We start from the raw sequence: 42,824 nt of genomic DNA on the forward strand, positions 1-42,824 counted from the left end.
GCGACCGAGGAGCACCCGTGCGCGGCGGCGATCACCGCGGCTCCGCCGAAGGAATGGCCCACGAGCAACCGCACCTCGTGACCGTTGTCCGTCATGAACTCGACGGCGCGGATGGTGTCCGCGACCTTGTGGGAGAACGACCCGTCGCCCCAATCGCCTTCGGAATCGCCGAGTCCCAGGTTGTCGAACCGAAGCATGCCGATGCCCTCACCGGCCAGCTGCTTGCAGATCCTGCTCGCGGCCGGGCTGTCCTTGCCGAGGGTGAAGCCGTGGGCGAAGACCCCCCACCCGCGGGTCGGGCCTTCCGGCATGTCGATCAGCCCGGCGAGCCTGGGGCCGCTGCTGCTGGGGAAGGTGACGCGTTCTGCCACCCGCCTATCCTGTCATCGTCGGGCAGCGGCCGGGCGCAGGCGGACCGCACCGAGTCACCCCGGTCCGGCTAACTTCCCCGGCCGCTCGTCAATCAGCTTTCGCCGCCCCAGAACTGACGATCAACGCCCGCACGGCCCTGCGGTCGAGCTTGCCGCTGGGCAGCGTGGGTATCTGTTCACTCGACGCGATGACCCACCGCGTCGGCACCTTGTAGGACGACAACGCCTCGCGGGTACGGCGTGCTACCGAATCCACGTCGACCTCGTTCCCCACCGGCACCAGCACGGCGCAGACCTCCTCACCTCTGTCGGCGTGCTCGACGCCGACAACCACGCACTGCGCGATGTCGTCGAACGTCTCGATCACCGCCTCGACCTCCAGCGGTGAGACGTTCGCACCGGACGTCTTGATCATTTCGCCGGTGCGGCCCACGAAGAACAGGCGGGGGTCGTCCGCCCTGCGGTACACCCGGTCACCGGTGTGATACCAGCCGTCGGCGTCGAAGGTGTCACTGCGTTCGCGCTTGTTGTACCCCGCCATCACCCCGACGCCGCGGACAAGCAGCTCGCCGACCACCCCCGCGGCGACCGGCATCCCTGCGTCGTCGACGATCTTCATCTCGGTGTGGGCGAACCCGCCCGCGGTCTCAGACATGGTGCGGTGCACCGGAAACCCGTCGGGCACATCGGTCATCGCGATGTCGAGCGGTCCGTCGCGCAGCATCGGTGCCGAGGACAGATCCCGGTCGGCGAAGCTGGGGTGCTCGCGCATCCGCTGGGTGAAGGCGGGCCAGCCCACGATCCCGGTGGCCTTCTCGTTCTCCGCGAGATCCAGTGCGGTTTCCGCGTCGAGCTTGGGCATCACCAGCAGCGTGACGGGTTCGTGCAGTGCGCCGGTCGCGGCGAGGACCCCGCCGATCCAGAAGAACGGCATCGCGCACAGGATCACCGGGTCGGCGTCAGAACCGGTGATCGCCCGTACCGCGGCCGGCCAGGTCGAGGTTTGACGGACGACGGTGCCGTGGGTGTGCATGACCCCCTTGGGGTCCGCGGTGGATCCCGACGTGTGCACCATGATCGCGAGGTCGGCGGGAGACACCTCGGCTTCGGCGGCCGCCTGGACGCGCGAGGGCACCGAGTCGGCGTCGTCGATGGTGGTCGCCCACGGGGCGGCCACTGGTCCGGTGAGTGCGATGCGCCGCAGGAACGGCGCCTCGGTCAGCGCCAACCGCGGCCCATCGTGGCCGCTCAACTCCGGCAGCGCCTCCTCGAACCGCGAGACGACGTCGATGTCGAGGATCCGGGTGGGCCCGATCAACAGTGCGACGTCGGCCAGTCGGATCACCTTGGCGATCTCAGCGGGCCGGTACATCGTGCTCAGCGGAACCGCGACGGCCCCGACACGCGACACCGCCAGCCACCACGTCACCCACTCCGCCCCGTTCGGGAAGAACAGTCCGACCCTGGTGCCTTTGCCGACGCCTTGCCCCAACAGCCAGCGAGCCAGCTCGGCCGACCGGCGCTCGGCTGCGGCATAGGTGAGCCGCTCGGTCGGCGTCACCAGGTAGATGCGCTCTCCACGAGCGCGCACAGCGGCCGACAGCAGGGCAGGGATGGTCAAGGAGTCCACAGGAGGATCTTCCCCAACGCCTGCGCGCCGGTGCTGTCGGGCTCCGGTGGCAGGATCGGCAGCCGTGACCGGGACCGAACGCACGACGCCACCGATGAACAGCGACGAACGCGCGACGCTGGAGGGGTGGCTGGATTTTCAACGCCACACCCTGCTGCTCAAGTGCGCGGGGCTCGACGATGTGAAGCTGCGTACCGCCTCGGTGCCGCCGTCACCGCTGACGCTGCAGGGCCTCGTCCAGCACATGGCCGAGGTGGAACGAAACTGGTTTCGCCGCATTCTGGGCGGGGAGCCGGCGCCACCGATCTACGACCCGACGGCCGACACCGACGGACACGACGGGGGTTTCGAGTTGGCCGAAGGGAGCGGCTTCGACGACGCGGTGGCCACCTGGCTGGCAGAGGTCGCCGTGGCCCGGGACAACTGCGCGGCCGGCGAACTGGAGGACACGAGGCCGTTCATGGGAACCGAGGTGTCGCTGCGCTGGATCTTCATCCACATGATCGGGGAGTACGCCCGGCACAACGGGCACGCCGACCTTCTTCGTGAGCGCATCGACGGCGCGGTCGGCGTCTGAGTGGGACCCAGGGCGGAACTCTGAGTGAGACACTGAGGCGGTCGGCGTCATCACGCACGGAGGTTCTGATGATCGAGGTTCTCGAGGACATGCCCGCCGGGGTGACCGGCTTCCGCGTCTCCGGACACGTGAGCGGTGAGGAGCTACGCGACTTCGGCTCCACGATGGAGACGATGCTCGCCGGTGACGAGATCAGGCTCGTGGAAGTGGTGTCCGACGACTATCAGGGGTTCGGGCCGGGGGGTCTGGTCGAAGACCTGAAGATGGGCCTGGGCACGCTGGTGCGCCACCACTCGGGCTTCCGCCGGGTCGCCGTCGTCGCGGACAAGGACTGGATCAGGCATGCCATGCACGCCCTCGGTTGGATGGTTCCCGGTGAGCTGAAACTGTTCGGCATTGCCGAACTCGACGAGGCGAAAGCCTGGGCTGCAGGCTGAGGTCGGCGAAATCGCCACTGGCCCTGTCGAAGTCCGCGTAGGGTGCCGGCATGGCCGCAGACCGCGCAGCCCTGGTAGCCGGCGGAATCCGGCTGGCCTCGGGCATCTCCTTCCTCGTCGACCCGCTTCGGGCCAACAGGCTGTGGGGCGATCCCGATGAACCGCCGCCCACCGCGAGGCTGCTCCTTCGCTCGATGGGTTACCGCGACGCGCTGATCGGTGGGATGTTGCTCGCCGCCGCGCTGCGCGGGCAGGACACCCGGGGCTGGTTCCTGGCCTCCGGCGGCGCCGACGCGTCCGACCTGCTCGGCGGTCTCAGCGTGCACGATCAGATGCGCAGGTCGCAGAAACTCATCGGGCTCGGCGGTGCGGTGGTCGGGATCGGCGTCGGATTGTGGGGCGCGACCAGGCGGCCACGCACGACCACCTGAGAGCGGCCGGCGCTCAGCGTCGGCGCGCCAGCAGCCACGCCTGCCCACCTTCTTCGCCGTGGGTGATGACCTCCAGGGAACCGAACGCCGCCAGCAGCTCACCGGGCCGGGCCCGGAACCGACCTGGGGCCGCTCCGACCTCGCTGAGCGCGCTGATCGCCAGGACGCCCCCGACCGCGAGCCGGTCGATGATCGGACGGTCGAGCCGCGGATCGCGAAACATGTTGCACAGCACTACATCTGCAGAATCTCCGGCAGGCAGCCCGGCGCCCAGGTCCACCACCTCGAAGCGGCACCGGTGGGCCTGCCCGCATCGCTCGGCGAGGTCCTCGGCCTGAGCGATCGCCACCGCCGACGCATCACACGCCCATACACTCAAACCGCGCTTCGCCAGCCAGACACTGGCCGCACCGGCGCCGCACGCGAGTTCCACGGCGCGGCCGCCGGTGGGGAAGACGTCGGCGAATAGCCGAAAGCGGGAAGGCAGCGCCACGTCGTCGACCGACAACGGGTCACGCTCGGAGTAGCGCCGGTCCCAGTGGCCTCTGTCTGTCACCAGACGAGGGTAGGACGTGGCCGGCATCGGTTTATCCCGGCACGAATGCGGATAGTTGTCAGCTGTCCTCAACGACTGCGGGTCGTCACCCGGGATTGGAGTTCCTCACGATGAAGTTGACCCACGTTCTCGCCAGTGCCGCCGTGTTCGGCGGGCTCGCCGCAGGCGCAGCCGGAGTTGCCGGCACGGCTGCCGCTCAGCCGGGCTGGACGCCGCCGCCCACGCCACCCGCCGGACCGCAGACCGGCCAGCCCCCGGCGTGGGCGCCGCCGAAGCCGGTGGACCCGTTGTGGGCCAACGGTCAGCCGCAGGTGTGGGATCAGGGCTGGCAGCACTGGGGTGTGTGGCTCAACGGCGTGTTCGTTCCCACATATTGAGCACACCGAGCCTCAACCGGCCACCGCGGACACACATGGGTCCGCGGTGGCCGGTCGCGGTCAGGCGCCCAGCACGCGCTGGATGTCCGGCTTCATGGCGCTCAGCTGTGCGCCCCAGTACCCCCACCCGTGGGTGCCGTCCGGTGGGAAGTTGAACACGCCGTTGCCTCCACCAGCCGCCTGATACCGACGCTGGAACTCCCTGTTGCTGTCCAGCGTGATCGCCTCGAGCACCTGCCCGGGCACATCACCGCCGCCGCCGAGCTCACCGGGCCGGCCGGTTCCGCAGTACACCCAGATCCGGGTGCCGTTGGCCACCAGTCGCCCGACGTTGACCGTCGGGTCGTTGCGCTGCCACGCCGGACCGCCGCCGAGCCCCCACATGGCCGTCGAGCTGAACCCGCCCGCATCGCGCATCGCGATGCTGACCAGCAGGGGCCAGACGCCGTCGGACAGGTTCAGGTAGCCCGACAGGGACCCCGCATAACTGAACTGGCCCGGGTGGTACGCGGCCAGGATCAACGCAGCACTGCCTGACATGGACAGTCCGACAACAGCATTGCCGCTGGGGGAGATGCCTTTGTTGGCCGCCAGGTAGGCGGGCAGCTCAGAGGTCAGGAACGTCTCCCACTGGTAGTTGTAGGTGGTGCCGTTGCCGGTCGCCGGGCCCCGCCAGTTGGTGTAGAAGCTCGACATGCCACCGACGGGCATGACCACCGACAACCCGGACTCGAAGAACGTCTCGAATGCGTTCGTCTCGATGTCCCACCCGCTGTTGTCGTCGCGGGCGCGCATACCGTCGAGCAGATAGACCGCTCTGGGCCCGCCACCCTGGAACTTGACCGGGATGTCGCGGCCCATGGCCGCCGACGGCACCATCAACGTCTCGACCGGAAGCCCCGGCCGTGAATACGCCCCTGCCGGTGCCGAAGCTCCGGCCACCGCGATCAGGCCCGACAGCAGAAGCGCTGTCACTGCGCCGACCGCCATCCGTCGGATCAGGTCTCGTATCGGTTCCATGCGTCACCGCCGTTCTCTCGACGCGCCTGCAGGCGCGCTTGCCTGGTAGCACACGACCGGGATGCCGCTGCTTCACATCCGCCGGCCCGTGCCGCACCGGTTACTTCGTCATGTGACGATTCGCCGTTACGCGCCGACGGGCTTCGGGGGGATCGGGCGGGTACTAACCTCGACGTGGTGGGCCGGCGTCTCAGAGTGGTGATCATCGGCGGGGGATTCGGCGGGCTGTTCTGCGCGCGTCGGCTGGCGCGGGCCGATGTGGACGTGACGGTGCTCGACCGCACGGCCGGCCACCTGTTCCAGCCGCTGCTCTACCAGTGCGCGACCGGCACGCTGAGCATCGGTCACATCAGCCGTCCATTGCGCGAGGAGTTCGCCGGGCATCCCAACATCACCACCCTCCTCGGGGAAGCGGTCGCACTCGATCCCGAGCGGCGCACAGTGACGGCCCTCCGGCCCGACGAGACGACGTTCACGATCGACTACGACGTGCTCGTCGTCGCCGCCGGTATGCAGCAGTCGTACTTCGGCAAGCCGCATTTCGCGCAGTGGGCGCCCGGGATGAAGACCCTCGATGACGCGCTGAGCATCCGGCAGCGCATCTTCACCGCGTTCGAGATCGCCGAGACCCTGCCCCCAGGGGCCGAGCGGGACGCCTGGCTCACCTTCGCGGTCACCGGCGGCGGTCCCACCGGCGTCGAACTGGCCGGTCAGATCCGCGAGATGGCGACCCGGACGTTGACCAACGAGTTTCACAGCATCGAGCCGGAGGAGGCCCGCGTCCTGCTCTTCGACGGCGGGGACCGCGTCCTGAAGAGCTTCGCACCGGAGCTCTCCGGTAGGGCGGCGGGGACACTGCGCAGCCTCGGTGTGGACGTGCGCCTCGGGGTCCACGTGACCGATGTGCAACGGGAAGGTGTGACCGTCGCCCCGAAGTCCGGGGGTTCGGAGGAGTACTACGCGGTGCGGACCGTGCTCTGGACCGCCGGTGTCGAGGCGGTGCCGTTCGCCGGACATCTCGCCGAGGTCCTCGACGTCCAGGCCGACCGGGCCGGCCGGCTGGCGGTGCAGCCCGACCTGTCCGTCCCGGGCCACCCGGAGATCTTCGTCATCGGCGATCTGGTGGGTCGCGACGATCTGCCCGGCGTCGCGGAGAACGCGATGCAGGGCGGCCTGCATGTCGCGGCCTGCATCCGCCGCGACCTCGCCGGCCGGCCACGTCGGAACTATCGATACCGCGACCTCGGCTCTGCCGCCTACATCAGCCGCGGCAACGCGCTCCTGCAGGTCGGGCCGGTGAAAGTCGCCGGCTTCCTCGGCTGGATCGCGTGGGGGCTGCTGCACATCGCGTTCCTCACCGGTGTGCGCAACCGGGTGAGCACCGTGGTGACGTGGCTTGCCACCATCGCCCGCGCCAGCCGTTACCACCGGGCTTTCATGCTGGGAAGTGTCAGCGCACCCGAAGCGCGCTACACCTGGTCGAGTCGGGATCAGCCGACGCCGCCGCAGGCATTGTGTGAAGACCCCCGTACCGGGCATACGTCGCACATGACGATTTCAGCCCAGGACGTGCGCCGGCTTCTCGACGCCGAGCACGACTCGACGCTCGTGCTCATCGAGGGCCGCACCGAAGTGATCACCGGCCAACAGAAGTCCAGCGACCAGTACCGGGGGGCATTCGAGGTGATCTCCCGGGACGAGCTGCTCAGCCGCACCGGCGGGGCCGCGCACCTGACCGACGATCAGATCTCCGCGCAGGCCGCGGCGCTCGACACGGCCGTCAACGAACTGGGCGGCTGAGCGCTCTCACCGTGCCCGCGTCACCCAGGGTTGTTCGTTGCGTTCCCGGCGGGCGCGCTCGCCGGAACGGTCTTCGGCCCAGAAGTCCTCGAAGCGCTTGTCGGTCTGTGCGTTGGGGACGCGGTTCATGACGCGGCTGAGCCATTCCGGTGGGTGGGTCGGCTCCCACTGCGGCAGAACGAAACTCAGTGAGGCGAGCGTTTTCAGCGCGACGAAGATTCCGAACAGTGTGGCCGATGCGCCCGTCATCACCAGGCCGAAGAGGCCGAAGATCAACGTCAGGTGCACGACGACGACGCGACTGAACGCGCGTTGCGCCGTCAGTTCGATCTGCCGGAACGACCAACTCCGCAGGTGCGCCACATCAAGCACGAGGTCGACGCACAGGAAGCCGACGATGAGGAGGCAGCCGTACCCGGTGCTCCGCCAATCGATTTCCGAAAATCCTTGCTGCCCATTGCGGCTCGACAGGAACACGATGACCGCGAGGAAGACGCCGTGCGCGGTGGTGAACGCCAGCGTGGTGATCAGAAATCCGGACAGGAAGGACGAGGTCTTCGGGCTGCGTCGATTCGTGGTCGAGGGCTCGTACCTGAAGTGGCCGCGACACGGCGTCCAGCGCCGGTGCAGCAGTATGCGCACACCGATGAGAAGTGATCCGGCGAGCGTTTCGAACCAATAGACCACCAGCGTGGTTGCGCCCGACCATCCGTCGACGAACCAGCCGACCGCAGGCACCGCGATGACGGCCAGCACCGTCATCACATGCGTGATGCGGCTGACGGCGGAGGGCTCAGTCCTGGCGTGCACGCCACTTGTCCAGCATTCGGCGGTCCCGCTTGGTCGGGCGGCCCGCGCCGCGGTCGCGGACCGCGACCGGAACCACCACGGCCGCAGGCGGCGGGGGAGTCCGATCCAGGTAACAGGTGACCGCGTCGGCCGCGCCGACCCGCTTCTGGATGATTCTCGCGACCTCGACGATCCGCGTGGTCTCGCCGACCCGGGCGCGCACCTCGTCACCGGGGGAGACCATTGTCGACGGCTTGGCCTGCCGACCGTTGACGCGGACCTGTCCACCGCGGCACGCCGACGCGGCGTCCGGCCGGGTCTTGGTCAGCCGGACCGCCCACAGCCAGCGGTCCACCCGGGTCGATTCCATGGGTTCATGATGGCCCAACCGCGCGGCCCCGGCGGCTCAGCCGGTGGCGCCGAGGATCTTGATCGCGAAGATGAGCGAATCTCCCGGCAGGATCCCGGCGCCGGGCTGGCCGCTGGGGTAGCCGTCGGCCGAGGTCATCGCGACGGCGACGGTGGATCCCACGTTCTGGCCGGCGATGGCCTTCTGGAACCCCGGCACCACGCCGTCGAGCGGGAATTCGACGGGGGCGCCCCGCTGGTAGCTGCTGTCGAACACGGATCCGTCGCGTCCGTTCACACCCATGTAGCAGACCGAGACGGTGGCCGTGTCGGCGACGACGGGACCAGTCCCGGTCTGCAGCGTGTGTACCTGGGTCTCGGCGACAGTGAACGGCGGCGTCACGCTGACCAGCGGTGCCGTCGTCTCTGTCGAGCCCGTCACCGCAACGCTGCCGGTTGCGCCGGGCAGCGTCCACTCCGGCGTGGCGGCACTGTCCGGCAGTGCCGTCGGGCACCCCGGGGTCTGAGCAACGGACGAGGGAACCACTGCGGAGCCGCAGGCGGTGAGTGCCATGACGGAGGCCGCGGCACCGGCGGCGAGCGCGACCGAGGTACGCAGGGGGAGGGATTTCACCGCCGTCACGCTACCGTCCGTCGTCCCGGGCTGCGGGAGCGGCACCGGTTGGTTGTCCCCGTGGTGGTGACTGCGGTCAGTAATCCCAGACGCTTGGCACGCATCGGAAGACGTCGCCGGCAGTCGCCACCCGGCAGACGGACGGGAACGGCAGGTGAGTGGCCACCAGTGCCTCGCCGGTCGCCGCGAGTTCGCGCAGCAGACGCACCCGGACGCGCGCGGCTTCCTCGGGGTCGTGCTCGAAACCGTTGTGCCACTCGGGGTTGTCGAACCCGGGCGCGAATACGGCGTCGCCGGCGAACGTCAGCGCCTCACCGCCGGACGCCACGCGGACGATGCTGTGCCCGGGAGTGTGGCCGCCGGTACGACTGATCAGTACCCCCGGCGCGACCTCATACTCGGTCTCGAACGGCCGCAGCCGGCCGTGGTATTCGTCCAGAAACCGCGTGGCGACCGATCGAAGCACATCCGGCACTGGCTGCGGCATAGCGGTCTGGGAGAAATCGGGCGCTGCCCAGAACTCAGCCTCGGCGGCCGCCAGGTGGATCCGCAGATCGGGACGGAGTCTGGCCTTCAGCCCGTCGGTGAGCAGCCCGCCGACGTGGTCCATGTGCAGGTGGGTGAGCACCACGTCGGTCACGGAAGCGGGGTCGATGCCCGCGGCCTCCAGTCGCCGGACCGTCTGCCCGGCCCGCGGGAAGTCCGGGAACTCCACGCCGAGGCCTGCGTCGACGAGAATGGTCTGGCCCCCGGTGCGGACCACCACCACGTTCAGCGGCCAGTCGAGGACGTCCGGTGGCAGGAACATGTCGTCGAGCCACCCCGCCAATTCGGCCGGGTCTGCGTTCGTGGCCAGCGTCGAGGCCGTGATGGGTAGCACCCCGTCGCAGATCACCGTCACCTCGATCTCACCGACCTGCTGCACGTAGCGCGACGGAACCAGTTCGTCGGTACTCTGCCCGCCGAGTCGTGAAATGCCGTCCAAGCTCATGACTTTCTCCTTTGAGCGCCGTTCCCGAAGACGGGTGGGAATGACCCGTCTTTCGCGTACAACCGCTACCGGAGGCCGGATTTATCCGGTGGTCGACCTCAATCCGCAGAGTCGTCTCGACGGTGCAGTGGAATCGGCGTTCAGGGCGCTACCGGCTTGTGGGCGACGAGGCGTTCGACCAGGCCGAGTTTGAACCGTTCGACGCGGTCGATCTCGAGGCCCGTGGCAGAGCGAATGTGGCTGAGCGGACGTCGTAGGAAGTGCTCCCCGGCGAGTGGAACGGTGAACACCTCAAGCAGCCGTTGCACTGCTCGCACTGGGGCAGCAGTGCTTTGAACGTGGTCGACGAGGACGAGTTTTCCGCCCGGCCGCAGTACCCGGGCCATTTCGGTGAGCGCCTGCGCATGGTCGGGGATGGCGCAGAGCCCGAAGGTGCACACGACCGTGTCGAAGCTTGCGTCCTCGAACGGCAGGTGGTGGGCGTCGGCCTGCTGCAGTGTGGCGGTTCGGCCGATCTCGGCGGCGCGCCGGCGGGCCCGTTCGAGCATCTGCTCGCTCCAGTCGATACCGGTCAGCGCGACGTCGTCCGGGTAGAAATTCAGGTTGAGTCCGGTGCCGACGGCGACTTCCAGCACGTCGCCTGTCGCTTGACTGCAGACCCATTGCCGGGAGTCGCCGAACAGATGCCGATCGAAGAACCCGATCTCGCGGTCGTAGGTGCGGGACTTCTTGTCCCAGTACCGGTTCCAGCGGGCTGCTTGATCATTTGTGGGCGCCATGACGATTCACCTCGGTGTTTCTGGTCGCAACCTCGGCCGGGCAGGCGCCCGTCGGTGTCGCGGAGTCGGAGTGGCCCTGCTGTGTCGATGCTAGCCAGCAGCGTCCCCGGCTTGCCCGCGCCGGTCACCTCCGGGGCGCGTAACTCGCAGTGTCAACTCTGCCCTCAAGCCGGCGAGCGCGACGGCGTGTCCGGGGCCGTGGCACGAGCATGGGGACCGTCTGCCGGTACGCGGCATAGCGGGCTCCCAACGTCGCCAGCAGGTCACGTTCCTCGAGCTGCAGCGCAATGAGGATGTAGCCCGTCGTGGCCGTCGCGAACAGCAGGTGCCCGGCCGTCATGGTGGGCGCGGACCAGAAGGCGATGAGGAATCCCAGCATCAGCGGGTGCCGCACCACGCGGTAGAACATCGTGGCCCGGAATCCGGTCTCGGCGTCAGGCTGGGCCCGCCAGTTGGCGATCACCTGGCGCAGCCCGAACAGCTCGAAGTGATTGATCATGAACGTCGCGGCGAGCACGATCGCCCAACCGAGCCAGAACAGCGCCCACACCGCGACCCGGAGGGGCTGATACGTCACGTCCCAGACGACGAAAGGGATCTTCCGCCACTGCCAGAACAGCAGTGCGAGGGCAAGACTGGCCAGGAGCACGTAGGTGCTGCGTTCGACCGGCGGCGGAATGTAGCGCGTCCACCACCGTTTGAACGCAGGGCGGGCCATCACACTGTGCTGCACGGCGAAGAGGGTCAGCAGCGACAGGTTGACGATCAGCGCCTGCCCGAGCGGCGCGTCGACCGCATGGTCGACACTGCGCGGAACCACCACATCGCCGACGAATCCGATGGCGTACAGGAATACCGCCAGAAAGAGCAGATAGCAGGCGGCGCCGTAACCGACTGCGAGAGCACGCGTCATGTTGGTCATGACCCATGGTCGAATTGCTCGGTGTCGCGAAGCATGAGGCAATTGCCTCATTCTCACGCACCGGCAGGACCGACGACCGCCGGGACGGAACGCCCAGCCGTCTGCGTCGCCGCGCGGACCCCTTGTGCAGCCTGCTACAGGCTCGGGATGGCGTGAATCGGGTAGGCGCTGAACACCAGGGTCAGCCGAATCGGCCCGACGCGCGCGCCGAGTTCTTCCAAGGTGTGCGCTCGAATGCGGTCCTGGTCGGCCACCGTCATCGCGCCGGTGTAGGAAACCCGGAGGTCGACCTCGGTGGTTTTGCCCCTGCTGATGGCCAGCGCATCGACGAGGGTGAGCTCATGGTCGAGTTCACCGCGGTGCTCGGCGGATACCGTCTCGATAGCCGCGCGCACCGCCGCATCGAGGTCGGGGTCGGAGCGCCGTCCGGAGAGGCGCCCGAACTCGAGGCGGATCTCGCGGACAGGGTCGGCGACCAGTACCGCGCACAGAATGAGCACGATGATGCTGTCGGCGATGTCCTTGATGTTGAATCGTTCCGAGGTCAGCACCGTCCCTTCCGGGATGACCGCAACCAAGATCAATGAGCCACAGATCCCGGCGCTGATCAAGCTGGCCATCTTGGCGGCGTTCGCCTCGACGCGCAGCAGAGCCGACGCGCCGCCGACCGAGCGGTTATTGCGTCGGTGGTTCCACATGAGTCCGAGCCCGATCGCCGCGACGGCAGCGGTGTACACGGCGGCCACACCGAACTCGGGCTCAGTGCCGTTGCCGGTGACCAGATAGTCGATCACTTTGACCGAATTCGTGACCACTGCGATGACGACCACACCGAGAATCATCAACGACCGAAACAGCGCATAGAGGTTTTCCAATGCCAGCCGCCCATAGGGGTTTTCGGCATCCGGGGGCCGCGACGACGCCACCGACAGCCGCGCGGCGATGAACGCGGCGCCCGCATTGATCAGCGAGATGACGCCGTCGAGCTGTGTGGCCGACACCTTGGTGACGGCGTAGACGGCGAAGCCAACGACGGCGAGCCCCAGCATCGTGACCATGTAGGTGTACAAGCTCCGTCGTTCAGCCGCCAGGACCGCCGATTGCGACGCCATCGCCATAGGTGGAGTCCCCTGACTGTGTAGCGGCCGTTGAGGTTGGGGCCGCGGTTCGATCGAACCTACTACGGGGAACTCACGGCAGAGGGGAGGCAGCCCGGTGCCGACGAACAACCTGCGGCGGCCGGGTCAGTCCAGGAATCTACTGATGAAGGCGCCCGAGGGTGAAGTACGCGAGCGGACCGACCGGCTGCACCACGGACAGTCCCAGCCACAGCGACTTTGAGCCGCGGACCGTCGATGCGGGGCGCCGCGCCAGGTCGATCAGCATGGCCGTAGTCGCTGCCATCTCGACGACGCCGACAACGGCGATAGCCATCTGCTGCGTGCGGGACAGGTCACTCCACTTGCGCTTGGCCATGGCTGCCACCGTAGCAGCCGTTCCGACTCGTGAACTCTCCGGATCTCCAAGCAGTCAGCGCTGTTTCGGCTGCAGTACGTGATCGAAAAGGGCAGCGTGTTGTCACGAAAGGCGCTGGCACAGTGCGGTTGCCACCATCTGCGGCGCGGCGAGCTATCGCGGCCACGCTAGGGCCGCAGGATGTCGGCCGGAGACACGGTCTTGACGAATGCGCGCGCAGCGGCGGCGAGCTTCCGGTCCGCGGTGGCCAGCGCGTCCGCTTGCAGTCGGGTCAGTGCGATGTACTCGGCCTGGTAGGTGTCCGGCCAGTTCAGCGCGGCGGCTATTCGCCAGGCGTGGTCCTGCAAGACCCGGTCGCCGAGGAGCCGGATCCGCAGTCCACGGATATCGTCGAGAATCTTCCGGCCGCTGCGTTCATCGATCTCGCCGCGGCGCACCGAGTCGTACACGCGGGCGAGTGCCTGCGAGCGCAGCAGCGTGGGTGCCGCCAGGCTGTGCTCCGGTGGAATGCTCGCTCCGCCAACGGCGAGGTCGATGGCGACCTGTGCATCGATGACGAATGTGGTCATACCGGTACCTTCGCACGGGACCGGCTGTCTTTTCACCAGCTTGCGGGGGCTGCCCGCAGTCCTCGCCCTCGTGACTGGCGTGACCTACGCCTGCCCGTGCAGGTTTTTCGCCGTCGGCGAGGTGGGGACCGTGGCCGGATCGGGGTAGGTGCCCAGCACCCGGTCGGCGGTGCCGGCGCTGGTGACGGTGAACCAGTAGTGCTCGTTCTTGAAGTGGTGCTGGCGGTGATTGCGCCAGACCGCCCGATAGGCAGCGGTCTTGGGCTTGTAATCGGTGTGGACGAGGTAGTGGCACCACTCGTAGCACAGGCCCAGCACAGTGAGGAAGGTCAGGAACGTCAGGCCGAGCGCCGTCCGCGGGAATGCCAGCAACGCGATCCCCAGCGCCACCGGCAGCACCCAGAGCAGGGCTTGCCACGGGATGAAGATCAGCGCAATCTCTCGAGGCTCGACGTGGTGTTCCCGGTGTTTGCGCGCCAGCAGAGGGTCGATGCGCAGCACGCCGATCTTCCTTGGCCGCCAATGCAGGATGCACACGTGCACAAGCCATTCGAAGAACGGAAACGCCGCGAGCATGATTGCCGGAACGAGGGCGTCGGTGATCTGCCAGTCGCCGTAGGCGATTCGTGCGCCAGACGCCACGACGAGCGTCGCGGCGATCATCCAGGGCGAGGGATGACGCCAGAACTCGCGTCCGGCGTCGATCAACGTGAACCGTTTGCGGCCCGTTCGGGTCGACGTGGTGGTCATCGGGGTTCCTCCAGGGTGTGCAGTGCATCCAGCAGGGCGGTGGTCGCGGGTTCCAGAAGGCGGTGGGCATTGTCGCGCGCTGCGGCCGGATCTCCTGCCAGGACCGCCTCGGCCACCGCACGGTAGGCGTCCACACGCCCGACCTCGGCGGCCATCATCGTGGCCAGGGCGGGCAGTGCCGGCTCATAGGTGGCACGCAACGTGTTGAACATCAGCCGGAACGCGATCGAGTCGGCGCCATCGACGATGTGATCCCAGAAGTCCAGCGCATGCCGTTGCGCGGCAACAGGATCGGCTTCATCCGCGAGGGCCCGCATGGCGGTGTTCAACTCATCTGACAGTTCGGGGCCCCGACGCTGCGCGGCGAGCTCGGCCACCTTGGGCCCGTTGTGCAACCTGGTCTCGAGGATGCTGCGGACGACGGCGAGGTCGAGGTCGCCATCACGGATCAGCAGCCGGGGGAGCAGGTCGAGCCCCGCGGTACGCCGGAAGTCGCGCACTGTGGTGGCATCACCCTGACGAACCTCGATCAGCCCCGCAGCGGCCAGGCGCTTGAGCGCCTCGCGAATCGCGGGCCGCGATACCCCCAACACCTCGGCGAGCCGCCGCTCGCTCGGCAGCGTCTCGCCGGGCCGCATCTCACCGCTGAGGACATCGCTGATGATCTGGTCGAAGACGTCCTCGGGTACCGAGCGACGGTTGACCGGTCGAAGCGCCATGCCTACCAGGATGACGCATCCGCGGCACAAAGGTCAAGTGGTCAGACCAGTGTGCGTTTGACTGTCACGTGATGATCGATTCGCACGATGACGCTCATCCTCGGACCACGTGGCGTCGGTACCAGCGCCGCCCGTGCCAGCGCTGATAGTGCCAGGCCACAGCAGGCAGGGGCCCGCGAGGCGTTGAAGGCCCCGGCTCTGACTCACGGGAAATGATAGGGAAGGTGGCGCCAGCGACTCAGTGCGATTCCCACTGTTGCACAACGACTTCCGAGAGTTTCAGCGACGTGCATGCCTGTCCCGGCCACCTGCATCTGTTCGGTCCCGGGCTGTCAGTCATCTTCCTCGTCGCAACGGTGCGCGGCCTCGATTACCTCAGGCGGGGCCGGCTTCTGCAGCCAGGCCCGCATGCGCAACAAACCGCCGACAACAGTGCCGACAGCGAGCACCGCAACGATGATCCAGAACAGGGTCGACATGAGCCAAGTGTGGATCCCGGTGCCCAAATCGGCGAGAGAATGGTCAGGTTCGCAGGGTAGGGGCGAGGGCGGCGTCGAGAATCTTCGCGTCGCGAGTCGCGATGGTGAGATTGCGGCGCAGCGCCTGGGCGACGATCACGCGATCGAATGGATCCTTGTGACCCCAGGGAAGCCGGCCGGCCAGGATCGCGTCGGGTGACTCGATGGGCAATTCGGTTGTGCTCATGTCCGAAACGATGTCGGTCCAGGCTGACAGGAGTGCCTCACCGTCGAGGCGGCCGAGTCGAGTCTTGACGGCGATCTCCCACGCCGAGGCCGCGGTCACCCACACGTTGGTGTTCGGGTCGGCGATGACCGCCAGCGCGGAGGCGTCCAGATCGGACGGAGTGCTCGCCAGCCATAGAAGTGTGTGCGTGTCCAGCAGCACGTTCACGATTCGGCGCTCTCCCAGCGAGCCAGTTCCGAATCAGGCAGTGGCTCGTCGAAATCGTTGGGTACCAGAAGGTTTGGTAGCTGCCCAAACCTTCGCGGCACTGGCTGAACAGGAACGAGCTTGGCGACGGGGCGACCGTGATTCGTGATCGTCACGGCCTTTCCTGTGCGCTCCACTTCGGCAAGGAGTGCATTGAGCCGATTCTTGGCCTCGGTACTCGTCACGGTTGTGTCCACACCCCGAAGTTGCCAGGATCACGCTAATTACGCTAGCGCGAATAGCGCGAATAGCGCGAATAGCGCGAATAGCGCGAATTTGCCCCGGACTGCATGAGAACGCTGCAGCTCATTCCATGATCGCCCGGGCCGCGCGCTCGGCGATCAGCATGACCGGCGCGTTGGTGTTCCCAGAAGTGATGGTGGGCATGGCCGAAGCATCGGCCACGCGAAGGCCGGCGACGCGAAACACGCGGCAGTCGGTGTCGAGCACGGTGGCGGCCGACCGCGGCAGACCGCGTGCGTCAAAGGCACCCATCGCGCAGGTGCCCACCGGGTGGAAGATGGTGGTGCCCAGTTCACGGGCTGCCGCCTGCAGGTCGTCGTCGCTCACCAGTTGCGGGCCGGGAAGCATCTCTTCGGGGCAGTAGCGGGCCAGGGCCGGCGCCGCCATGATCTGCCGGGTCATCCGCAGGCCCCGCACCGCTGCGTCGCGATCGGCGTCAGTGGACAGGTAGTTGCAGAAGATCTTCGGGTGCGACAGCGGATCTGCATCGGCTATCCGCACGTAGCCACGCGAGGTGGGGCGCAGATTGCAGACCGACGGCGTGATGGCTCCGAAGGGGTGCAACGGTTCGCCGAACTTCGGCAACGACAAAGGTTGCACATGCCACTCCAAATCCGGGCTGGCCAGCGCGGGGTCGCTCTTGGCGAAAGCCCCCAGTGTGGACGGCGGCATCGTCATGGGTCCTGATCGCAGGAGCAGGTACTGAATACCCATGCCCGCACGGGTGATCCAATTCCGGTACAGCGTGTTGACCGTTCGCGCACCCCGGACGCGGTAGACCGTTCGAAGCTGCAAATGGTCCTGGAGGTTCTCGCCGACCCCGGGCAGATCGACGACCACCGGCACTTGATGCTGGGTGAGCAGCCCCGCCGGGCCCAGACCCGAGGCCTGCATCAGATGCGGCGAGCCAATCGCTCCGGCGCTCAGGATCACCTCCCGGCGGGCCCGAACGTCGACGATCTGGCCGTCTTTGAGCATGCGTAGGCCGGTGACGCGGCGCTGCGCCGTGGTCCATGCACCGCGACGCTGATCTTCGTGGACCTGATCGTCCGTCAGCAGCTGTAGAGCCTGGGTCTGTGCGTAGACGGTGAGGTTGGGGCGGTGGGTGACGGGGTGCAGGAAGGCATCGGCCATCGACCAGCGCCGGCCGCGCCGTTGGTTGACATGGAAGTACGCACTGCCGGAGTTGTCGCCGCGGTTGAACTCGTCGATCGGCTCGATGCCCAACTGGGCGGCGGCGTTCTGCCAGGCGTCGAGGATCTTCCAGCGCACCCGCGGTCGCTCGACGCGGATCTCACCATCGGCGCCGTGCCACTCGTCGGCTCCGCCGAAGTAGTCTTCCAACTCCTTGTAGATTTCCAGTGTCTCGCCCGCACGGTCCGGGCCACCCCACAGCCATCGCTCGTCACCGGTAGCTCGCGCCCAGAGTTCGTAATCGCTGGCCTGCCCGCGCATGTGGATCATGGCGTTGATCGACGAGCAGCCACCGATGACGCGGCCCCGGGCGTAGATGATGCTGCGGCCGGCCAGGCCTGGATCGGGCTCAGTCGTGAAGCACCAGTCGGTGCGAGGATTGGCGATGGTGTACAGATAGCCCACCGGAACCTTGATCCAGAACCAGTCGTCTTTGCCGCCGGCTTCAATCAAGAGCACACGGTGATCAGGGTTGGCGCTGAGCCGATTGGCGAGCAGGCAGCCCGCGCTGCCTGCCCCCACGATGATGAAGTCGAATTCGGCTACAGGGCTCATTTCCGGCACCGTTCCTCCATTGCTGTCGGATGCTGGTCCTAGTCTGCACACTCACGAGCGGGGAGGTGACAGCGCCGTCAACGCACCGGATTGACCATGTCTCAGATATTCGGTGGAGATGGTCAACCCGGACAGCTACGTTCACCGGGTTGAGGATCCATGCGTCCGAACGAGGGCCATTTGATGACGGTCAGCGCAAACGGCAGTCGATTCAGCCGACTGCCGTCCCGAATGCCATCGCTTGAATCAAGCCAAAGGAGTACCTGTCGTGGATCTTCCACGCATCTTCACCATTCGCGAAAGTAGCCACCGCATCCACAACCCGTTTACCGCCGGCAAGCTCGCCGCCCTGGGGGAGGCACTGCATCTGGAACCCGGGACGCGCATGCTCGACCTCGCCAGCGGGTCGGGCGAAATGCTCTGCACGTGGGCCCGCGATTACCTCGTCACCGGGACCGGGGTGGACATCAGCAGCGTATTCACCGAACAGGCCCGTCGCCGTGCCGTTGAACTCGGCGTCGCTGACCGGGTCTCCTTCGTGCACTCCGACGCCGCCGGTTTCGTCGCGGCGAAGCCGGTCGATCTCGCCGCGTGCGTGGGCGCCACCTGGATCGGGGGCGGCGTGGCCGGTACCGTCGAACTGCTGAGCAAGAGTCTCGGTCCCGGCGGCCTGATGCTGATCGGTGAGCCGTACTGGCGTCAAGAAGTGCCCGACGACGACGTCGCCAAAGCCTGCGGTGCGAGGGGCAAAGACGACTTCCTGGTGCTGCCGGAGCTGATCGAGCGGTTCGGCGATCTCGGGTTCGACGTCGTGGAAATGGTGTTGGCCGATCAGGACAGCTGGGACCGGTACCAGGCCGCGCAGTGGTTCAATCTCCGTCGCTGGCTCGACGACCATCCTGACGACGAGCTGGCCGCCGAGGTGCGGGCCGAACTTGATACCGAACCTGCCCGGTACACGCGATACCAGCGCGAACACCTGGGTTGGGGGGTTTTCGCACTTATGAGGCGCTGACGGTTCGTCGCCGACGCCCGCCATCCTCTGATGAGAACAATTGGGGTGCAACGCAATAGGTCACACCTGATGGGAAACCCGACATTTCGATTGCTGCATGAGCGGTCCTGCGTGAGCTCCGGAGACGCGGCAGGGGAGCGTTAGCGCACACACTTGATCGTGGTCACCCGTTATCCCGCCATGTGAGCACCTGTTTGAGAGGCGCGAGGTCGTAACCGTCGTCGGAGGTGAGTTCGGTCTGGAACAAAGTGACGCCTGCCTCGCGGAATGCATCGGCGCTGTGGGCGTTCTGCCACAGCGTCGAGCGTTCGATATCGGCGCCGTTGCGGCCGAACGTCGCTGCCAGCTCGTCGACGCGGTCACTGGACCTGCGGAACGCGTCGAGATCCTGGAATGCGTGCCAGATGTCGGCGTGCCGGGCAACGGCGGGTAGAGAGCGCTTGGGCCCCGTGCCGCCGATGAGAATCGGGAGCTTGCGCACGGGCGGCGGAATCAGTGCAGCGAGCCGGTTCTCGATGCGGATCAGACTCTCGTCGAACAGATCGAAACGGGAGCCGAACGTGCCGAAGTCGTAACCGTAAGTGGTGTAGTCCTTTTCGTACCATCCTGCGCCGAGGCCGAGAATGAGCCGGCCGCCGCTGATGTGGTCGACTGTGCGCGCCATGTCGGCGAGCAGATCCGCATTGCGATAGCCGACGCCAGTGACGAGGAGTCCGATATCGGCGTTAGAGGTGATCTCGCCCCACGACGCGAGCGCGGTCCAGCCCTCGAAGTTGGCGACGTCGGGCTGCTCGTCTGACAGAACGGGCTTGCCGTCGACGATGGCCTCCATCGCCGGTCGGTGGAAGTGGTCGTAGCCGAAGATCACGTCGACGCCGAGGTCGTCGGCAGCCAGGACGGCGTCGCGCCACGAGCGGTAGTCGGGCGCGCCGCCGGGCTGGATCTGCACGGCGACGCGAACGGAACGGGTCATGGATGCTCCTGAGTTGGGTAACGGGCGACTCTTGAGCCAAGTTCACCGAGTGCGGGGTTTATTCCGGATCGGGGCACGGTGGCCGGCCGACCGCGGCAGGCAGCGCGTGTCAAAGCCCCCGCTGAACCCAATGGCGCCCGGTGCGGCGAACTCTCCGCGTTGTCTGCCCCTGACTCGCGACACAAACACCGACATACCGTTGTCGCCGCATCGTCTGACGCTGGTGTCATGAACAAGATTGCGAACATGGTGGATACAAACTCGGCAGCTGCGGACGCGGCGCTCGCGGTGTGGTTGGAGATGTGGAACACCGACAGTGAGATCGCGCGTCGGATCTGCAGTGAGGATTTCCGGATTCACTTCCTGATCTCTGATGCGGATGGGTCGAACCCGTTCGACGATGTGCTGGGCGCGGAGAGTTTCGCTCGGATCCTGGACCGGTGGCGCGAGGGGCATCCGGGTGTGGTGTTCACCGAGGTCGCGCGCGCCGTGGACGGCGCGCACGGGCGGATGCTGTGGAACATGCAGGCCGGGAAGGTTGTTGCGGGCGGGATCGACGTCTTCGACTTCACCGAGGATGGGCTGATCCGGGAGGTGTGGTCGGTGAACGGGACGCGCGCGCACCTCACCTGAGACCAGGGAAGACTCACATTCATGAGGAGAGCCGAGCGGTTGTATGCGCTGGTCGATCTGCTGCGGGGATCGCGCCGGCCGTTGTCGGCCGCTCGGCTCTCGCAGGAGTTCGAGGTGTCCAAGCGCACGATTGAGCGTGACATCCAGTCCCTTCAGCTGGCGGGGGTCCCGATCTATGCCGACTACGGGGTGTCGGGCGGGTATTCGATCCTGCGGGAGCACTCCCTGCCGCCGCTGAATCTCACGGTGCCGGAGTCGCTGGCGGTGCTCGCGGGGCTCGCCTTGCTGGAGACCTCGCCCTATGGAGCGGCGGCGCGTCGGGCGCGGGCGAAGGTCCTCGCGATCAGCCGCGAGGATCAGCTTGCCCCAGTCGACGAGGCGTTGGCGTCGATGTTCGTCATCGATTCCCAGTCGCCGTCCGAGGCGGCGGTCTCGCTGATTCCCGAGGCGATCGCCGCGCGTCGGGTCGTGCGATTGGTTTATACCTCCGAGGACGGCGAGACCCACACCACCCGTGACGTGGAGGCGATGGGTTTGCTGCGCGGAGGTGATTCGTGGATGTTCGTGGGATGGTGTCGGCTGCGTGAAGGCATCCGCGGATTTCACCTCGACCGCATCCTGCACCTGGAGATCACCGGTGAGGTGTTTCCCGGACGCGATCCTGCGCTGCTCGCCACTGATCTGTCGCGGTGGCGCACTCGGCGGCTCGGGTGACGCCCGAGAACCGTTGGGCAGCAGCGGAAAACGGCGAGGTCAGGACTGGTAAACCGCCGTATCCGGTCCAGGGGAGCCCGCAAGGGGAGTGGGCGCGTCCCGCTCCGGCGGCCAGCGAGTGGCGCCCGGCTCAGCTGTACCGCGCCACAAGCGCACCACCGATCGAGGCGAGGTGATCGCGCACGCCCTGCGGGCCGGTGACTTCGAGCCATTCGATGAGCCCGGCAAGTTCGCCTGCGAGGGCGTACTCGTTGTGGCCGCGGATCACGATCTCGATCCGGCCGTCGGGCGTGGAACCGCCCACTTCGAGACGGCCTCCGAGCACCATCCGGAGCAGGCCGAGCCCGTCGGCCGCGCACATGGCCTGAGCCTCGAGGGGAGTGCGCTTTCGATCGACCTCGTCGGCGATCTCGCGCCAACTTTCGGCAAGGTCGAATCCCTGGGGTCGTTGGACGGCGTCGTCGGTCAACTCGACCGAGGAGACACGGTCGATCCGGAAGGTTCGTCGACCAGCATCCGTGTTGGAAACCAGGTACCACGTCGGCCTCTTGGCGACGATGCCCAGTGGGTGCACGGTCCGCTCGGTCTGCGAGCCTTTACGGTCGACGTAGCCGAGCCGTACCTGGACACCGCGGATCACCGCCTCTTGAAGTTCGTCGAGAAACCGGGGTGGTCGGGGCTCGGGCTGGCTGGAGCCCCAGTGTCGTGGGTCTACGACAACTGATGTCGCGGCCGCCTCGGCCTGCTCCCGGAAGGGCTCGGGCAGCGCGCGTACGAGTTTGCGCAGCGCGGCCTTCACGCTCGGGGTCGCCGTCGAGGCGGGTCCGGCTACCAGAAACAGCGCGCGAGCCTCGCTTGCGGTCAGCCCGGACAGGTCGGTGCGAGCGCCGCCCAAGAGGCGCCACCCGCCCCCTCGGCCCGGCATGGCGTACACGGGCACCCCGGCGCCGCTCAAGGCTTCGAGGTCGCGGCGGGCGGTGCGCTCGGACACCTCCAACTCCAGGGCGACCTCCGATGCTGTGACCTGCTTGCGCTGTTGCAGCAGAAGGAGGATGGCTACCAGTCGGTCGGCCCGCATGCAACCACACTTACACATCAAACTGGTCATAAGGTGACCGGTTTAGGTCGGCACAATGGCGCCATGATCACATCGACCAGTTCTGCCACGGACCATCTCAAGGATCCCCGGCCAATCCTCGACCGTGCCATCGCCACCGGCGGGGTTGTCATTGCCGGCGTCCGGCCAGAGCAACTCACGGACCCGACGCCATGCACAGACATGGACGTGCGAGCACTGCTCGCCCACCTCATCGGCGTGCTTGCCCGAGTTGCCGCGCTCGGCAACGGCGAAAACCCTTTCGCGGTCACCGAAACCTCCGTCGCCGACGATCGCGGGCTCGATGCATGGCGGCAGTCGGGGAGACGAGCCGCGGATGCCTGGAGCGACGACGCCGTGCTCGAACGACCCATGGCACTGCCGTGGATCCAAGGCAACGGCGCCGAGGTGCTGGCGTCCTACTTCTCCGAGCTGACCGTCCACACATGGGACCTTGCGACGGCGACCCGTCAGCGGCCCGACTGGGACGACACAGTCGTCGCCGCGGCGTTCGACGCGGCACGCCAGATCCTCCCGGCCGAGAACCGCAGAGCTCTCTACGAGGAGATCTCGGCCGCGAGGGGCCTCGACGAGGTTTCCGTCCCGTTCGCCGAGGCGGTCCCGATCTCCGACGACGCCCCCGCCATCGACCGCCTCGTCGCCTGGAATGGCCGGGATCCACTCCGCCGATTCTGACGCAGGGCAACGACCAGGCGGTGCGCTTTGCTCTCGATCTGCGACACACGCGCAGGTGAGCGGAAAGACTTTCGAAACTATTGGGCCACAATCGAAATCGGCGGAAACTGGTAACCCGCGATACTCGATTCGGCCGATTCCTCCGCGGTCGAAGCGGCGTCGCACCATCGGAACAGCCTCACGGGGGCCGTGCCGATCGTCATACTCAAGTGGGCGAGACGAACCGTCGAGCGATAGCCGCACTGGGGATACTTGTTTGCTGCCTGGCAGTTCGGTTTAGGTGACTCCCTGGATTGCGCGTTACATGTAACATTGCGGCATGGCAGTGAGGGATAGGGTCGGCGAATACCGGCGGCGGATGCGGGAGCGGGGCCTCCGGCCGTTGCAGGTCTGGGTGCCTGACGTGCGAACCGAGACTTTTGCGGCGGAGGCGCGTCGCCAGGCTTCGTTGGTTGCACGAGCCGACGAGAGCGGCGACGACCAAGACTTCATTGAGGCGATCTCGACGCCATGGGACGAGGAGTGAACCGAGGAGAGATCTGGACCGTAGCGGGCGGCGTCTACGCGGCGAAGCCACGTCCGGCAGTGATCGTTCAAGATGACCTCTTTGATGCCACGAGTTCAGTGACTGTTGCTCCGATGACCAGCACGCTGTTGGATGCGCCGCTGATGCGCATTCGGATAGCCGGCGGAGACGGTCGGCTATCCGGACTTGACCACGATAGCGACGTGATGATCGACAAGCTCACTACCGTGAGAAGGTCGAACGTCCACGTCCGGGTCGGCCGGCTGACAGCGGAACAAGTCGTCGAGGTCGAGCGGACAATGATGGCGTTTCTTGGCCTTGCCCGATAAATGAAAACCGTTGGGCAGCAGCGCGGCCGAACTCTTTCGCCACATAGCGATACCTGATCCGATCGTCAACGAGGGGATTGCAGGAGATATCAAGGAAGGGCCGGCTCGTCAGTAGCTGGGCCACAGTCACTTGCTCGCGAGGGGCGAGTACCTCTACAGCCGGTTTTCCGCTGACCACTTGGCGACGTTCGAGCTCGTCGTGCCCGAGCGTCACGATGTCAGCCTCGAAGCGCCATCAAGTCCACAAGCTGAGTCGCTAATCTGCAAAGAGGGGGTGGATGGCATCGGGAGAAGCGACCAGTCCGGCCAGGCCCGCCCCGACAACGACGACGTCAGCGTCCATGGCGCTGACGCTATCGGCTAGCACCTCGGGCTCAGACGTTCATTTCAATGGCTGGGGCGTGAAGGTGACGTCGACACCGCCCACGGTCATCGTCACCTGACCTTCCATCACCATCACCAGCGCCGCAATCCGTCGATCGACAGTCTGAGCCAGCTGCTGCACCGGCTCATGCGGTATCTGCACCACAGACAGGTTCGGCAGTCCCGCCACTTTGGGTCCCACGGTGCGCCACCAGGTGGCCACGCCGGCGGCGAACGGGAACAGCACCACCTGGTCGGCCTGGCTGGCCGCCTTACCCAAGGCGCGTCCGTCGGGCTGGCCAACGTTGACCCACTCCAGGATCCGGCCCGTGTAGTCCGCGAGCCGCAAGTCCGGTACGCCAGGGGTGGACAGGCCCGCCCCGAACGCCAACTCACCGTCGACGTCGCTGAGCCGGTGTGCGCGCAGCCCAAACGCCAACAACCGCATCACCATCCGCTCATCGGTCTCACTGGGATGACGGGCCATGGTCAGCGTGTGATCGGCGTAGTAACCGTGATCGACATCGGAGACACCAAGTTCGACTTTGAACACTGTTGCAGAAAGAGCCACGTCATATTGTCCACCCAGGTGTTGTTCCCCGAGCAGTCAGGCCGCTTCGAGTGGTCAGGCAGCCGCGCTGGCCGTTGGATCGAGTCGCCACCGTGAGGGGCATTCGGAACGTCGCGTGATTCATCAGACCGAAACGGTGTACTTAAGTTGACATAATGTGGCTTATCGGTGAAACGGTATGCAGGCATTTCCGGCGGGTACGGCAGCTGGCATGAACTCGGATGTCCGATCCGGAACTAGTTGGGAGTAATCCGGGAAAACCTGGTAGCTGTCCGATTTCTCGCCCTCCGTTCCAGAACTATCTGACAGTGACACCCCGCCCAGGTCCCTGCCCATGCAGCTGCGGAACTTCGGCCGGCGTGGCCATGGCGCTGAGTCTGAATCCATGACTATCTGACAGCGCCGGACAGGACGATCGACGGTTCAGAACTACCTGACAGCGGCGGACACTCTGCGCCTTCGAGGTCCACAGTGAACCGCCTAATACGTCACTGTGACGTTATGTAGATGGTGCACCGTCCCCTGTTCACGCAGGCTGGAGCCGCGTAAGACGCAATAATATGGATAACGTTGATTATCCATCTTTTACGTGCGAGGCTTGACCGCGTGCCGCACGAGACCGATCCCGGCTACTCCGTCACCGAAGGCTTTGCCGAAGCTGCTGCCGTCGCGCAGACCGTCAACGAGATCCCCGAGTGGTTCCAGCAGTTCTTGGATCACCGGCAGGCAAGTAAACCCTCGGCGCACACGATGAAGGCCTATCGGCGCGACTTCGTTGCCATTGCCAATCTGCTTACCGGTGGTGAGCCGGTCCGTCTCAGTCCAGCTGACATAACTCGCGATTCGATGCGTACAGCGTTCGCGGCGTTTGCAGCCGACCACGAGGCGGCATCCATCCGACGCTGCTGGTCCACGTGGAATGTGTTGTGCACCTTCCTCTATACAAACGAGTTGTTGGCGGCCAACCCCATGCAGCTCGTTGGACGACCGAAGTTGAAGAAGCCGATGCCGAAAGCCCTCCCCCGAACAGCGGTTGAAGCCCTGCTCTCTGCTGTCACGCAGGAGTCCGATGCTCGCCGAACAGATTGGAAAGAAAGAGATCTCGCAGTCATTCTCACTGCACTCCTCGCGGGACTGCGGGCCGAAGAACTCCGCCTGGTCGACGTCGGTGACATACGGACGCTCGACGATGGCTCCGCGGTGATTAATGTGAAAGGCAAAGGCGGCAAGGAACGCAACGTCCCCATCGAATCAGCCCTGCTGGAGGTGATCGGTACGTATATGGACAGTCGTGCCGGACGATTTCCTCAGGGCAAAAAGCGCACATCGTCGCCGAAGGGTACGCCATTGTCGGGCTGGCCACATTCCGCCCCGCTATTCGTCGGTCGGGACGGTGAACGGATGACGCGTGGCACTCTACAGTCACGTATCAAGCGCGCGTTCAAACGCGCAGGGCCGGACGCGCGCCCCGTACCCGGCGCCCTGGTGCACGGACTTCGCCATACCTATGCAACTGAGCTCGCGACCTCGAATGTCAGCGTCTACACACTGATGAAACTCCTCGGACATGAGTCGATGACGACATCGCAGCGTTACGTTACGGCGGCGGGGATTGAAACACGAAGTGCGGCAGCGCAAAATCAGCTTTACTCCCTATTGACCGAACAACGGGAGGACGATGGGACCAGCTGAGAACGAAGCGATCCGTGTGCCCCAAGGACGAAGGAAGGCCTCGCAATGAGTAAGCGAGTGAGCCTGATTCTCCGCGACGCAGACGAGGCGATGATCGCTCCCTTCCTCCATCGGGGCTCGCCAGCTTTCGAGGTCCTGCGACAGTGGGCAGACCACAGTGACCATGCCTCGGGGGACATCAGCTCGGATGCCGCCGTACTGCGAATTCTGCTTCGGGTGGGCGCCGAGGCTATGCACGAACAAATCCTGGATGCTGGCTACGCCCAGCTTGCGTCCGAGTTCAATAGCGCATCAACAAGAATCGAGCGACTGGCCGCACGGGGTCGTTCTGCGCCCCAGACCGACGAGCTCAGATGAGCCCGCTTGCTGTCAGTTCTCATCCGATCTGAAGCATTCTCATTTGATGTGACACATCGGCGCGCCTTTCTCATTTGATCTGATACAGCCGGTACCGTTCTGGGCATGTCGATGCTGGCCGGTGATGCTGTTGCCGCGGGCCGGTGCGATGCGGTGTTTGAGGTAGCCGACGTGGATGGGACTTCCCGTCTTCCATTGGAGTTGGCTCATGGGATCCGGTTCGATGTCGATTGCGAGCCGGTGCGGTCGTTTCCGTCGTTTCGTGGGCAACGGAATTTTCCTGGGCTGTGGTGGTTCGCGACGACGCGCCGGCACATCGGTTATGAATCGTGGGTTGAGCGGGATCAGCTGATGGCATTGGATGCTAATCCTGAAACCGTTGGCGTTGCCTCCCAACCTTTTCGGCTGCGATGGCCCGATGGCCGTCATCATGTGCCCGACTACTACGCTCGCAGATCCGACGGCACGGTCGTGATCGTCGATGTTCGTCCCGATGACCGGATTCCTGAGTCTGATGCGGAGTTGTTCGCCCGCTCGGAGGTCGTGTGCATTGCGGCCGGCTGGCAGTACCGGCGCGTCGGTGTATTGGACCCTGTGCTGGCGGCGAACCTGCGGTGGCTGTCTGGGTACCGGCATCCGAGAGCGTTGCGACCTGGCGTGGCGGCAGAACTGTTGAGCTGTTTCGCCCGCGAGCAGCCCCTTCTGGAGGGCGCGACGGCGGTGGGCGACCCGCTGGTGGTGCTGCCTGTGCTGTTCCATCTGCTCTGGCATCGACGCTTGGTGGTCGATCTGTCCCGGACGGTCCTCGACGATCGGACGGCAGTGAGCGCGGCAGCGTTATGAGTTCGCTTCGAGGCGGTGTGATCCGTGAAGGCGATGAAATCCGTCTAGGTTCACGGGTTTTCACGGTCGCAAGTCTGGCCGGAGGATCGGTACGGCTTGTCGACGCTGTTGGTGAACGCACAACCGTTCCCCTGTCGATGGTATTGGCCGATTCGACTCTGGAGGTTCTGGCGGGGTCACGACCGGTGCTGTGGTCTGTTGAGGCGCTCGAAGGTGTCCCCGAGGAGGTCGCTGATCGCGCACGATGGTGGGAGCAGCACATCGTTGAGGTATTGACCGGGCGCCGACCCGAAAGTCCGCCTGGGCAGCCAATCCGGCCAGAGTTCGATCCGGCGGTCCGATCCCTTCGCCAGAGGGAGCTGACCAAGCTTGAGGAGCTTCGAGCAGCCGGTCACGATCTGGCGTTGATCACCCTGCAGCGTCAGCGATCTCGCTACGAGGCCAAAGGTCTTCTGGGATTGGTGGACGGCCGCTATCTCGCCAAACGTCCAGTGTTGGGCCGTGTCGATGAGCGTGTCGTTGCCGTGGTCCGGCGTCTGATCGACAACGAAACTGAGCTATCAACCGGCACGGTGAGCAGACTTCAGCGCAAGCTGGAGAAGGCGCTGTTGGCCGAATACGGTCCCGACGACGCCCCGAAGGCCCCGTCACAGGCGACCTTCTACCGGCTCGTCAAACGCCTGGAGGAAGGCAAACACACCTTCGGTTCCGCCCGTACTCGCAGGTCATTGGCCAAGCAACCCGACGGCCCCTTCGGCACGGTAACCGCGGCCCGTCCCGGTGAAATGGTGGAAATCGACTCCACCCCGCTGGACGTGCGGGTGGTCCTTGACGACGGTGTAGTCGATCGGGTGGAGCTGACCGCCATGGTCGACAACGTCACCCGCTCGATCCCGGCGGCAGTTCTGCGGCCCACCACCAAGGCCGTCGATGCCGCGCTGCTGTTGGCCAAGGCGCTGACCCCAGAGCCGATGCGCCCGGGTTGGTCCGATGCGTTGCGGTTGTCACGCTCGGTGTTGCCGCATCGGCGTTTGACCGATATCGATCAACGGCTCGCCGATGCCGCGGCTCGCCCGGTGATCGCTCCCGAGACCATCGTCTGTGATCACGGGAAAGCGTTTCTCTCCAAGACATTTGAGCAGGCGTGCTGCTCACTGGGCATCAACCTGCAACCCGCTCATCCGGATCAGCCCACCGACAAACCGAAGGTGGAACGCACCCTGCAGTCGGTGGGTACATTGTTCGCCCAGTATGTCGCCGGGTATGTCGGTTCCAGCGTGGAACGTCGCGGCAAGAACGCCGACCAGGACGCAGTGTGGTCGCTGGTGGAACTGCAGGCGTTGCTCGATGAGTGGCTCGTCGCGGTGTGGCAGAACCGTCCCCACGACGGACTACGTGACCCGGTGACCCCGGGCAAAGCGCTGACGCCGAACGAGAAGTTCGCGGCCCTGGTCGAAGTCGCTGGTTACGTCCCGGTGCCTCTGAGCGCTGATGCTTACATCGAGTTGTTGCCCGCGACGTGGCGCACCATCGGCTCAGCGGGTATCCGGGTCAATCACCGGACCTACGATGCCCGGGCATTGAACCCGTACCGGCGAGTCGACTCTGGGGTTCGTTCCCGCAACGGCCGGTGGGAGGTTCATTACGACCCCTATGACGTCTCTCAGATTTGGGTTCGCAATCACCACGACGACGGTTGGATCACCGCGACCTGGACCCACATGCGCACCGCTGCAGTGCCGTTCGGGGACACCGTGTGGAAACAGGCCCAAGCGATCGTCGCCGAAAGGGGCGCAGATCCGGTGACCGAAGCCGAGATCGCGGCGGCGGCCGACGCCCTGCTGGACCGTGCCGAACGCGGCCCCGACACCCAGCAGGACCCGCCAGCAGCTCGACGCGCAGCCGCCAGGGCCCGATCCATCCCCGAGCCGTCCTGGCCACACCCCAGTGTCGAGGGCACCAACCAGAACCAGGAACCGTCTGAGGTGAGCACCGACAGGCCAGCGAACTCCGACGATGACGATCTTGCTGATGTCATCCCGTTGCCGGTGTTCGACGCACGTAAGGAGGCCGAGCAGTGGCATTGGTGAGTCCGATCAGTCAACTCGAGGAGCGCCGGCAGCCGACGACAACCCTGGAAGGGTGGCGACGGTTCATTGACGCTGACCGGCCTGAATTCACCTTGCTGCCCGACCAAGACTGGTCCGATCTCGACGATGCTGATCGGATCGCCTACAACGAGGCCAGGGTGGCCCACCATTCCGAGCTCGTCGTGGTGACCACCTCGGCGATCCAGAAGATCACCAACGAGGGTCAGCTGCTCACTTTGCTGAATCAACGCGAGATCGGCGCCCGGCGAGGGCTGATCGTCTCCGGTGGCGCAGCCACCGGAAAGACCACGGCCATCAAACAACTCGGCCGGTTCCACGAACTTCGGATCCGCACCCGTTACTCGGACAAAACCCGCATCCCTGTCGTCTACGTGACCGCTCCACCGAAGGGCTCAGCACGCAAGCTCGCAATGGAATTCGCCCGCTTCCTCGGGCTTCCACCGGTACGACGGATGAACGTCACCGATATCGCCGACGCGGTGTGCCAAGTGCTCATCGATGCGCGTACCGACATAGTGGTCGTCGACGAGATCCATAACCTCAATCTCGATACCCGTGCCGGAGAAGAACTTTCCGATCACCTCAAGTACTTCACCGAACACCTGCCCGCGACCTTCGTCTACGCCGGCATTGACGTCGAACGCTCCGGAGTGTTTACCGGTACTCGCGGCCGCCAGCTTGCCGGGCGCTGCGGTGTCATCAACACAGCGGCCTTCCCGTATGGGCAGGAGTGGCGGGCTCTGGTCGCCGCGATGGAGGGAACCCTGCGACTGCACCGACACGAGCCGGGCACGCTCGTGCGCCAGACGAAACACCTGCACCAGCGCACCGGCGGAATGATCGGAAGCCTCGCCCACCTCATCCGCTCGGCAGCCATCCGGGCAATGCTGGACCACACCGAACACATCGACCGCGAGGGCTTGGACAGCGTCCTCATCGACTACGCGGCTCAGGCCTCAGCCCAACGCAGCGCCGGATAGCAGTGATCACCGACTGGCCCCGACTCCCACCACGACCACTTCCGCAGTCAGTCACCGCATTTCGCGATGAGACCGTGTACTCCTTCACCACCCGACTCGCCCACGCCAACAGAATCCCACCCCAAAGCCTGCGCGACTACGCCGCACGCGAGAGCCATTACGTCGACCCTGAGCGCCTCGCCCGCCTCAGCGGCTACCCACGACATGTCCTCTGCGCCCGACTGCGGGGCCTGACCGCTGATGAACGTGATCTCACCCGCCAGCGGGCACGTGCCCGCCCGATTTGCCGGTACTGCACAGCACGGCGAGGGGTGCCCCAGCCGGTCCATTGCTGGTTGCCCGACCACCTCACCGTCTGTCATCGCCACGGCCGCTGGATTGGCCCCTCCGCCCAGCGATGGGACGATCAGATGTCACTGAAACACCATCCAGCTGTTGCCCGATCTGCCAGGGCACATCATGCCGTGGCCAAGCGCAATGCCCCCGACATCGTTGAGCTAGCGATCAACGACGCATCACGTATAGTGCTGCGGCAGCGCCGATTCCGACGGGATGACGGTCTCGGTGATAGCGCGGCCACCGGTATCGCATTACGGGGGCGATGGGCCAGCATCTCAACGGTCAACCTGCACATCGCCACCTACGTCGAAACAGTCCGGATGGCCGCAGTCATCATTGACCAGCGGCCAGCATTGTTGAACCGCACCGGCGATCCCAGTGTCGCCCGCGTAGCTCTCTTGGCAGCCGCGAACGCAGTGTTCGGCGCCGAGGATGAGACGGCGACCACCGCGGCCCTCGACGGCTGGCTGAACAACCAGCAGATCATCCGGAAGTCCCGCGATAAATCAATGATCGTTCATACCTGATGCAAAAGTCTTTATCTTGCAACCATATTCGTAGGAAAACCCATTGCCAGCCGACCGTGAGGCATACGTAGATGGAAATACTAGACGAGCTAGAAAGCTAGGCCGCCGATCAGGATGACAATACCCAGTCCGATCAGAACAATCGGGAACAGGATGTGTTCCCATCGTTCGAGGATCTCCGCGATCGGGCGGCGGGTGGCAACATATCTGGCGATGACCACCAGCACCCCGACGAGAAGAAGGAAGACGACGCAGTAGGCCACGACGGCTGCGTGTCCGACGCTGAGGAAGACCGGGACGTAGACGCCGACGTTGTCGCCGCCGTTGGCGAAGGTCACGCCAGCGACCGCCCAGACGCTGACGGTCTTGCCCGCAACCTTCGCGTCACCATCATCGTCACCGTTTCCGCGCCAGGCTTGCCAAGCCGCCTTCAGTCCCAGGGCGAGGGGGATGAGTCCGAAGAACGGGATGACGTCGGGCGGCAGGAATGCGCCCGCACCTAGGGTCACGAGGACGGCGGCGCCGAGAATTCCAGCGAATCCCAGGTATTGGCCGGCGGTGATCCGGGAGGTGGTCCCGCGTTGTCCTGCGCCGCGGGCGAAGAACAGTGAAAGCACGATGATGTCGTCGATGTTGGTGACGATGAACAGCCCGATCGCGGGCAGAACCGACGACAGGATCATGGGTGTGTGCCATCGGTGGTCACGACGGGGCACCCACTGCGGTCGCGGTGGCTAGGTTGGTTGACCGCTGTGCGGTGAGTGCGGTCAGTGCTGTGGTGCGGCCGGCGCGCACACCGTTGGCGATGACCACGATTTCGGCGAGTTCATGGACGAGCACGACGGCGGCCAACCCGAGCACCCCGAACAAAGCCAGCGGCATCAGCACAATGATCAGTCCGAGGGATAGGCCGACGTTTTGCAGCATGATCCGTCGGGCGCGGCGGGCATGGGTGAATGTTTGTGGCAGGTGGCGTAGGTCTTCACCCATGAGTGCGACGTCGGCGGTTTCGATGGCGACGTCGGTGCCCATGGCGCCCATCGCGATGCCGAGGTCGGCGGTAGCCAGTGCGGGGGCGTCGTTGACGCCATCGCCGACCATCGCGGTGGGGCGCTGGGTGCGGAGCTGTTCGATCAGTCGGGCTTTGTCTTCGGGGCGCAGATCGGCGTGCACGGTGTCGATGCCGACTTCGCGGGCCAGGGCGGCCGCGGTGGCGTGGTTGTCGCCGGTGAGCATCGCCACCTGGTAGCCGTCGCGGCGCAGCTGGGTGATGACTTCGGTTGCCTCGGGCCGCAATTCGTCACGCACGGCGATGGCACCGATCACCTGTCCGTTGTCTTCGACCAGGACGGCGGTGGCTCCGGCCTGCTGCATCCGGGTGACCTCGGCGGTGAGCGGACCTCGGTCGAGCCAGCCGGGGCGGCCCAGCCGGATGCGGTGCCCGTCGCGGTGGCCGGTGAGTCCGGCGCCGGTGACTGCCTCGACGTCGGCGGCGGGGGTGACGGTGCCGGCGGCGGCCAGGATCGCCGCGGCCAGGGGGTGTTCACTGCGGGCCTCTACGGCGGCCGCGAGGTCCAGGACGTGCTCGGGGGTGACGTCGGGGGTGGTGGCCACCTCGATGACGGTGGGCCGGTTGGCGGTGAGGGTACCGGTCTTATCCAGGGCGACCCCACGGATCCTGCCCAGCGCTTCCAGCGCGGCGCCACCTTTGACCAGGGCGCCCAGCTTGCTGGCGGCGCCGATGGCGGCGACGACCGTGACCGGTACCGAAATCGCCAGAGCACAGGGCGAGGCGGCGACCAGCACCACCAGAGCGCGTTCGATCCAGGTGGCGGGGTCACCGAGCAGGCTCCCCGCGACGGCGATCAGGGCGGCGGCGATCATCACGGCGGGGACCAGGGGTTTGGCGATGCGGTCAGCCAAACGTTGGGCGGCGCCCTTGCGGGACTGCTCGGCTTCCACGATGCGCACGATGCGGGCCAGGGAATTGTCCTCGGCGGTGGTGCTGACTTCTACTTCGAGGGCGCCGGCTCCGTTGATCGACCCGGCGAACACCTCATCACCGGGGCCGGCTTCAACGGGCACTGATTCGCCGGTGATGGCCGAGAGGTCCAGGGCGGTGCGGCCCCGGGTGATGATGCCGTCAGTGGCGACTCGTTCTCCGGGTTTGACGACCATGAGGTCACCGATGCGCAATTCTGTTGGCGCGATGGTTGTTTCGGTGCCGTCGCGGCGAACGGTGGCCTCATCGGGCACCAGCGACAGTAGTGCGCGCAGTCCGCGGCGGGTGCGGGCCAGCGAGTATTCCTCCAGGCCTTCGCTGATGGAGAACAGGAACGCCAGCATCGCGGCCTCACCGACCTCGCCGAGCAGCACCGCGCCCACGGCGGCGATGGTCATCAGCGTGCCGACCCCGATCTTGCCCTTGGCCAGCCGCCCCAGGGTGGACGGCACGAAGGTATAGGCGCCGGCCAGCAGCGCCGCTGCCTCCAACGTGAGCACCACCGGGTCGGCGGCGCCGACCAGGTTGGCGATCAACGCCGCCAGCAGCAGTACCCCGGAGAGCGCGGCGAACTGCAATTCTGTGATCTGCCAGAGCCGTTCGGGTTCACGCTCCTGCTCCTCGGCGCTGCGGGGTTCGTCGCTGCCGCAGCCACAGGCATCGCTCATTGCCGCGTCTCCTCGGTGTCGATCGCCGCACCCCGGGCGCCGGTTCCATAGGTGGGACACAACGCCACCGCGTTGCCGGTGGCCGCCAGCAGCGTTTCCGCCGCAGCGAGCACGTCCAGCAGCTCGGGGCGAGACAAGGAATAGAACACCTGACGGCCTTCTGGGCGGCCGGTGACCAGCCCACAGTCCCGCAGGCACGCCACGTGCGCGGAGACGGTGGATTGCGCCAACCCCAGCTCACCGATCAGATCGACAACTCGCGCCTCCCCGTCAGCCAGGCGGCGCACGATCGTCAACCGCGTCGCATCGGAGAGACTGTGGAACAGTGCCACCGCGGCATCGAGGTCGGACGTGTTGCCGGCCAGGCAGGTGTCCCGCTTATTCATCGTCACACAACGATGATAACCATCGAAGCCGATTTAGCGAAAGGGGCGCATTCGTGACAGCCATTCTCGGAGCTGCTCCCGGTCGCGGCGAGCGTCGCAGACGAATTCGGTCGTGCATCAGATCGGCTGATAAAGCTGGTCAAGTGGAATTCTCATCCGATCTGATACACCGCAGTTCAGCTCACTGGTCCTGTGTCAGATCAAATGAGAACGGACACTTGCGCTCCGCGGCGGTCACACGTATCAGGGCCGGCAAGTCCCGCACGGCGTGATGGGCTTTCGCACGGTGTTTGCGGCCCACTCTTCGGCGTCCGCCGACCGAATGGCGCACACCTTGACGTAGGCACCAGTCCACGGCCCGTTGTGCGGATTCTGACCGCTGATAGTGCGGCACGTGGCGTGATGCACCCGCGCGGTAGACACGCTGTAGTTACGGGCGATGTTCACGACGAAACCTTCCGGGTTGGCGGCGAGCCAAGCCAGATAGCCAGCGTCGTCGTCCCGGAACTCGTGTGCGCGGGTGCCGTGATCCACTCCGGCGAGTGCATCGGCTGGCACGACGTCGACGAACTCGCCAACCGGACTTTGTGGGACGTCGAGCGAACTGTCCTCGGTAACACTCGCGGACTCGGCCGATGCGTAGATGCCCACCGCGACCTTGTTGCCGGCGAACTGGTCCACGGTGCAGTGCAGGCCGAGCTCGGTGATTCGGCCGTCGCGGGGATGCCATGCCCGATCTGGCCGGGTACGACCCAGCAGGGGGTCGAGCGCGTCGATCGTCTGCTTCCAGAGGTTGAGCCAATTGCGACGTGGACCGACCACGAACGATAGTTCGAGCCGAACTGGTCCATCCGGTAGCACGGCGGCGCCAGAGACGGCGGCATGGATAGCCTCCTTATAGGCGACGCTGGAGGAAGAAGCTGCAGTGGTCGCGACGATCACACCGGTGGCTGTGGGTGCAGGAACTTCTCGGGCGGCACAGATCTGCACAGACGACTGTTCGCCGTGGCGCTTCGTGCACCACACTGACACCAAGTCGGCATCGCGCAGGCGCGATGCGAGCGGATACGCGTAATTATCCAGGTCGCTGGCATCGAGCAGGTGTCGTGAACTCGGTAAACCGACGTCGAGGCGCAGCGCCCACGGGCCGCTGATCCGTGCGCCAGCGATCAAAGCCTCCGTATCGTCGAGGTACTCCTGCAATCGGATCTGATCTGGATCGTCAGCCTTGTTCCAAGATGCGAGCCGCGGGGCGACCCTCAGCTGCAGCGAGCGATTATCAGGACGGGCATACCAGCGCATCGGATCAAGATAGCGCCGCACACCGACAGGCCCGTGGCGAAATCAGATCTCGATGGAACGCAATGCTGACCTCGGAGACATCTGCCAGCAAACCGCGGCAGCTGCAGGTCCGAATGCGAAGAGATGGCGGAGAGCTCTGTACGTATCGACTTTGCTGGCTGGATGCATCGGGTAGGTGTTAACTATAGGCAACACCCCGAGGTCTTATCGGCCACTTGCATCAATGCGTTTGTGGGTGCGCCATTAGGGCGTGACCTCTAGTTATGTGCGAATACAGTGTCTAGCAGCGGAATTACATCCGCATCGCGCTCACCAACAGCCATCATTCGGTTGGTTATGGCACTCAAACTCGGCCACCCGAAGGCGAGCGATGGACGAAGCCGTTCCCGGCAAAGTCGTCGGTGGCCACGGTTGCTGCAACCCTTGTGCAGATCTGTCAGTTTGTGCTCAACTGACGTTGCTAATTCCGGTGAGGAGGCAGGCCCTTCAGCCTGCGCATAAACGCACGGGGCTCGACGAGTGCGCCCATCGGAGGCAGTCGAACGTCCAGGTCAACGAGGAGGTGGCACCGCACGAGCGACTCAAATGTCTTCCGCTGACGGGGCTTCAAAAGCCCCCAGACGCTGAAAAAGCCGGGCTGCAATCCCGGCTTCTTCGGTGCGGCACTCCGCCGCTTACAACTCACTCCACCCATTGAGAGGGAGGCATGCCTATTTCAGCGCGCTTTCGTCATGATGTCAACCCCGGTTTCGCATCCTGGCCCCTGACCCCATCGGAGGCTGCGGGTCCCGACGCCGGGTGGGAACGGGTGTGACCCCGCCGCCGGTCCCCACAGCAGGGACACTGCCCGTCAATGACGCCCCGTACACGATGGTTCTTTACGAGGATCCGAAGACCGGGCAGCGGGTGCGAACCCGTCTCACACCTGAGGTTTCGCGTGTGTCATTTGAGCTATGCAGGCCTATCCGGAGCTTCCCGGCCTACCGTGGTCGCCGTTCCCATCAAGGCAAGTACTGGTTCTCGCGTTCACAAGGCCATGTCAGCTTTGAGTCGCGGTTCGAGATGACTGCCCTGATGACGGTCGACTTTCGGGGCGACGCAATCGCGGTCAGCTCCAACCCGTTCTGGCTGCTGTGGCCGAAGGGCCAGACGCACCACCGGCACGCCCCGGACTTTTTCATCCGAAGACGCGACGGATCGGCTCTCGTTGTCGACGTCAAGCCGGCAGATCGTCTCCGCGAGAAAGATCGGCTCCAGCATCAACGCACCCGCGAAGTGTGTCGCGAGTTAGGCTGGGAATACGAGGAATTCACGACCACGAACCCGACCGAAGAACGCAACCTACGGCTGTTATGCGCCTACCACCATCCGCGGTTCGCACCGTCAGCAGAAGCACGATCCGCTATTACGATCTGCGTGAAGCGATCGGGGCGAAACGGCCTGCAATTCGGCGAGCTGATCGACAACGCCTCGGACGGAGCTGAGCTCGACGAAAGCCATCTCATCTGCAGCACGTACCACATGATCTGGAACAGAGAGATCCACGTCGACCTGGCTCGCCCGCTGACCTGGACCACGGTGATCACCTCGTGATCGAACTGCATATCGGCGACATCATCCAACTCCGCTGCCAGAGCTGGCATATCCGCGACAGCGACGGACTGGCCCTTAGACTCAAATGTCTTGATGACGGCAGCGACCTGACCTTGCCGGTAGCGATGTTGCTCTGCGACAACTCCTTCGTCGGTCCCGACGCCTCTGGACCAAGTATCGCCGATCAGAGACTGCTCGACCTTGCTACCGACGAACAGCGACGAGATGCCGAGTTCTGGTACGAGCACCTCTCCGGCATCAAACACGCCATGGAACATCCGGCTCAAGGACAAGCCCCTTCGGGCACCCCGATCGCGACTGTACAAGAACGACTTTCGGATAAAAGATCCGAGCTACGAACCCTGGGGCGGCCGGTCTCCATGACCACTATGTGGCGCAAGTGGCAACGCTTCAACACTGCGGGCCTGCTCGGATGTATCGATCAGCGCGGCATGCCGGGTCACGTCCGTCTGTCCGGGGTGCACGAGCGTGTGATCGTCGTCCTGGAGATGGTGAAGGCGCACTACGTAGACAAGTCGACACCTACCAAGAAGCAGATCCTAGAAATCGCGGAGCGTCGCCTTTGTGACGACAACGTGCCGGTGCCGTGCCGGTCGTCGATGTACGCCTTACTGGCTGCACTTGACCGCGGTGAGCACACCACCGGCGATGCGACGTCGCGCCGCAGTCACGCGAACAGCCCCGACCGAGCGTTCTCGAAGATCGTCGCCTTGTATCCAGGCGAAGAAGTGCAGCTCGACTCAACACCACTTGACGCAATGGCCTTACTGCCCGATGGTCAACCATGCCGAATCGATTTGGCTGCCGGCATCGACGTCGCGACACTGAGCATCACCGCGGCAATTCTCCGCCCGACCGCCTGCAAAACCGTGGATGCTATCGAACTCTGGGCCAATTCCTGTATCCCGCAACATATGTTGCCAGGCTGGATTGAGAATATGACCGTCGCACGAAGCTACCTGTCGGACAAGCTATCCCCCCAGATCGATCTCGACAGGGCACTCGAAAACAAGCCCATCATCGACGTGCGGGGTGTCGTGGTCGACCGTGGCAAGATCTTCGTCTCGAAAGCCTTCGAAAAGGCAACCGAACTTCGGGGAGTTCACCCTCGGGTCGCTGCTCCGCACCAGCCCACCGCCAAGCCTCATATCGAACGCTTGCTCAAGACCATCGGCGACGACTTTGTTCGATGGATCCCGGGATACAAAGGACGCTCGGTCAGCCACCGGGGCCGAAGCCCGGAGAAGGACCTTGTGTGGCCGCTGTTTGTACTTCAGGCGCTGCTCGACGAATGGGTCATCACGGTTTATCAGAACCGTCCCCACTCAGGGCTTCACCTGACGGCGGCCCCTCGGATGCAGCTCTCTCCCAATGCCATGTATCGAGCGATGTCGGAGATGGCACCAACTCCAGTACGGACGATGACACGCGACGATTGGATCTCGCTGAAACCACACGAGTTTCGTCGTATCAATCGCTATGGCGTCAACTTGGAGAACCTCGTGTACAACTCCGACTCGCCGCGCTTTCACCAGATGCGACGAACGAAATCGTTGAATTCCAAACAGAATGGCAAGTGGGAGGTGCGCTACGACCCCACCAACCTGATGCAGATCTGGGTGCGAGACGAGTCCCTAGTCTTCGACTCAGAGGGTCAGCGCAAAGTCGAAGACAATGGCTGGATCGAGTGCCGCTGGGTTCTGGCCGACTATGCGACCATTCCATTCGGGATCGACATGGTGAAAGCGATTCGTCGGGACATGAGTAGGAAACCAACCGACAAAGAAGTGCTCAGGCGCGCGGAGCAAATTCATCGTCAATTGCTCGGCGGCCCATCAGAACCGAAACCTCGACCGCTTTCCCGTGCTGAAGCGTCTGCCGGGCGCGCCAACCTCGCGCGACAAGACCTCAGCGCCGGCCCTCCCGCTGAGGTCGTTGTGCCCGGACGAAGCGACGACACTCCGGTCGGGCCGGTTGTTCAGCCCGCGGTCGGACCAGTTGAGCCCATGCGTCCGATGCGCCTGTCGGAAGGGTGGTGAACCTTGGCATCACCGACAACCCGCGAAGAGTGGCGCGAATACTGCACCTACGAGCCCACCCCGGATTCGCAGCGACCCTCTTTGAGTGCGGACGAGATCAAGGCTCTCGGCACCGTCGAGCGGTCGGCGTATAACGAACGCCGCATCGACTACCTGAACGAGGAACGCGTGTTTCCCACCCGGGATCTCACCCGCATCCTCAACCACGCACGGAGACTGCTTCGCCGATCACGAGCCAAGAAGTTCGTAGCCAGGCCCGGTATCCGAGTATCCGGGGAACCCAGGACCGGCAAAACCACCGATGTGATGGCCGCCGGCAAGCGACTGGACGCGGAAATACGACGGACTTGCGGCAGGGAGAACGACTTGTCCTTCCTGCCCGTCGTCTACACCACTATCGCCACGGCGACAACGACGAACAAACTCTGGGTGCGCCTCGCCGACTTCGTCGGAGCGCGCGAGCTGCGAGGTAGCAATGCCGACGAGCGACTCGTGGATCTGGCGCGACTGCTGAAGAGCCTCGGCACCAAGTTCGTCATCCTCGATGACGTCCAACGCCTCAACACCGACCGTGCCGCAGGAGCCGAAGTCGCCGACAACATCAAGACATTCGCCGAAAATCTCGATGCAACGATGCTCTTCGCAGGAATTTCGTTGGAGACCGCTCCCCTGTTCAGCGGCGAGAACGGAGAGCAGTGGCGCAAACGGACCCGGCCCATCAACCTGAGCAACTACTCACTCTCGAACGACGCCGACCATAAGGAGTGGGTGCAGCTCGTCGCATCCTTCGAACGTATTCTTCCTCTCCCCCTGCATGAGAATGGAATGCTCGAACGCCATGCGGACTACCTCTACCACCGCACCGGCGGCTCAATCGCATCCTTGAGCGATCTAATTATCGATGCAGCCACCGACGCCATCGACTTCGGTACCGAAGCCATCACGTTAGACCTGCTCGACTCGATTGCGATCGACGACGTAGATCCTGGAGTGGCCCGCTGATGTCGCTTCGTGCCGAACAGCCATCGACAGTCCCGGAGGGTGTCCGCCATGGCCGTCAACGACTTCCCGTGCCAGTCTCTCCGATGTGTTCGGAGACGCTGAACAGCTACCTCCGCCGCGTCACGGATCAGAATCTCTTGCGACCCAGCTGGCTGCCCCAGCTCTCCCGACAGCCCCACTTCGTTGCGGACCTCGTTGAGCTGACCGGCTTGACGGAGCGAGGGTTGGTAGCGGCGCTTCCGGAACTCCGAACTCCGCATGCAATCAAGCGATGGCCGCACCTGGTCGGCCACGTCTCGAAGCGGGCGGGGATCCGATCCGCATGCAGACACTGCGCTGCCGCGCAAACTCAAAGTCGAAGTCACGCAGTGACTGTCTTTGCCGGCCATGAACAGGTGCTCTGCGCCATACACCAGCAATGGACAGGAAGTTCTGCACTTAAATGCGATGCCCAGCAACAATTTTCAGTCCGACTCTGTCCTGACATCGAACGCGCACACCGCCAGCACCGTAGTCTCATTCGACGCTGGGGGCGCGGCCCCACATACTCCGGCTTCATGGCTGCTGTGACCTGCTTCTCCCTTTGGTCAGGCTGGCCGGCGGTCTCTCGTGCGCCTGATACCCAGCAACGCAGGCGACGGCTCGGTGTACCCGAGGAAGCACCACCCATGCTTCCACGACAAGCCGCGGCCTGGTACCCCAATGCGGTGGCGCTGGCCGACGTCATCATCTCGCTGCGGCACGAAGCGTCGGAGGGACGGCATTCCTCCGCCGCGACTGTCATTGCAGAGGGCCTCGTTCGACTTCAGAACATCGTTCCCGGCCTATCGCCGAGTGGCGCGTCGGATCCCTTCCGGCACGCAGTGTTGGGTGAACTGCACGCTCCCCCAGATGAAGTCGAAGTCGCGTCGAGCAACCATTCACGCGAGTCTCATTGGTACAGGAAGGACGGTGGCGGCAATGTCAAGCCGAAGTCATGAGGAGCCCGCTACCCCAATCGGATCGCTCTGCACTGAATGGGAGTTGGACCAAGGCATCGCATCCCGCGTCGTCTACACACCCGACCGGTTCCCCGCCGGATGCACGGCTGGAGTCCGCATCATCGCGATTCAGGTCGAAGACGGCAGCTTTGAGACTGCTGCCGACGTTCCCGCCATCTACCTCGAGTTCCACCCTGATTCTGGACTCACCATTGAGAACGCGCGGGCTCTCGCGCTCGTCCTCACCGAGTCCGCCGCTCAGCTCGAAAGTTGGATCGAGATGTTCGGTGCCGTCGCCGATCCTGGTGCCGAACGTTGATCGATCCTTCGCTGCCGCGCATCAGCATCACCGAACTACGCCGACATTTCAGCCGGTTCATCAGCGAAGCCGAACAAGGGCGGACTTTCGTGATCACTCGCCGAGGGCGCGACGTTGCCGTGCTGGCTCCGGCCCGGCGATTCGCCGACGAAGATCTGCATTAACCAAGAAGAGGACCACGAGCACTATTGGAGTCATGCAACACCCAACATCCCGAACGAACTTCGACCACAGTCCCTGCTACCGCGACGGTCTGCACCCGCCTACGAAGCTCGGGCGCCAGTGGTGCCGCACTCATGGTCCGGCCAGTCGCTCGCGAGGGTATGGCCAACCCGTCGCCGTAGCGTCACCGCCGCAGACCCAGCAAGACGACACCGGTCCTGCCGAGGTGCGCCGACGCCGTGCAGAGGCCGCCAAGCATTACCAGCCCAGCAGGGTTCGGCTTCTGCTGGTCGCCCAAGCTCCACCTGACGCCGACGACCGCTACTTCTACTTTCTCGACGTAGCGCAGGAGCATGTCCCGAGTCTCGTGGATTCTTGGTGACGATCCATGGTGAACTCTAGGCGGCGGCACCGACAGCTTCGGTACCGGCGGCGGTTTTGGGGTGGGCGTGTCGATGTAGGGCAG

General features: G+C 65.1%; 49 protein-coding genes and 1 pseudogene (1 of these 50 cut by a window edge). 23 read left to right on the plus strand and 27 right to left on the minus strand.

The window, feature by feature from the left end:
• Both BN976_RS19045 and BN976_RS19050 read right to left on the minus strand, forming a co-directional pair.
• Nucleotides 1-371 carry the 5' end (the start) of an alpha/beta hydrolase family protein gene (locus BN976_RS19045; RefSeq protein WP_011780172.1) on the minus strand. It extends 382 nt beyond the left edge of the window, so 371 of the gene's 753 nt are visible here — the first part of the coding sequence; the start codon lies at nucleotides 369-371; its stop codon lies off the left edge, out of view.
• An 88-nt stretch (nucleotides 372-459) separates the two neighbouring features.
• A complete protein-coding gene (locus tag BN976_RS19050) occupies nucleotides 460-2,001 on the minus strand; it encodes a class I adenylate-forming enzyme family protein (RefSeq protein ID WP_011780171.1) in 1,542 nt (513 codons plus the stop codon).
• Nucleotides 2,002-2,065: 64 nt separating this feature from the next.
• Between BN976_RS19050 and BN976_RS19055 the strand changes: the two genes are divergently transcribed.
• The 3 genes from BN976_RS19055 to BN976_RS19065 all read left to right on the plus strand — a co-directional run bounded on the left by BN976_RS19055 (nucleotide 2,066) and on the right by BN976_RS19065 (nucleotide 3,446).
• The gene (locus tag BN976_RS19055) at nucleotides 2,066-2,578 is read left to right on the plus strand and encodes a DinB family protein (RefSeq protein WP_011780170.1); all 513 of its coding nucleotides are present in this window, start codon (nucleotides 2,066-2,068) and stop codon (nucleotides 2,576-2,578) included.
• A gap of 68 nt (nucleotides 2,579-2,646) precedes the next feature.
• Nucleotides 2,647-3,015, plus strand: coding sequence for a SpoIIAA family protein (locus tag BN976_RS19060; protein ID WP_011780169.1), 369 nt, complete (start codon nucleotides 2,647-2,649; stop codon nucleotides 3,013-3,015).
• Nucleotides 3,016-3,065: 50 nt separating this feature from the next.
• The gene (locus BN976_RS19065) at nucleotides 3,066-3,446 is read left to right on the plus strand and encodes a DUF4267 domain-containing protein (protein WP_036372897.1); all 381 of its coding nucleotides are present in this window, start codon (nucleotides 3,066-3,068) and stop codon (nucleotides 3,444-3,446) included.
• Nucleotides 3,447-3,459: 13 nt separating this feature from the next.
• On the opposite strand, the gene BN976_RS19070 is transcribed toward BN976_RS19065, so the two are convergent.
• On the minus strand, nucleotides 3,460-4,002 hold the full coding sequence (locus BN976_RS19070; protein ID WP_370499525.1) for a class I SAM-dependent methyltransferase: 543 nt from the start codon (nucleotides 4,000-4,002) through the stop codon (nucleotides 3,460-3,462).
• Nucleotides 4,003-4,112: 110 nt separating this feature from the next.
• Between BN976_RS19070 and BN976_RS19075 the strand changes: the two genes are divergently transcribed.
• Complete coding sequence (locus BN976_RS19075) at nucleotides 4,113-4,379, plus strand: hypothetical protein (protein WP_036373248.1); 267 nt, start codon at nucleotides 4,113-4,115, stop codon at nucleotides 4,377-4,379.
• A 60-nt stretch (nucleotides 4,380-4,439) separates the two neighbouring features.
• Here BN976_RS19075 and BN976_RS19080 read toward each other — a convergent pair whose 3' ends face one another.
• A complete protein-coding gene (locus tag BN976_RS19080) occupies nucleotides 4,440-5,399 on the minus strand; it encodes an alpha/beta hydrolase (RefSeq protein WP_036372901.1) in 960 nt (319 codons plus the stop codon).
• Between the two features lie 177 nt (nucleotides 5,400-5,576).
• On the opposite strand from BN976_RS19080, the gene BN976_RS19085 reads away from it, so the two are divergent.
• Nucleotides 5,577-7,199, plus strand: a complete 1,623-nt coding sequence (locus BN976_RS19085) for an NAD(P)/FAD-dependent oxidoreductase (RefSeq protein ID WP_109489627.1) — start codon at nucleotides 5,577-5,579, stop codon at nucleotides 7,197-7,199.
• A 6-nt stretch (nucleotides 7,200-7,205) separates the two neighbouring features.
• Here BN976_RS19085 and BN976_RS19090 read toward each other — a convergent pair whose 3' ends face one another.
• The 15 genes from BN976_RS19090 to BN976_RS19150 all read right to left on the minus strand — a co-directional run bounded on the left by BN976_RS19090 (nucleotide 7,206) and on the right by BN976_RS19150 (nucleotide 18,119).
• Nucleotides 7,206-8,009: a DUF6498-containing protein gene (locus tag BN976_RS19090; protein WP_011780163.1), complete on the minus strand. Its 804-nt coding sequence runs from the start codon at nucleotides 8,007-8,009 to the stop codon at nucleotides 7,206-7,208.
• Nucleotides 7,993-8,358: an Hsp15 family ribosome-associated heat shock protein gene (locus BN976_RS19095; RefSeq protein WP_036372903.1), complete on the minus strand. Its 366-nt coding sequence runs from the start codon at nucleotides 8,356-8,358 to the stop codon at nucleotides 7,993-7,995. Before BN976_RS19095 ends, BN976_RS19090 begins: the two co-directional genes overlap by 17 nt.
• A gap of 36 nt (nucleotides 8,359-8,394) precedes the next feature.
• On the minus strand, nucleotides 8,395-8,910 hold the full coding sequence (locus BN976_RS19100; protein ID WP_199558978.1) for an FKBP-type peptidyl-prolyl cis-trans isomerase: 516 nt from the start codon (nucleotides 8,908-8,910) through the stop codon (nucleotides 8,395-8,397).
• A 136-nt stretch (nucleotides 8,911-9,046) separates the two neighbouring features.
• Complete coding sequence (locus BN976_RS19105; protein ID WP_011780160.1) at nucleotides 9,047-9,961, minus strand: MBL fold metallo-hydrolase; 915 nt, start codon at nucleotides 9,959-9,961, stop codon at nucleotides 9,047-9,049.
• A 140-nt stretch (nucleotides 9,962-10,101) separates the two neighbouring features.
• Complete coding sequence (locus BN976_RS19110; protein ID WP_011780159.1) at nucleotides 10,102-10,740, minus strand: class I SAM-dependent methyltransferase; 639 nt, start codon at nucleotides 10,738-10,740, stop codon at nucleotides 10,102-10,104.
• Between the two features lie 124 nt (nucleotides 10,741-10,864).
• Nucleotides 10,865-11,653: a methanethiol S-methyltransferase gene (gene mddA / locus BN976_RS19115; protein ID WP_011780158.1), complete on the minus strand. Its 789-nt coding sequence runs from the start codon at nucleotides 11,651-11,653 to the stop codon at nucleotides 10,865-10,867.
• Nucleotides 11,654-11,796: 143 nt separating this feature from the next.
• Nucleotides 11,797-12,732 carry a cation transporter gene (locus tag BN976_RS19120; protein WP_158013692.1) on the minus strand — a complete coding sequence of 312 codons (936 nt, stop codon included), beginning with the start codon at nucleotides 12,730-12,732 and terminating at the stop codon, nucleotides 11,797-11,799.
• Nucleotides 12,733-12,919: 187 nt separating this feature from the next.
• Nucleotides 12,920-13,138: a PLD nuclease N-terminal domain-containing protein gene (locus BN976_RS19125; RefSeq protein ID WP_036372905.1), complete on the minus strand. Its 219-nt coding sequence runs from the start codon at nucleotides 13,136-13,138 to the stop codon at nucleotides 12,920-12,922.
• A 167-nt stretch (nucleotides 13,139-13,305) separates the two neighbouring features.
• The gene (locus BN976_RS19130) at nucleotides 13,306-13,707 is read right to left on the minus strand and encodes a type II toxin-antitoxin system VapC family toxin (protein ID WP_011780155.1); all 402 of its coding nucleotides are present in this window, start codon (nucleotides 13,705-13,707) and stop codon (nucleotides 13,306-13,308) included.
• A gap of 84 nt (nucleotides 13,708-13,791) precedes the next feature.
• Complete coding sequence (locus tag BN976_RS19135; RefSeq protein WP_011780154.1) at nucleotides 13,792-14,457, minus strand: sterol desaturase family protein; 666 nt, start codon at nucleotides 14,455-14,457, stop codon at nucleotides 13,792-13,794.
• Complete coding sequence (locus BN976_RS19140) at nucleotides 14,454-15,176, minus strand: FadR/GntR family transcriptional regulator (protein ID WP_011780153.1); 723 nt, start codon at nucleotides 15,174-15,176, stop codon at nucleotides 14,454-14,456. Before BN976_RS19140 ends, BN976_RS19135 begins: the two co-directional genes overlap by 4 nt.
• Nucleotides 15,177-15,508: 332 nt before the next feature.
• Complete coding sequence (locus BN976_RS33275; RefSeq protein ID WP_086008431.1) at nucleotides 15,509-15,655, minus strand: hypothetical protein; 147 nt, start codon at nucleotides 15,653-15,655, stop codon at nucleotides 15,509-15,511.
• Between the two features lie 43 nt (nucleotides 15,656-15,698).
• Nucleotides 15,699-16,088, minus strand: coding sequence for a type II toxin-antitoxin system VapC family toxin (locus BN976_RS19145; RefSeq protein WP_011780151.1), 390 nt, complete (start codon nucleotides 16,086-16,088; stop codon nucleotides 15,699-15,701).
• A complete protein-coding gene (locus BN976_RS32760) occupies nucleotides 16,085-16,324 on the minus strand; it encodes a type II toxin-antitoxin system Phd/YefM family antitoxin (protein WP_011780150.1) in 240 nt (79 codons plus the stop codon). The genes BN976_RS19145 and BN976_RS32760 overlap by 4 nt, the downstream gene beginning before the upstream one ends.
• A 109-nt stretch (nucleotides 16,325-16,433) precedes the next feature.
• A complete protein-coding gene (locus BN976_RS19150) occupies nucleotides 16,434-18,119 on the minus strand; it encodes a GMC family oxidoreductase (protein WP_036372906.1) in 1,686 nt (561 codons plus the stop codon).
• A gap of 268 nt (nucleotides 18,120-18,387) precedes the next feature.
• On the opposite strand from BN976_RS19150, the gene BN976_RS19155 reads away from it, so the two are divergent.
• The gene (locus BN976_RS19155; RefSeq protein ID WP_036372909.1) at nucleotides 18,388-19,134 is read left to right on the plus strand and encodes an SAM-dependent methyltransferase; all 747 of its coding nucleotides are present in this window, start codon (nucleotides 18,388-18,390) and stop codon (nucleotides 19,132-19,134) included.
• Between the two features lie 163 nt (nucleotides 19,135-19,297).
• Here BN976_RS19155 and BN976_RS19160 read toward each other — a convergent pair whose 3' ends face one another.
• Nucleotides 19,298-20,107, minus strand: coding sequence for an LLM class F420-dependent oxidoreductase (locus tag BN976_RS19160; RefSeq protein ID WP_011780147.1), 810 nt, complete (start codon nucleotides 20,105-20,107; stop codon nucleotides 19,298-19,300).
• 228 nt (nucleotides 20,108-20,335) lie between these two features.
• Here BN976_RS19160 and BN976_RS19165 point away from each other — a divergent pair, with 228 nt between their 5' ends.
• Nucleotides 20,336-20,740, plus strand: a complete 405-nt coding sequence (locus BN976_RS19165; protein ID WP_036372910.1) for a nuclear transport factor 2 family protein — start codon at nucleotides 20,336-20,338, stop codon at nucleotides 20,738-20,740.
• Nucleotides 20,741-20,761: 21 nt separating this feature from the next.
• The gene (locus BN976_RS19170; protein WP_011780145.1) at nucleotides 20,762-21,454 is read left to right on the plus strand and encodes a helix-turn-helix transcriptional regulator; all 693 of its coding nucleotides are present in this window, start codon (nucleotides 20,762-20,764) and stop codon (nucleotides 21,452-21,454) included.
• 130 nt (nucleotides 21,455-21,584) lie between these two features.
• Here the strand turns inward: BN976_RS19170 and BN976_RS19175 are convergent, their stop codons facing one another.
• On the minus strand, nucleotides 21,585-22,532 hold the full coding sequence (locus BN976_RS19175) for a helix-turn-helix transcriptional regulator (RefSeq protein ID WP_036372912.1): 948 nt from the start codon (nucleotides 22,530-22,532) through the stop codon (nucleotides 21,585-21,587).
• Between the two features lie 63 nt (nucleotides 22,533-22,595).
• Here BN976_RS19175 and BN976_RS19180 point away from each other — a divergent pair, with 63 nt between their 5' ends.
• From BN976_RS19180 to BN976_RS19190, 3 genes are all read left to right on the plus strand, one after another.
• A complete protein-coding gene (locus BN976_RS19180) occupies nucleotides 22,596-23,246 on the plus strand; it encodes a TIGR03086 family metal-binding protein (protein ID WP_199558974.1) in 651 nt (216 codons plus the stop codon).
• 319 nt (nucleotides 23,247-23,565) lie between these two features.
• Nucleotides 23,566-23,772, plus strand: a complete 207-nt coding sequence (locus tag BN976_RS19185) for an antitoxin MazE-like protein (RefSeq protein ID WP_036372916.1) — start codon at nucleotides 23,566-23,568, stop codon at nucleotides 23,770-23,772.
• Entirely contained in the window at nucleotides 23,769-24,101 is a 333-nt protein-coding gene (locus BN976_RS19190; protein WP_036372917.1) for a type II toxin-antitoxin system PemK/MazF family toxin, read from the plus strand. The genes BN976_RS19185 and BN976_RS19190 overlap by 4 nt, the downstream gene beginning before the upstream one ends.
• Nucleotides 24,102-24,483: 382 nt before the next feature.
• Here the strand turns inward: BN976_RS19190 and BN976_RS19200 are convergent, their stop codons facing one another.
• Complete coding sequence (locus tag BN976_RS19200) at nucleotides 24,484-25,035, minus strand: YaeQ family protein (RefSeq protein ID WP_036372922.1); 552 nt, start codon at nucleotides 25,033-25,035, stop codon at nucleotides 24,484-24,486.
• Between the two features lie 606 nt (nucleotides 25,036-25,641).
• Between BN976_RS19200 and BN976_RS19205 the strand changes: the two genes are divergently transcribed.
• From BN976_RS19205 to BN976_RS34445, 7 genes and pseudogenes are all read left to right on the plus strand, one after another.
• Nucleotides 25,642-26,727 (plus strand): tyrosine-type recombinase/integrase, encoded by a 1,086-nt coding sequence (locus tag BN976_RS19205; RefSeq protein ID WP_322787922.1) that lies wholly within the window; start codon nucleotides 25,642-25,644, stop codon nucleotides 26,725-26,727.
• A 57-nt stretch (nucleotides 26,728-26,784) separates the two neighbouring features.
• Nucleotides 26,785-27,084, plus strand: a complete 300-nt coding sequence (locus tag BN976_RS34185) for a hypothetical protein (RefSeq protein ID WP_036373258.1) — start codon at nucleotides 26,785-26,787, stop codon at nucleotides 27,082-27,084.
• Nucleotides 27,085-27,195: 111 nt separating this feature from the next.
• Nucleotides 27,196-27,927: a TnsA-like heteromeric transposase endonuclease subunit gene (locus BN976_RS19215; protein WP_235718637.1), complete on the plus strand. Its 732-nt coding sequence runs from the start codon at nucleotides 27,196-27,198 to the stop codon at nucleotides 27,925-27,927.
• Nucleotides 27,928-28,064: 137 nt separating this feature from the next.
• Entirely contained in the window at nucleotides 28,065-30,017 is a 1,953-nt protein-coding gene (locus BN976_RS19220) for a TnsB C-terminal domain-containing protein (RefSeq protein ID WP_036372924.1), read from the plus strand.
• A complete protein-coding gene (locus BN976_RS19225; RefSeq protein WP_011891572.1) occupies nucleotides 30,005-31,018 on the plus strand; it encodes a TniB family NTP-binding protein in 1,014 nt (337 codons plus the stop codon). Before BN976_RS19220 ends, BN976_RS19225 begins: the two co-directional genes overlap by 13 nt.
• A 2-nt stretch (nucleotides 31,019-31,020) precedes the next feature.
• Nucleotides 31,021-31,377: pseudogene (locus BN976_RS34440) on the plus strand (TniQ family protein); the annotation flags it as partial.
• Nucleotides 31,378-31,482: 105 nt separating this feature from the next.
• Nucleotides 31,483-31,884: a hypothetical protein gene (locus BN976_RS34445; RefSeq protein ID WP_235622095.1), complete on the plus strand. Its 402-nt coding sequence runs from the start codon at nucleotides 31,483-31,485 to the stop codon at nucleotides 31,882-31,884.
• A gap of 89 nt (nucleotides 31,885-31,973) precedes the next feature.
• Here the strand turns inward: BN976_RS34445 and BN976_RS19235 are convergent, their stop codons facing one another.
• From BN976_RS19235 to BN976_RS34060, 4 genes are all read right to left on the minus strand, one after another.
• Nucleotides 31,974-32,567: a cadmium resistance transporter gene (locus BN976_RS19235; RefSeq protein WP_011894055.1), complete on the minus strand. Its 594-nt coding sequence runs from the start codon at nucleotides 32,565-32,567 to the stop codon at nucleotides 31,974-31,976.
• 19 nt (nucleotides 32,568-32,586) lie between these two features.
• On the minus strand, nucleotides 32,587-34,554 hold the full coding sequence (locus BN976_RS19240) for a heavy metal translocating P-type ATPase (protein WP_011891568.1): 1,968 nt from the start codon (nucleotides 34,552-34,554) through the stop codon (nucleotides 32,587-32,589).
• A complete protein-coding gene (locus BN976_RS19245; RefSeq protein WP_063840634.1) occupies nucleotides 34,551-34,946 on the minus strand; it encodes an ArsR/SmtB family transcription factor in 396 nt (131 codons plus the stop codon). Before BN976_RS19245 ends, BN976_RS19240 begins: the two co-directional genes overlap by 4 nt.
• Nucleotides 34,947-35,183: 237 nt before the next feature.
• Nucleotides 35,184-36,242 carry a hypothetical protein gene (locus tag BN976_RS34060; RefSeq protein WP_199558975.1) on the minus strand — a complete coding sequence of 353 codons (1,059 nt, stop codon included), beginning with the start codon at nucleotides 36,240-36,242 and terminating at the stop codon, nucleotides 35,184-35,186.
• A gap of 870 nt (nucleotides 36,243-37,112) precedes the next feature.
• On the opposite strand from BN976_RS34060, the gene BN976_RS32140 reads away from it, so the two are divergent.
• The 5 genes from BN976_RS32140 (at nucleotide 37,113) to BN976_RS34795 (ending at nucleotide 42,360) form a co-directional block, all read left to right on the plus strand.
• Complete coding sequence (locus tag BN976_RS32140) at nucleotides 37,113-37,835, plus strand: TnsA-like heteromeric transposase endonuclease subunit (RefSeq protein ID WP_235622094.1); 723 nt, start codon at nucleotides 37,113-37,115, stop codon at nucleotides 37,833-37,835.
• A complete protein-coding gene (locus tag BN976_RS19265; protein ID WP_084182334.1) occupies nucleotides 37,832-39,895 on the plus strand; it encodes a Mu transposase C-terminal domain-containing protein in 2,064 nt (687 codons plus the stop codon). Before BN976_RS32140 ends, BN976_RS19265 begins: the two co-directional genes overlap by 4 nt.
• Before the next feature lie 3 nt (nucleotides 39,896-39,898).
• Nucleotides 39,899-40,897: a TniB family NTP-binding protein gene (locus tag BN976_RS19270; protein WP_083045111.1), complete on the plus strand. Its 999-nt coding sequence runs from the start codon at nucleotides 39,899-39,901 to the stop codon at nucleotides 40,895-40,897.
• Nucleotides 40,898-41,788: 891 nt separating this feature from the next.
• A complete protein-coding gene (locus BN976_RS33865) occupies nucleotides 41,789-42,196 on the plus strand; it encodes a hypothetical protein (protein ID WP_158498035.1) in 408 nt (135 codons plus the stop codon).
• The gene (locus BN976_RS34795) at nucleotides 42,193-42,360 is read left to right on the plus strand and encodes a type II toxin-antitoxin system Phd/YefM family antitoxin (RefSeq protein ID WP_158498036.1); all 168 of its coding nucleotides are present in this window, start codon (nucleotides 42,193-42,195) and stop codon (nucleotides 42,358-42,360) included. The genes BN976_RS33865 and BN976_RS34795 overlap by 4 nt, the downstream gene beginning before the upstream one ends.
• A gap of 182 nt (nucleotides 42,361-42,542) precedes the next feature.
• Here BN976_RS34795 and BN976_RS34190 read toward each other — a convergent pair.
• A partial coding sequence (locus tag BN976_RS34190; protein ID WP_220096303.1) for a hypothetical protein occupies nucleotides 42,543-42,824 on the minus strand: 282 nt, incomplete at its 5' end.

Source organism: Mycolicibacterium austroafricanum (assembly GCF_000612725.1).
GTDB classification, from domain to species: domain Bacteria; phylum Actinomycetota; class Actinomycetes; order Mycobacteriales; family Mycobacteriaceae; genus Mycobacterium; species Mycobacterium austroafricanum.

Coding starts and splice junctions, on each gene's coding strand:
- BN976_RS19060 (WP_011780169.1), top strand. CDS start 2,647: ATGATCGAGGTTCTCGAGGACATGCCCGCCGGGGTGACCGGCTTCCGC.
- BN976_RS19065 (WP_036372897.1), top strand. CDS start 3,066: ATGGCCGCAGACCGCGCAGCCCTGGTAGCCGGCGGAATCCGGCTGGCC.
- BN976_RS19075 (WP_036373248.1), top strand. CDS start 4,113: ATGAAGTTGACCCACGTTCTCGCCAGTGCCGCCGTGTTCGGCGGGCTC.
- BN976_RS19080 (WP_036372901.1), bottom strand. CDS start 5,399: ATGGAACCGATACGAGACCTGATCCGACGGATGGCGGTCGGCGCAGTG.
- BN976_RS19095 (WP_036372903.1), bottom strand. CDS start 8,358: ATGGAATCGACCCGGGTGGACCGCTGGCTGTGGGCGGTCCGGCTGACC.
- BN976_RS19100 (WP_199558978.1), bottom strand. CDS start 8,910: ATGGCACTCACCGCCTGCGGCTCCGCAGTGGTTCCCTCGTCCGTTGCT.
- BN976_RS19105 (WP_011780160.1), bottom strand. CDS start 9,961: ATGAGCTTGGACGGCATTTCACGACTCGGCGGGCAGAGTACCGACGAA.
- BN976_RS19110 (WP_011780159.1), bottom strand. CDS start 10,740: ATGGCGCCCACAAATGATCAAGCAGCCCGCTGGAACCGGTACTGGGAC.
- mddA (WP_011780158.1), bottom strand. CDS start 11,653: ATGACGCGTGCTCTCGCAGTCGGTTACGGCGCCGCCTGCTATCTGCTC.
- BN976_RS19125 (WP_036372905.1), bottom strand. CDS start 13,138: ATGGCCAAGCGCAAGTGGAGTGACCTGTCCCGCACGCAGCAGATGGCT.
- BN976_RS19130 (WP_011780155.1), bottom strand. CDS start 13,707: ATGACCACATTCGTCATCGATGCACAGGTCGCCATCGACCTCGCCGTT.
- BN976_RS19135 (WP_011780154.1), bottom strand. CDS start 14,457: ATGACCACCACGTCGACCCGAACGGGCCGCAAACGGTTCACGTTGATC.
- BN976_RS19140 (WP_011780153.1), bottom strand. CDS start 15,176: ATGGCGCTTCGACCGGTCAACCGTCGCTCGGTACCCGAGGACGTCTTC.
- BN976_RS33275 (WP_086008431.1), bottom strand. CDS start 15,655: ATGTCGACCCTGTTCTGGATCATCGTTGCGGTGCTCGCTGTCGGCACT.
- BN976_RS19150 (WP_036372906.1), bottom strand. CDS start 18,119: ATGAGCCCTGTAGCCGAATTCGACTTCATCATCGTGGGGGCAGGCAGC.
- BN976_RS19160 (WP_011780147.1), bottom strand. CDS start 20,107: ATGACCCGTTCCGTTCGCGTCGCCGTGCAGATCCAGCCCGGCGGCGCG.
- BN976_RS19165 (WP_036372910.1), top strand. CDS start 20,336: ATGAACAAGATTGCGAACATGGTGGATACAAACTCGGCAGCTGCGGAC.
- BN976_RS19170 (WP_011780145.1), top strand. CDS start 20,762: ATGAGGAGAGCCGAGCGGTTGTATGCGCTGGTCGATCTGCTGCGGGGA.
- BN976_RS19175 (WP_036372912.1), bottom strand. CDS start 22,532: ATGCGGGCCGACCGACTGGTAGCCATCCTCCTTCTGCTGCAACAGCGC.
- BN976_RS19180 (WP_199558974.1), top strand. CDS start 22,596: ATGATCACATCGACCAGTTCTGCCACGGACCATCTCAAGGATCCCCGG.
- BN976_RS19185 (WP_036372916.1), top strand. CDS start 23,566: ATGGCAGTGAGGGATAGGGTCGGCGAATACCGGCGGCGGATGCGGGAG.
- BN976_RS19215 (WP_235718637.1), top strand. CDS start 27,196: ATGCTGGCCGGTGATGCTGTTGCCGCGGGCCGGTGCGATGCGGTGTTT.
- BN976_RS19220 (WP_036372924.1), top strand. CDS start 28,065: ATGGTATTGGCCGATTCGACTCTGGAGGTTCTGGCGGGGTCACGACCG.
- BN976_RS19235 (WP_011894055.1), bottom strand. CDS start 32,567: ATGATCCTGTCGTCGGTTCTGCCCGCGATCGGGCTGTTCATCGTCACC.
- BN976_RS19240 (WP_011891568.1), bottom strand. CDS start 34,554: ATGAGCGATGCCTGTGGCTGCGGCAGCGACGAACCCCGCAGCGCCGAG.
- BN976_RS34060 (WP_199558975.1), bottom strand. CDS start 36,242: ATGCGCTGGTATGCCCGTCCTGATAATCGCTCGCTGCAGCTGAGGGTC.
- BN976_RS32140 (WP_235622094.1), top strand. CDS start 37,113: ATGGTTCTTTACGAGGATCCGAAGACCGGGCAGCGGGTGCGAACCCGT.
- BN976_RS33865 (WP_158498035.1), top strand. CDS start 41,789: ATGAAGTCGAAGTCGCGTCGAGCAACCATTCACGCGAGTCTCATTGGT.